General features: G+C 58.4%; 51 protein-coding genes and 1 tRNA gene (1 of these 52 running past the window's edge). 28 read left to right on the top strand and 24 right to left on the bottom strand.

Annotation, left to right across the window (positions count from 1 at the left end):
• The 8 genes from AC07N6_RS10460 to AC07N6_RS10425 all read right to left on the bottom strand — a co-directional run.
• On the bottom strand, positions 1-203 hold the 5' end (the start) of the coding sequence (locus AC07N6_RS10460) for a thymidylate synthase (protein ID WP_494781775.1). It extends 769 nt beyond the left edge of the window; the window shows 203 of its 972 coding nt (coding positions 1-203); the start codon lies at positions 201-203; its stop codon lies beyond the left edge, outside the window.
• Between the two features lie 207 nt (positions 204-410).
• A complete protein-coding gene (gene kce / locus AC07N6_RS10455) occupies positions 411-1343 on the bottom strand; it encodes a 3,5-dioxohexanoate:acetyl-CoA acetone transferase (RefSeq protein ID WP_494781774.1) in 933 nt (310 codons plus the stop codon).
• 178 nt (positions 1344-1521) lie between these two features.
• The gene (locus tag AC07N6_RS10450) at positions 1522-1716 is read right to left on the bottom strand and encodes a hypothetical protein (protein ID WP_494781773.1); all 195 of its coding nucleotides are present in this window, start codon (positions 1714-1716) and stop codon (positions 1522-1524) included.
• A 37-nt stretch (positions 1717-1753) separates the two neighbouring features.
• Positions 1754-2686 carry a 3-hydroxyacyl-CoA dehydrogenase gene (locus tag AC07N6_RS10445; protein WP_494781772.1) on the bottom strand — a complete coding sequence of 311 codons (933 nt, stop codon included), beginning with the start codon at positions 2684-2686 and terminating at the stop codon, positions 1754-1756.
• 11 nt (positions 2687-2697) lie between these two features.
• On the bottom strand, positions 2698-3483 hold the full coding sequence (locus AC07N6_RS10440; protein ID WP_494781771.1) for an SDR family oxidoreductase: 786 nt from the start codon (positions 3481-3483) through the stop codon (positions 2698-2700).
• Between the two features lie 32 nt (positions 3484-3515).
• The gene (locus tag AC07N6_RS10435) at positions 3516-6038 is read right to left on the bottom strand and encodes a branched-chain amino acid ABC transporter ATP-binding protein/permease (RefSeq protein WP_494781770.1); all 2523 of its coding nucleotides are present in this window, start codon (positions 6036-6038) and stop codon (positions 3516-3518) included.
• 10 nt (positions 6039-6048) lie between these two features.
• Positions 6049-6924: a branched-chain amino acid ABC transporter permease gene (locus AC07N6_RS10430; protein WP_494781769.1), complete on the bottom strand. Its 876-nt coding sequence runs from the start codon at positions 6922-6924 to the stop codon at positions 6049-6051.
• A 179-nt stretch (positions 6925-7103) separates the two neighbouring features.
• Positions 7104-8378: an ABC transporter substrate-binding protein gene (locus AC07N6_RS10425; RefSeq protein WP_494781768.1), complete on the bottom strand. Its 1275-nt coding sequence runs from the start codon at positions 8376-8378 to the stop codon at positions 7104-7106.
• A 461-nt stretch (positions 8379-8839) separates the two neighbouring features.
• Between AC07N6_RS10425 and AC07N6_RS10420 the strand changes: the two genes are divergently transcribed.
• Positions 8840-9544 (top strand): GntR family transcriptional regulator, encoded by a 705-nt coding sequence (locus AC07N6_RS10420; protein WP_494781767.1) that lies wholly within the window; start codon positions 8840-8842, stop codon positions 9542-9544.
• Between the two features lie 58 nt (positions 9545-9602).
• On the opposite strand, the gene AC07N6_RS10415 is transcribed toward AC07N6_RS10420, so the two are convergent.
• A complete protein-coding gene (locus AC07N6_RS10415) occupies positions 9603-9911 on the bottom strand; it encodes a hypothetical protein (RefSeq protein ID WP_494781766.1) in 309 nt (102 codons plus the stop codon).
• A 294-nt stretch (positions 9912-10205) separates the two neighbouring features.
• Between AC07N6_RS10415 and AC07N6_RS10410 the strand changes: the two genes are divergently transcribed.
• Positions 10206-10847, top strand: a complete 642-nt coding sequence (locus AC07N6_RS10410; protein ID WP_494781765.1) for a DedA family protein — start codon at positions 10206-10208, stop codon at positions 10845-10847.
• 73 nt (positions 10848-10920) lie between these two features.
• Here the strand turns inward: AC07N6_RS10410 and AC07N6_RS10405 are convergent, their stop codons facing one another.
• Positions 10921-12039, bottom strand: a complete 1119-nt coding sequence (locus AC07N6_RS10405) for an NADH:flavin oxidoreductase/NADH oxidase (RefSeq protein ID WP_494781764.1) — start codon at positions 12037-12039, stop codon at positions 10921-10923.
• A gap of 126 nt (positions 12040-12165) precedes the next feature.
• Positions 12166-13986, bottom strand: a complete 1821-nt coding sequence (locus AC07N6_RS10400) for an ABC transporter transmembrane domain-containing protein (protein WP_494781763.1) — start codon at positions 13984-13986, stop codon at positions 12166-12168.
• Positions 13987-14331: 345 nt separating this feature from the next.
• Here AC07N6_RS10400 and egtD point away from each other — a divergent pair, with 345 nt between their 5' ends.
• Both egtD and egtB read left to right on the top strand, forming a co-directional pair.
• Entirely contained in the window at positions 14332-15315 is a 984-nt protein-coding gene (gene egtD, locus AC07N6_RS10395; RefSeq protein WP_494781762.1) for an L-histidine N(alpha)-methyltransferase, read from the top strand.
• A 19-nt stretch (positions 15316-15334) separates the two neighbouring features.
• Complete coding sequence (gene egtB, locus AC07N6_RS10390; RefSeq protein WP_494781761.1) at positions 15335-16633, top strand: ergothioneine biosynthesis protein EgtB; 1299 nt, start codon at positions 15335-15337, stop codon at positions 16631-16633.
• A gap of 99 nt (positions 16634-16732) precedes the next feature.
• On the opposite strand, the gene leuA is transcribed toward egtB, so the two are convergent.
• Positions 16733-18436: a 2-isopropylmalate synthase gene (leuA, locus tag AC07N6_RS10385; RefSeq protein WP_494781760.1), complete on the bottom strand. Its 1704-nt coding sequence runs from the start codon at positions 18434-18436 to the stop codon at positions 16733-16735.
• A 732-nt stretch (positions 18437-19168) separates the two neighbouring features.
• Between leuA and AC07N6_RS10380 the strand changes: the two genes are divergently transcribed.
• Genes AC07N6_RS10380 through AC07N6_RS10365 form a run of 4 tightly spaced genes read left to right on the top strand, consistent with a single transcriptional unit; the run spans position 19169 to position 22810 of the window.
• Positions 19169-19810: a paraquat-inducible protein A gene (locus tag AC07N6_RS10380; RefSeq protein ID WP_494781759.1), complete on the top strand. Its 642-nt coding sequence runs from the start codon at positions 19169-19171 to the stop codon at positions 19808-19810.
• Between the two features lie 29 nt (positions 19811-19839).
• Positions 19840-20541: a paraquat-inducible protein A gene (locus tag AC07N6_RS10375; protein WP_494781981.1), complete on the top strand. Its 702-nt coding sequence runs from the start codon at positions 19840-19842 to the stop codon at positions 20539-20541.
• Positions 20538-22160, top strand: a complete 1623-nt coding sequence (locus tag AC07N6_RS10370) for a PqiB family protein (RefSeq protein WP_494781758.1) — start codon at positions 20538-20540, stop codon at positions 22158-22160. The genes AC07N6_RS10375 and AC07N6_RS10370 overlap by 4 nt, the downstream gene beginning before the upstream one ends.
• Complete coding sequence (locus AC07N6_RS10365; RefSeq protein WP_494786252.1) at positions 22157-22810, top strand: PqiC family protein; 654 nt, start codon at positions 22157-22159, stop codon at positions 22808-22810. The genes AC07N6_RS10370 and AC07N6_RS10365 overlap by 4 nt, the downstream gene beginning before the upstream one ends.
• Positions 22811-22904: 94 nt before the next feature.
• Here the strand turns inward: AC07N6_RS10365 and AC07N6_RS10360 are convergent, their stop codons facing one another.
• Both AC07N6_RS10360 and fabI read right to left on the bottom strand, forming a co-directional pair.
• Complete coding sequence (locus tag AC07N6_RS10360) at positions 22905-24410, bottom strand: DEAD/DEAH box helicase (protein WP_494781756.1); 1506 nt, start codon at positions 24408-24410, stop codon at positions 22905-22907.
• A 386-nt stretch (positions 24411-24796) separates the two neighbouring features.
• Positions 24797-25579 (bottom strand): enoyl-ACP reductase FabI, encoded by a 783-nt coding sequence (gene fabI / locus AC07N6_RS10355; protein WP_050467021.1) that lies wholly within the window; start codon positions 25577-25579, stop codon positions 24797-24799.
• 349 nt (positions 25580-25928) lie between these two features.
• Here fabI and AC07N6_RS10350 point away from each other — a divergent pair, with 349 nt between their 5' ends.
• The 4 genes from AC07N6_RS10350 to AC07N6_RS10335 all read left to right on the top strand — a co-directional run bounded on the left by AC07N6_RS10350 (position 25929) and on the right by AC07N6_RS10335 (position 31495).
• Positions 25929-27728, top strand: a complete 1800-nt coding sequence (locus tag AC07N6_RS10350; protein WP_494781755.1) for an extracellular solute-binding protein — start codon at positions 25929-25931, stop codon at positions 27726-27728.
• 64 nt (positions 27729-27792) lie between these two features.
• Positions 27793-28848 carry a microcin C ABC transporter permease YejB gene (locus AC07N6_RS10345; RefSeq protein ID WP_494781754.1) on the top strand — a complete coding sequence of 352 codons (1056 nt, stop codon included), beginning with the start codon at positions 27793-27795 and terminating at the stop codon, positions 28846-28848.
• On the top strand, positions 28845-29909 hold the full coding sequence (locus AC07N6_RS10340) for an ABC transporter permease (RefSeq protein WP_494781752.1): 1065 nt from the start codon (positions 28845-28847) through the stop codon (positions 29907-29909). Before AC07N6_RS10345 ends, AC07N6_RS10340 begins: the two co-directional genes overlap by 4 nt.
• On the top strand, positions 29906-31495 hold the full coding sequence (locus AC07N6_RS10335) for an ABC transporter ATP-binding protein (protein WP_494781751.1): 1590 nt from the start codon (positions 29906-29908) through the stop codon (positions 31493-31495). Before AC07N6_RS10340 ends, AC07N6_RS10335 begins: the two co-directional genes overlap by 4 nt.
• A 333-nt stretch (positions 31496-31828) precedes the next feature.
• Here AC07N6_RS10335 and AC07N6_RS10330 read toward each other — a convergent pair whose 3' ends face one another.
• Together AC07N6_RS10330 and gloB are read right to left on the bottom strand one after the other, a co-directional pair.
• Positions 31829-33361: a transglycosylase SLT domain-containing protein gene (locus AC07N6_RS10330; protein WP_494781750.1), complete on the bottom strand. Its 1533-nt coding sequence runs from the start codon at positions 33359-33361 to the stop codon at positions 31829-31831.
• A 344-nt stretch (positions 33362-33705) separates the two neighbouring features.
• On the bottom strand, positions 33706-34500 hold the full coding sequence (gloB, locus tag AC07N6_RS10325) for a hydroxyacylglutathione hydrolase (protein WP_494781749.1): 795 nt from the start codon (positions 34498-34500) through the stop codon (positions 33706-33708).
• Positions 34501-34565: 65 nt separating this feature from the next.
• On the opposite strand from gloB, the gene AC07N6_RS10320 reads away from it, so the two are divergent.
• From AC07N6_RS10320 to AC07N6_RS10300, 5 genes are all read left to right on the top strand, one after another.
• A complete protein-coding gene (locus tag AC07N6_RS10320; protein ID WP_494781748.1) occupies positions 34566-35333 on the top strand; it encodes a class I SAM-dependent methyltransferase in 768 nt (255 codons plus the stop codon).
• 75 nt (positions 35334-35408) lie between these two features.
• A complete protein-coding gene (rnhA, locus tag AC07N6_RS10315) occupies positions 35409-35843 on the top strand; it encodes a ribonuclease HI (RefSeq protein WP_494781747.1) in 435 nt (144 codons plus the stop codon).
• 30 nt (positions 35844-35873) lie between these two features.
• Complete coding sequence (gene dnaQ / locus AC07N6_RS10310) at positions 35874-36611, top strand: DNA polymerase III subunit epsilon (RefSeq protein ID WP_494781746.1); 738 nt, start codon at positions 35874-35876, stop codon at positions 36609-36611.
• Positions 36612-36941: 330 nt separating this feature from the next.
• Positions 36942-38288: a site-specific integrase gene (locus AC07N6_RS10305; RefSeq protein WP_494781745.1), complete on the top strand. Its 1347-nt coding sequence runs from the start codon at positions 36942-36944 to the stop codon at positions 38286-38288.
• 132 nt (positions 38289-38420) lie between these two features.
• Positions 38421-38876, top strand: a complete 456-nt coding sequence (locus tag AC07N6_RS10300) for a hypothetical protein (RefSeq protein WP_494781744.1) — start codon at positions 38421-38423, stop codon at positions 38874-38876.
• Between the two features lie 42 nt (positions 38877-38918).
• On the opposite strand, the gene AC07N6_RS10295 is transcribed toward AC07N6_RS10300, so the two are convergent.
• A complete protein-coding gene (locus AC07N6_RS10295) occupies positions 38919-39239 on the bottom strand; it encodes a hypothetical protein (protein WP_494781743.1) in 321 nt (106 codons plus the stop codon).
• Between the two features lie 2 nt (positions 39240-39241).
• Entirely contained in the window at positions 39242-39766 is a 525-nt protein-coding gene (locus AC07N6_RS10290; protein WP_494781742.1) for a hypothetical protein, read from the bottom strand.
• Positions 39767-40007: 241 nt separating this feature from the next.
• Between AC07N6_RS10290 and AC07N6_RS10285 the strand changes: the two genes are divergently transcribed.
• The 8 genes from AC07N6_RS10285 to AC07N6_RS10250 all read left to right on the top strand — a co-directional run bounded on the left by AC07N6_RS10285 (position 40008) and on the right by AC07N6_RS10250 (position 45993).
• Positions 40008-40331, top strand: coding sequence for a hypothetical protein (locus AC07N6_RS10285; protein ID WP_494781741.1), 324 nt, complete (start codon positions 40008-40010; stop codon positions 40329-40331).
• Complete coding sequence (locus tag AC07N6_RS10280; RefSeq protein ID WP_494781740.1) at positions 40321-40674, top strand: plasmid mobilization protein; 354 nt, start codon at positions 40321-40323, stop codon at positions 40672-40674. Before AC07N6_RS10285 ends, AC07N6_RS10280 begins: the two co-directional genes overlap by 11 nt.
• Positions 40671-41945: a relaxase/mobilization nuclease domain-containing protein gene (locus AC07N6_RS10275; RefSeq protein ID WP_494781739.1), complete on the top strand. Its 1275-nt coding sequence runs from the start codon at positions 40671-40673 to the stop codon at positions 41943-41945. The genes AC07N6_RS10280 and AC07N6_RS10275 overlap by 4 nt, the downstream gene beginning before the upstream one ends.
• Before the next feature lie 10 nt (positions 41946-41955).
• A complete protein-coding gene (locus AC07N6_RS10270) occupies positions 41956-42435 on the top strand; it encodes a hypothetical protein (protein WP_494781738.1) in 480 nt (159 codons plus the stop codon).
• Positions 42436-42438: 3 nt separating this feature from the next.
• Positions 42439-42834, top strand: a complete 396-nt coding sequence (locus tag AC07N6_RS10265; protein WP_494781737.1) for a hypothetical protein — start codon at positions 42439-42441, stop codon at positions 42832-42834.
• A 98-nt stretch (positions 42835-42932) separates the two neighbouring features.
• Complete coding sequence (locus AC07N6_RS10260; protein WP_494781736.1) at positions 42933-43712, top strand: hypothetical protein; 780 nt, start codon at positions 42933-42935, stop codon at positions 43710-43712.
• Positions 43713-43794: 82 nt separating this feature from the next.
• A complete protein-coding gene (locus AC07N6_RS10255; protein WP_494781735.1) occupies positions 43795-45612 on the top strand; it encodes a replication endonuclease in 1818 nt (605 codons plus the stop codon).
• A 307-nt stretch (positions 45613-45919) separates the two neighbouring features.
• Positions 45920-45993 (top strand) — tRNA-Val (locus AC07N6_RS10250).
• Between the two features lie 450 nt (positions 45994-46443).
• Here AC07N6_RS10250 and AC07N6_RS10245 read toward each other — a convergent pair.
• Positions 46444-47340 (bottom strand): LysR substrate-binding domain-containing protein, encoded by an 897-nt coding sequence (locus AC07N6_RS10245; protein ID WP_494781734.1) that lies wholly within the window; start codon positions 47338-47340, stop codon positions 46444-46446.
• Positions 47341-47435: 95 nt separating this feature from the next.
• On the opposite strand from AC07N6_RS10245, the gene phnA reads away from it, so the two are divergent.
• Entirely contained in the window at positions 47436-48653 is a 1218-nt protein-coding gene (gene phnA / locus AC07N6_RS10240; protein ID WP_494781733.1) for a phosphonoacetate hydrolase, read from the top strand.
• 36 nt (positions 48654-48689) lie between these two features.
• On the top strand, positions 48690-50000 hold the full coding sequence (locus tag AC07N6_RS10235) for an MFS transporter (protein ID WP_494781732.1): 1311 nt from the start codon (positions 48690-48692) through the stop codon (positions 49998-50000).
• 185 nt (positions 50001-50185) lie between these two features.
• Here AC07N6_RS10235 and AC07N6_RS10230 read toward each other — a convergent pair whose 3' ends face one another.
• The 3 genes from AC07N6_RS10230 to AC07N6_RS10220 form a co-directional block, all read right to left on the bottom strand.
• Entirely contained in the window at positions 50186-51664 is a 1479-nt protein-coding gene (locus tag AC07N6_RS10230; RefSeq protein WP_494781731.1) for an aldehyde dehydrogenase, read from the bottom strand.
• A 19-nt stretch (positions 51665-51683) separates the two neighbouring features.
• Positions 51684-52619 (bottom strand): NAD(P)-dependent oxidoreductase, encoded by a 936-nt coding sequence (locus AC07N6_RS10225; protein ID WP_494781980.1) that lies wholly within the window; start codon positions 52617-52619, stop codon positions 51684-51686.
• Positions 52620-52753: 134 nt separating this feature from the next.
• On the bottom strand, positions 52754-54184 hold the full coding sequence (locus AC07N6_RS10220; protein ID WP_494781730.1) for an aldehyde dehydrogenase family protein: 1431 nt from the start codon (positions 54182-54184) through the stop codon (positions 52754-52756).
• Positions 54185-54513: 329 nt separating this feature from the next.
• Between AC07N6_RS10220 and AC07N6_RS10215 the strand changes: the two genes are divergently transcribed.
• A complete protein-coding gene (locus AC07N6_RS10215) occupies positions 54514-55698 on the top strand; it encodes an ABC transporter substrate-binding protein (RefSeq protein WP_494781979.1) in 1185 nt (394 codons plus the stop codon).
• 189 nt (positions 55699-55887) lie between these two features.
• Here AC07N6_RS10215 and AC07N6_RS10210 read toward each other — a convergent pair whose 3' ends face one another.
• Positions 55888-56484 (bottom strand): thiamine pyrophosphate-dependent enzyme, encoded by a 597-nt coding sequence (locus tag AC07N6_RS10210; RefSeq protein ID WP_494781729.1) that lies wholly within the window; start codon positions 56482-56484, stop codon positions 55888-55890.
• Positions 56481-57038, bottom strand: a complete 558-nt coding sequence (locus AC07N6_RS10205; RefSeq protein ID WP_494781728.1) for a phosphonopyruvate decarboxylase — start codon at positions 57036-57038, stop codon at positions 56481-56483. Before AC07N6_RS10205 ends, AC07N6_RS10210 begins: the two co-directional genes overlap by 4 nt.
• Between the last annotated feature and the right edge of the window lie 285 nt (positions 57039-57323).

Genomic DNA, 57323 nt, shown 5'->3' with positions numbered 1-57323 from the left:
CTGCGGGTGGCGCGCAAGAAGCCCACCAGTTCGCCGACAACCGACTTGAACGCCAGGCGCTTGGTGGTGACGGCCGGGAAACCCTTTTGCAGGTCGAAGCGCATCATGGCGCCCGGCACGCTCAAGGTACGGATGCCAGTGCGGTTCTCCTGCCAGCTACCGTTGTCGAGGACGTCTTGGATCAGGTCTTGGTATTGTTTCATCGGGGTACGGTGCAAGGGCCGGCCATTGGCACAGGGAAATGACGCGGCGGGGCTGAATCGGATGGGAGAGATTGTAGCCTATGCCGCCGTCGGCTTCCGGTTCGGTGCGCGGTGTTGCCGGTTGATCAAGCCTGCCGTTTCCGGGCGGTAATGAAAAAGCCGGCGGCTATCGCAGCCGCCGGCTTTTCCTGTGGCGGGTACTGTCGCTCAGAACGCCACGTTGTTGCCGCCCTTGAGCTTCAACATCGCGCGCGCGTCGTCCGGCGTGGCCACTTCCAGCGACAGCGCCTCGATCACGGTGCGGATGCGCTTGACCTGGTCGGCGTTGCTCTTGGCCAGTTGGCCCGGGCCGTCCCACAGCGAATCTTCCAGGCCGACGCGGGTATGGCCGCCCATGGCCGCCGACATGGTGGCGATCGGGATCTGGCCGCGGCCGGCGCCCAGCACCGACCAGAAATAGTCTTCGCCGAACAGGCGGTCGGCGGTGCGCTTCATGTGCATCACGTCTTCCACGTCGTTGCCGATGCCGCCGCGCAGGCCGAACACCGACTGGATCAGGAACGGCGGCTTGATCAGGCCGCGGTCGATGAAGTGGGCCGCGGTGTAGAGGTGGCCGATGTCGTAGCACTCGATCTCGAAACGGGTCTGGTTGGCGCTGCAGGATTCGAGGATGTAGGCGATGTCCTTGAAGGTGTTGCGGAAGATGCGGTCGTCGGACTCGGCCAGGTAGGGTTTTTCCCAGTCGTACTTGAAGTCCTTGAAGCGGCCCAGCATTTCATACAGGCCGAAGTTCATCGAGCCCATGTTCAGCGAGGCGACTTCCGGTTTCAGTTGCAGCGCCGGTTGCAGGCGTTCTTCCACGCCCATGGTGGGCGCGCCGCCGGTGGTCAGGTTGATCACCACATTGGATTTGGCCTTGATGGCGGGGAGGAATTTGCGGAATTCGTCGGGGTCTTGGGTGGGTTTGCCGTTTTGCGGGTCGCGTGCGTGCAGGTGGACGATGGCGGCACCGGCTTCGGCCGCGCCCAGGGCGGCGTCGCGGATTTCGTCGGGGGTGACTGGCAGGTAGGGCGACATCGAGGGGGTGTGGATGGCGCCGGTGACGGCGCAGGTGATGATGACTTTGCGGGATTTGGCCATGGTGTGCTCCTGTGAGTGTTTGTTGTGTTGCTGCTTGTTTGTGAGTCTGGTCTTGCTGTTTTCCTGCGCTCTGGCTTTATGCTTTTCTCTCTCCGGTCGGAAGGGAGCGCCGGGGGCGGCCCGGCAGCCGCTCACTTTTCTTGTCTCGCCAAGAAAAGTAAGCAAAAGAAGGCGACCGCTACCGCCCAGCCCCTTCGGGGTGCCCGCTGGAGTCGCCGAAAAAATGGGCAAGGCAGAGTCGCTGCGCTCCGACTGCCTTGCTGATCCATTTTTTCGGCAACTCCAGCGGCTGGTCAGAAGCGGACTTCTTGTCCGGCTCGCCTTTGGCCTCGCGGTGCTTGCTGCTCGCCTGCGGCTTCGATTGCAGGATCACTATCTTCTATCGTCGGGACGACGATTCATCTTTCCATTCAGCCCGGCTGCTTGCGCTTATGCGCCACCAGTCCCATCAATCGGTTGTCGCGCCAGCGTGCGCGTTGGCCCAGTTTGTCGGCGCCCAGCACGGCGCGTCTTTCCTTTTCGATGGCGGCCAGGGTTTCCGCTTGCCATTCGTTGGGTAGCTGGGTCTTGGCGACATCGCGGTAGGTGTGGCCGTAACGCTTGGCGTAGTCCAGCACGCCTTCCGGGGCGTTGAGGTCGATGGTTTCGAACGGGCCCATGAAGGACCAGCGCAGGCCGAGGCCGTCTTTCAGTACCTTGTCCAGGTCTTCGGAGGAAGCATAGCCGTTTTCGTAGAGGTTCAAGGCCTCGTTCAGCACCGCGCCCTGGATGCGGTTGAGCAGGAAGCCGGTGATTTCTTTCTTCAGCAGTACCGGCGACTGGCCGGCGCGGGTGTAGATGTCGCGCGCGCGTTCGACTGATTTGGCGGAAGTCCACGGCGCCGGCGCCAGTTCCACCAGCGGCACCAGGTAGGGAGGATTGACCGGGTGCGCTACCAGCATGCGTTCGCGGCCCGGCAGGTGTTCCGAGAATTCCGAGGTCGGGATCCATGAGGTGGAGCTGGTGAGGATGGTGTCGGGGGCGGCCAGCCGATCCATCTCGGCGAAGATCTCGCGCTTGACCTCTACCGTTTCCTTTACGTTCTCCTGCACCAGCACCGCGCCTTGCAAGGCGTCGGCCAGGCTCACGGCCGGGCTGATGCGCGCCAGCACGGTATCTACACTTTCATCGATCAGGCCATGCCCGGCCAGGTCGGCGACGTTCTCGCGCAGCAGTTGCTGGCAGGATTGCAGCGCTTGCGGAATGGCATCCCAGATGGCGACGCTGAACCCGGCGCGGGCGAATACGATGGCCCAGGCGCGGCCGATCAGGCCGGCGCCGATGACTGCGATCTTTTCACTCATGGGTTTTCCTTTCAGCCTAGGGTTTCGACGTTGCCGCACACCGACAGGCTGCGCCCGCTGATGGAGGCGCCGGCCGGCGAGCAGATGAAGATGATCTGGTTGGCGATGTCTTCGGCCGTGACCATCTTGCGCATCGATACCTTGGACAGCACGCGTTCGCGCATTTCTTCATGGCCGATGCCGAATGCCTCGGCCTTGGCGGCGATCACGCGCTCCTGGCGGGCGCCGGCCACCACGCCCGGCAGCACCGCGTTGACGCGGATGTTGTCCGGACCCAGTTCGATGGCCCAGCTTTCGGTCAGGCCGATCACGCCGTACTTGGAGGCGGAGTAGGGCGTGCGCAGCGCAAATCCCAGGCGGCCGGCGACCGAGGAAATGTTGACGATGGCGCCGCCGCCGTTCTTCTTGAGCATCGGCACCGCGCGGCGCGTGCACAGGAAGGGGCCGGTCAGGTTGACGGCGATGGTCTGGTCCCAGGCCGGCAGGTCGACGTCTTCCACCGGCAGCGTCGGGCCGGCGATGCCGGCATTGTTGACCAGCACGTCGAGCCGGCCGTTCCACTTGCCGGAGAGCTCGGCGAACATGGCGTCGACCTGCTTTTCGTCGGTGACGTCGGTACGGCTGTAGCTGACCGGAGCGTTCTTGAACTGCTGGCGCGCGCCGTCGAGGAATGCATCGCTGACGTCGCAGATATGCACCTGCGCGCCGGCTTCCACGAAGGCCGCGGTGATGGCCAGGCCGATGCCCTGGGCGCCGGCGGTGACGATGACTTTCTTGTCCTTGAGATTCAGATCCATGATGCTTGAGTCCTTGTTACGGTAAAGGGAGATTACAGCCAGAGAATTTTCTTGCGATAGGCCAGGTCGGTCAGCAGCGGTTCGGCCGGGCCGGTGTGGAACACCGCGCCGCGTTCCAGCGCGAACACGCGATCGGCCAGCGCCAGCACCAGGTCGAGGTTGTGTTCGACGATGACGATGGAAACTTCTTTCCGCAACTGGTCGAACACCGTGAACAGTTCCTGCACCACGGCCGGCGCCAGGCCTTCGAACGGTTCGTCCAGCAGCAGCAGCTTGACGTTGCCCGACAGCGCGCGCGCCACCGCCACCATCTGCTGTTCGCCGCCGGAGAGGAAGTCGGCGTGGGTATGCAGGCGTTCCTTCAGGCGCGGGAAGTAATGCAGGATCTTTTCCTCGCTCCAGGCCACGCCATCGCTGCTGTCGGTTTTACGCGCCAGCCGCCCCAGCGCCAGGTTCTCGGCCACCGTCATGCCGGCGAACAGGCCGCGGCCTTGCGGCACGTAGCCGATGCCCAGGCGCGCGATATCGGGGGCGCTCATGCCGGCGATGTCGCGGCCGTTGTAGCGGATAGCGCCGGAGGCGGGTTTGAGCAGGCCGGTCAGGGCTTTCAGCAAGGTCGACTTGCCGGCGCCGTTGCGGCCCAGCAGCGCCACGATCTCGCCTTGCCGCACTTCCAGCGTGGCGTCGTTCAGGATGTGGCTCTTGCCGTAGAAGGCGTTGACCTGTTCGAAGGCCAGCAACTGCGGCCGCTCCTGCGCATCGCCGGCGATGCGGCCGGTGACCGGCGGCGTGCCGTGGCCGGTGTAGATCTCTTGCACGCGGGTGTCGGCGCGCGCCTCGTCGGGCGTGCCGGCCATCAACACGCTGCCCTGGTTCATCACGGTGACCTTGTGCGAGAAGCCGAGCACGCGGTCGATGTCATGCTCGACGATCAGCACCGGGATATTGCCGGCGATGATCTTCACCAGGCGCGACACGCGTTCGCGTTCGGCCGCGGCCAGGCCGGCCAGCGGCTCGTCCATCAGCAGCACGTGCGGTTTGGAGCCGAGCGCAATGCCCAGGTCCACCAGGCGCTGGCCACCATAGGAGAGCGCGCCGCCTTCGATGTCGTCGATGCCCTTCAGGCCGAGGAAGCGCATCAGTTCCTCGGTCTCGGCATGGATCTCGGGGTAGCTGTCGATGTCGCTCCACATGTTGTAGCGCGAGGCGTGGCGCGCCTGCAGCGACAGCCGCAGGTTTTCGTAGATCGACAGGCCCTTGAACAGGTTGGTGATCTGGAACGAGCGCGCCAGGCCGCGCTGGCAGATCACGCTGGGCGGCAGGCCCTGGATTTCTTCGCCGTTCAGTTTCACGGTGCCGCCGTTGGGGGCGAACATGCCGGAGATCAGGTTGAAGGTGGTGGTCTTGCCGGCGCCGTTGGGGCCGATCAGCGCGTGGATCTCGCCGGCATGCAGTGCGATCTGCCCGTTCTTGACCGCCTGGATGCCGCCGAAACGGATCTCGATGTCCTTGGCTTCCAGCACCAGGCCCTGCTGTGTCGGCGGCTGCAGGAAGGCTGGCAGCGGCAGGCCGTCGACGATCTGGCGCGCGCTCATGGCCGCACCCACTTCCGGCGGCGGATGGAAGCGGCGGCGCACCTGCTGCCAGATGCCGACCAGGCCGGTGGGCGAGAACAGGATGAAGGCGACGAAGGCCAGGCCGAACCACAGCAGCCAGTTCTCGGTCCAGATCGACAGGCATTCGCGGAACAGGATGTAGAACAGCGCGCCCAGCGCCGGCCCCAGGAAACTGCGCATGCCGCCGATCACCACCATCGCCAGCAACTCGCCCGAGAACGCCACCGAGGTCGGCTCGGCCGAGGCGAAGCGGTGGTGGAAGGCCAGCAGGCCGCCGGCCAGGCCGGTCACGCTGGCCGAGATGATGAACATTTGCAGCTTGTAGACGATGGTGGCGTAACCCTGGAAGCGCGCGCGCTGTTCGTTCTCGCGGATGGCCACGATAGTGTGGCCGAAGGGCGAGCGGATCAGGCGGTGCAGGCAGTACAGCACCAGCCAGGCAATCACGCTGACGAAGGCCAGGTAAGGGATCGACTGGTCGAGGTCGATGCCCGCCGCCACGGGACGCACCACGCCGCCCAGGCCGGATTCGCCGCCGGTGAAGTCGGTCCAGCGGAAGGCGATGGCGAAGGTCAGCGCCGACAGCGCCAGCGTCAGCAGCGAGAAGTAGACGCCGCGCCGGCGCAGGATCAGGAAGCCGATCACCGCCGCGCACACCGCGATGAAGGCGATGGTGAACAGCAGCGGCAGCACGATCTGGCCGGGGAACCAGTATTTCTGCGACAGCGCCGCGGCATAGGCGCCCACGCCGAACCAGGCGCCGTGGCCGAACGAGGTCAGGCCGCTGTAGCCGACCAGCAGGTTCAGGCCCATGGCGGCGATGGCGTAGATCACCACGTCGGTGGCCGAGGTGGTGGTCAGTCCCAGCAGTTGCAGGAGGAAGGGAACGGCGACCAGCGCCAGCGCGCCGATCAGCAAGGGTTGGTATTTTTTGTTCATGATCCGCCTGTCATTCAAAACGTTCGATGCGCTCGCCCAACAGGCCGCGCGGACGGAAGATCAGCACCAGCAGCATCAGCAGGTACATCGAGGCTTCGCCGGCCGGCGCGTAGAACTGGATGGTGATGCCGCGCACCACGCCCACCAGCACGGCGGCCAGCACCACGCCCCAGAAGCTGCCGAGGCCGCCGATCACCACCACCACGAAGGCGGCGGTCATGATTTCGGCGCCCATGGCCGGATGCACCCCCGAGATCGGCGCGAACAGCACGCCGGCCAGCGCCGCCAGGCCCACGCCCAGCATCACGATGGCGGTCATGTAGGGCTGCAGCTTGATGCCCAGCACCGCCACCATGTCGGGCTTTTGCACGCCGGCGCGCACCACGCGGCCGAAGGAGGTCTTGTTCAACAGCAGCCAGATCAGCGTCAGCGCCACCAGCACCGTGGCCAGCATCAGCAGGCGGTACTTGGAGTACATGAAGTCGCCGATCATGATCTGCCCCTTGAGGGCGGGCGGGATCGAAGCCGGCAGCGGCGAAGCGCCCCAGATAATGCGGATCAATTGCTCGGCCACCATCGACAGGCCGAAGGTCAGCAACAGGCCCAGGATTGGATCGGCCGAATAGAAACGGCGCAGCAGGAAGCGTTCGAACAGGATGCCCAAGAGCGCCACCAGCGCCGGCGAGACCAGCAGCGCGCCGGAGAAGCCGAGGTGTTTGGTGATCTCCACGGCGAGGTAGGCGCCGATGGCGTAGAAGGCGCCATGCGCCAGGTTGACGATGCCGCCCAGGCTGAAGATCAGCGACAGGCCCAGCGCGATCAGCAGGTAATAACCGCCGACCAGCAGGCCGTTGAGTATTTGTTCCAGCAGGAAAACGATTTGCATTGATGCTCCGATGAGGCGTGCAACATGTGGCCATACGGCCATATGTCAGGCAGGAAAAGCGTAGCGGGCGCGCCAAGGTCGGTGCGAGCGGCACAGCCGTACTGGTATACCGATATACCGGCGGTGTACGGCGGGCATCGCAGCGCCGAGATTGGCGCGCGCAGTAGCCTTTGCCTGCCTTAGGTGAACTTGCAGGCGTTTTCCTGCATCGTCGGCGCGATCACCTCCAGCGATTCGTTCGGCCCCGGCACCGGCGCCCCCAATTGCAGGAAGTCCCACTGGTCCTTGGCGCGGCCCTTGGGTTTGGGCGAGAGCGTGTACATCTCTTGCAGCAACTGGTGGTCCCAGGCGCGGTAGGTGCCCTTGCGCGCCTTGAGCACGTCGACCTGCGCGCCCTTTTCGAAGTACTCGATGAGCTTCATGGTGTCGAGCGACTTGGTCTCGGTGATCGCCTGCGCCACTGAGCGGAAGGCCACGTATTCGCCCCAGGCCTGGTTCTCGGGCGGCTTGCCGTATTTCTTGATGAAGGCGGCGACGAAGGCCTTGGCCGAGGGCGCGTCGACATCGTGGTGCCAGGTGGTGGGCCAGGTGCCGGCGAAGTTGTCGGCGCCGGCGCCCCATGCGGCCACGGTGTCGAAGCCGAATCCCGCCATGGGGAAGGGCAGGCCGAATTCGGAGTATTGCTTGATGAAGTTGGTGATCTGGTTGCCGGCCAGGTTGGAGATCACCAGGTCGGGCTTGGCCTGGCGGATCTTCAGCAGGTAGGGGCTGAAATCGGTGGCGTCGGTGGGCACCAGCTCATCGTTGGCGATGGTGCCGCCATTGGCCGAGACGAAGAGCTTGCCGGTGCGCAGCAAGTCGTGGCCGAAGGCATAGTCGGCGGTCAGCGCGTACAGCTTCTTGCCCTTGATCAGGCCGTTTTGCAGCAGCGTGCGGCCGCAGGCTTTGACATAGGTGGAGTTGGCCGCCTCGATGTGGAACATGAACTTGTTGCAGCTCTTGCCGCGCAGCTCGTCGGAGTTGCAGCCGGTATTCATGAACAGCTTCTTGTTGCGCTGGGCGACCTGGGCGATACCCAAGGCCGAGGCCGACGAAATCTCGCCGATCAGCACCGCCGCGCCGTCGCGCTCCAGCAGGCGCTGCGCCTTGGACGATGCGGTCGGTGGGTTGACCGAGTCTTCCGAGATCAAGGTCAGTTGCCGTCCCAGCAGGCCGCCGGCCTTGTTCACTTCTTCCACCGCGAGGTTGATGCTCATCACCGCGTACTCGCCCATCGGGCCGAGGAAGCCGGTGCGCGGCGTCAGGTGGCCGATGATGATCTTGTCCGACTGGGCCTTCACAATTGCCGGGAAACCCAATGCCGAAGCGCCGACTGCAGCGGCGCCGGCTTTGAGGACGGTACGGCGTTGGGGTGATGCAATGCGACTGCTGTCTTTGCTCTGGTCTTGCTCCATGGTGCGATCCTCCTAGTGGTCCGGCCGGGGCCGGTGTCTCGTGGGAACTGCTTTTTTGAGCGTTACGGCCGGACTGGCGCCGGCTTGTTGCAACAGCGGGGGGATCGCGGGCGGGCGCGGAGATGTGGCAAGGCCGTCATGCATGCGTGGCGGCTTGCTGGTCAGACGAGGTATCTCCTTCAGGCCTTCACCGCTGCGCCTGGATGCCGGCGGTAAAACCGCAGCCTGCGCGCCGATCCGTTTTTTTTATGCTGCCGATGTCATTTATTTGACATGTGATCAAATGTATTCGATAGAATCAAAGGCGTCAACCGGGAGCGTAGCCGCGCGCGGTTCCGGGCGGCTGCAATGGCATCGACCCGGAAGCCGCACCCTGCCGGGCTGATGGGCTGTCACGCGGGGAAGCTGCTATCGTCCCTTGTGCCCTCTGTATAATCCGCGAAAATTTTTCACGTATCGCCATGGATCCGACCTTACTCGCCGACCTCTCCAATATGCGCAAGATCCAGCACGCCACGCTCTCCGAGCGCGTGTACCAGGATTTATGCGAACTGATCCAGGCCGGCCAGGTGCGGCCGGGGCAGAAGCTGACGTTGAAGGGCCTGTCCGATGCGCTGGGCACCAGCCCGATGCCGGTGCGCGAAGCGGTGCGCCAGCTGGCGGCGGAAGGGGCGCTGGAGATCTTGCCCAACCGCGCCATGCGGGTGCCGCTGATGACCAAGGACAAGTTCCGCGAGCTGCTGAAGATCCGCCTGGCGCTGGAAGGCCTGGCGGTGGAGCACGCCGCCGCCAACATCGGCAAGGATGGCTTGAAGGAAGTGGCGGCACTGCACGACAGCCTGTGCGTGGAGATGCATCGCAAGAAGCCCAACGTGGACCTGATCATCCGCCAGAACAAGGAGCTGCATTTCGCCGCGTACCAGGGCTCGGGCATGCCGACGCTGGTGGCGTTGATCGAGGGCCTATGGCTGCAGGTGGGGCCGGTGATCAACCTCGACTTGCGCGCCGGCTCGCGCCGCTTGTCCGAGGCGCCGGCGTTGTTCCATCACGGGGTGCTGCTCAAAGGCCTGCAGGAAGGTTCGCCGGAAAAGGCGCGCGAAGGCCTCTCCGGCGATCTGTTGAGCGCCGCGCAAATGATCCTGGCGGGAGACGGCCTGCCCGAGTGAGGCGGGCGGGAAGCGCAACATCGCCGATGCTTCCTGTGTCGCAATGCAAGCCTTGGCCTCAGGGCCGGTTGTCGAGGTCGTAGGTGGTGCGTAGCAGCGCCTTGCGGCGTTCCAGTTGCTGCTTGCGCTGGGCGCGTTGCTTGAGCTTGGCCGGATTGGCGCGCATGCCGTAGCCGAAGGCCAGCAACACCGCCGACAGCGGCAACAGCGCCACGGCAGCCGCCAGCAGATCCATGTTGGCGCGCAGCAGGATGTCGCGCAGGGTGCCCGAAAATACGCAGGCCAGCACCGTCACCCCAATCGCTGCGCCGGTCATCGGCAGGGCATCGAGGGTCTTGTCCAGCATGGTCAGAAGTTTGCTTTTCATGGTCAGCTCCAGTGGGTCCGAAAGGAAAGAAGGTTCGCCATCACGGCCGCGCTACGCTTTGCAGCGTTGCATCGTGGCCGCTTGCATCAGGTATCGGAAGGTCGGCGGACAACTTGCGGGGGCAGCCCGGTAAAGAAACGTAAGATTGCGTGGGCGCTGCTTTGCAAACCTGAAGGAGCGCTGGATGCCGCGTCGCAGGCGGCGTTGGAGGGAGAGGATGCTGCGTGGCACAAGGAATGGCGGGGCGCCGGCGGGCTGTTGGTACAATGCCATTTTTCTCTTCAATCGGGCGTCATGGATATCCTTCTGTTTCTTGTCGACTTCATCATTCACATTGACCGTCACCTGTCGGAACTGGCGGTGTCCTACGGCCCCTGGCTGTTCCTGATCCTGTTCTTGATCATCTTTTGCGAAACCGGCCTGGTGGTCACGCCCATCCTCCCCGGCGATTCGCTGCTGTTCGTGACCGGCGCGCTGGCCGCGACCGGCGCCTATGACATCCACCTGATGGTGCTGACCCTGATCGTGGCCGCCATCCTCGGCGACAGCACCAACTACCAGATCGGCAAGATGGTGGGCGTGAAGGTATTCGATAATCCGGACTCGCGGATTTTCAAGAAGGAATACCTGGACAAGACGCATGCCTTCTTCGAGAAGCACGGCGGCAAGGCCATCATCATCGCCCGCTTCGCGCCCATCGTGCGCACCTTCGCGCCCTTTGTGGCCGGGGTGGGAGCGATGACCTATCCCAAGTTCTTCATGTACAACGTGGTGGGCGGCATCGTCTGGGTGACCAGCTTTTCATACGCCGGCTATTTCTTCGGCAACCTGCCCATCATCAAGCAGAACCTGAGCTTGCTGATCGTGGCGATTGTGGTGTTGTCGATCTTGCCGGGCATCATCGAATATTTCCGCCAGCGCCGCCGCCCCGGATGAGGCCGGCCGCAGCAAGAAAAAAACCACCGCGCGATGCGGTGGTTTTTTTTCGGCCGGAGCTAATCGGTCCGGTTCAATCCAGTTCGATGCCGTAGTCCACATCCGGGCGCAGCGGCGTCTTGCTCGACGCCGCCCGTACGTATTGCGGCGGCCATGCCACGTTCTCGCGCAATTGGTCGGCCGCGCGCAGCGGCCAATAGGGATCGCGCAGCAGTTCGCGCGCCAGCAGCACCAGGTCGGCCTGGCCGGTGCGCAGCACATGTTCGGCCTGGATGGCGTCGGTGATCATGCCCACGGTGCCGGTGGCGATCCTGGCTTCGGCCTTCACGCGTGCGGCGAATTCGGTCTGGTAGCCGGGGCCGACCGGGATGGCGGCGCTGGGCAGGTTGCCGCCGCTGGAGACGTCGATCAGGTCCACGCCCAGTTCGCGCAAGCGGGCCGACAGCGTTACCGTCTCGTCCGGCGTCCAGCCGCCTTCGGTCCAGTCGGTGGCCGACAGGCGAACCAACAGCGGCAGTTCTTCAGGCCATGCCGCGCGCACCGCGGCGGTCACTTCCAGCAGGAAGCGGATGCGGTTCTCGAACGAACCGCCGTACTGGTCGGTGCGGCGGTTGCTGAAGGGCGAGAGGAATTCATGGCCGAGGTAGCCGTGCGCGCCATGCAGCTCGACCACCTTGAAGCCGGCCTTGTGCGCCCGCGTGGCGGCATCGGCAAAGGCTTGCACCAGGCCCTTGATCTCGTCGACGGTCAGCGCATGCGGTTCGGTGTAGGCGGTGTCGAACGCGACTGCCGAGGGGCCCACCGGCAGCCAGCCGCCTTCGGCGACCGGCACGCTGCCGGGCGCGCCGTCCCAGGGACGCAGGGCGCTGGCCTTGCGGCCGGCGTGCGCCAGTTGCACGCCCGGTACCGAACCTTGCAGCTCGATGAAACGGGTGATGCGTTGCAGAGGGGCGATATGCTCATCTTTCCAGATGCCCAGGTCGGCCGCGGTGATGCGGCCTTCGGCCGTCACCGCGGTGGCTTCCATGATCACGGCGCCGGCGCCGCCGACGGCGCGGCTGCCCAGGTGCACCAGATGCCAGTCGTTGACGAAGCCGTCTTGCGCCGAGTACTGGCACATCGGCGAGACCACGATGCGGTTGGGCAGGGTGACGCCGCGCAGGGTCAGTGGCGAAAACAGTTTGCTGCTCATCGGATGGCTCCTGTTGTTGGCTGGTTTTATGAGGTGTCGGGTTGGAGCTGGCAGTCTATTGGATTTTCAGGAAACGCGTTGATAGGCGCTTGTCAGCCGCCGCCCCGGCACATCCGGAGCCCGATGTCATTGCACGTTGAATTGCAACGCCGCCAGGCTGGCATACAGCCCATCGCGCGCGATCAGTTCGGCATGGGTGCCGGTCTCCACGATATGCCCATGCTCCAGCACGATGATGCGGTCGGCGCTTTGCACCGTCGCCAGGCGGTGCGCGATGACCAGCGTGGTGCGGCCGACCATGGCCGCTTCCAGCGCCACCTGCACCAGCCGTTCGGATTCGGCGTCGAGCGCGCTGGTGGCTTCATCCAGCAACAGCAGCGGCGGGTTCTTCAGCAGTGCGCGGGCGATTGCGATGCGCTGGCGCTGGCCGCCGGACAGGCGCACGCCGCGTTCGCCGAGGAAGCTTTGGTAACCGTCCGGCAGGCGCTCGATGAACTCATGCGCGGCCGCCATCTGGGCGGCGGCGATTACTTCGGCATCGCTGGCGCCGGGGCGGCCGAAGCGGATGTTTTCCATGGCGTTGGCGGAGAAGATCACGGTGTCTTGCGGCACGATGCCGATGGCGCCGCGCAGGTCCTGCAGCGTCAGCAGGCGGATGTCGACGCCATCCAGCCTGATCGTGCCTTGCTGCGGATCGTAGAAGCGCAGCAGCAGCTGGAACAGCGTGGTCTTGCCGGCGCCGGAGGGGCCGACCACGGCGACCGTTTCGCCCGGTGCGATCTGCAGCGACAGTTGCGAGAGCGAATGGCTGCCCGGACGGGACGGGTAATGGAAATCGAGGCCTGAAATTTCCAGCGCGGCGCCGTTGGCGGTGCGCGGCGGCAACCGTTCCGGCAGCAGCACCGACTGCACCGGCGACTGCGCCGCCAGCAGGTCGAGCAGGCGTTCGGTGGCGCCGGCGGCGCGCTGGGTGTCGCCCATCACTTCCGACAGCGCGCCCAGCGAGCCCGCCACCAGCGAGGCATACAGGATGAACTGGCCGAGCTCGCCGCCGCTCATGTTGCCTTGCATGACCGAGTGCGCGCCCAGCCACAGCACGAACACGATGGCGCCGAATACCAGCAGGATGGCCACCACGGTCAGCACCGAGCGGGCGCGGGTGCGTTCCATGGCGGTGTCGAAAGCGCGTTCGACCGAGTGGCCGAAGCGTTTGGCTTCAATCTCTTCGTGGGTGAAGGCCTGTACGGTCGGCATGGCGTTGAGGATCTCGCCGGCCATGGCCGAGGCGTCGGCCACGCGGTCCTGCGAGGCGCGCGAGAGCTTGCGCACGCGGCGGCCGTAGAACACGATGGGCAGCACCACCGCGCCCAGCATGACGATGATGATGGAGGTCAGCTTGGCGCTGGTGATGAACAGCATCGCCAGCCCGCCCAGGAACAGCAGCGCGTTGCGCAGCGCCATCGAGATGCTGGTGCCGACCAGCGTCTGGATCAGCGTGGTGTCGGTGGTCAGGCGCGAGAGCACTTCGCCGGTCTTGGTGGTTTCGAAGAACTCCGGGCTTTGCAGCACCACATGCGCATAGACTTCGCGCCGCAGGTCGGCCGTCACGCGCTCGCCCAGCCACGACACCATGTAAAAGCGCAGCGCCGTGGCCACCCCCAGCACACAGGCCACGCCGAACAACGCCAGGAAATACAGGTTGATGTGGGAGGCGCTCTGGTCGCCGGTAGCGCCAAAGCCGAGGTCGATCATCTGCTTGAACGCATAGGGCACTGCCAGCGTGGCGCCGGCCGCCACCAGCAGCGCCAGGCCGGCCAGCAGGAACTGCTTCTTGTAGGGCGTGAGAAACGGCGCCAGGCCGCGCAGCGCTGCCAGGGTACTTTTTCTTGCGGTGGGGGAAAGGTCTGCGGTGTCGCTGGCGGCGGATGAGCTTGGCGTGGATGGCATGTTCTTGGTGTATGTTGTTGATGCGGCAAGGCGGCGCATGGAGGTCAACGGAAACTTGCCGTTTCGTTCACTTTAGCTTGCCGGCGTGAAAATCTTTGATGCGGGTTGAACCACTACGGTGCGGCTAAGTCGATAACTTCATAAGTATATGCGGCCGGGTTGCAAGCCATTCAAGCCATGACCTCAGGCATGGCATGCTTTGCCTGTTCGGAGGCGGCACGGAAGTGTAGCGCAGGGTCTGCTACAGTGCCTGTACGTCTTTGGGGCCGGATCGTTACAGGCCTGATGGCCAACAGCCCAACATAGCAGCCTTATCCACGCAGCATCTACGGCAAGGAGACCAGCTTGGCTCAACTCGCTCGATCGATCCGGAGGCCCTGGCGGCAGACCCCGGAAGACCGGGAAATCCGCGCAGAACTGGAGACCGGCCTGATGGCGCAAGATGCCGCCATTTCCCCAAAGTATCTTTACGATCCGCTGGGCAGCAAGCTGTTCGAAGCCATTTGCGAGCTGCCGGAATACTATCCCACCCGCACCGAAGCGGCCATCTTCGCGCAGCATGCGGATGACATCGCCGCCGCCATCGGCGCCGGCGTCACGCTGGTCGACCTGGGGGCGGGCAACTGCGCCAAGGCGGCCCGGCTGTTTCCCATCTTGAAACCGCGCCAGTATGTGCCGATCGACATCTCCGCCGAATTCCTGCGCGAGGCAGTGGCCGGGCTGCGGCAGCGATTCCCCGACATTCCCATGCATGAGGTGGCGATGGATTTCTCCGCCGGCCTGGAGCTGCCGGCGAGCGTGAACCGCGACCGCCGGCTGTTCTTTTATCCGGGCTCATCGCTGGGCAACTTCGATGCGCAACAGGCGCTGGCCTTTCTGCGCCGGATACGCCATGCGCTGCAGATCGGCGAGGCCGGCGGCGTGTTGCTGGGACTGGATCTGGTCAAGGACAGCGCTGTGCTCGACGCCGCCTACGATGATGAGCTGGGGGTGACGGCTGCGTTCAACCTCAATCTGCTCAACCATGTGAACCGGCTGCTGGGCGCCGACTTCAATGCGCGCGACTGGCAGCATGTGGGCTTCTACAACGCCGCGCGGCAGCGGGTCGAAATGCACCTCGAGGCGCGCCGCGACCTGATCGTGCGCTGGGATGGCGGGAGCCGCGCCTTCGGCCAGGGTGAGCGCATCCATACCGAAAACAGCTACAAGTTCAGGCAGCAGGATATCCGCGAGCTGCTGCAGCAGGCCGGCTTCGGCGAAGTCCGGATGTGGTGCGACCCGCAGCGCTGGTTCGCGGTATGCCATGCGCGAGTGTGCGCCAACGTTTGACGGGGATCAGGGGATCATCATGCGCCATGAAACCGGAGTTGCCGATGCGGCCATGGAGGCCGCCATCGATGCGGTGATCGACGCCGCCATCCAGGAAGTGAACCACCGCGCGCACGGCCGCATGAGCGACCGCTTCCGCCGCGTGCGCCGGCAAACGCAGGCGATTGCCGAACCGCTGTCGGCCGAGGACTGTTGCGTGCAGTCGATGCCGGATGCCAGCCCGCTCAAGTGGCACCTGGCGCATGCCACCTGGTTCTTCGAAACCTTCATCCTGGAACGCTTCGAAGCCGAATTCCGCGCTTTCCATCCGCAGTTCCGCGTGCTGTACAACTCCTATTACGAGGGCGTCGGCGACAAATTCCCGCGCCCGCAACGCGGCCTGTTGACGCGGCCCTCGCTGGACGAGGTGCTGGCCTATCGCGCCGCTGTCGACCACCGCATGCTGCTGCTGATCGATGCGCTGGAGGCGGCCGGACATGCGCCGCCTGACGGGTTCACGGAACTGCTGGAACTCGGTTTGCAGCATGAGCAGCAGCATCAGGAGCTGATGCTGACCGACATCAAGCATCTGCTTTCCATCAATCCGTTGAAACCGGCGTATCAGGAAATGCCGGAGTCCTTGCGCATCGCCGAGGCGGCCCAATTGCCGCTGGACTGGCATGGCATCGAGGCCGGGGTGGTGGAGATCGGCCATGCCGGGCCGGGCTTTTGCTTCGACAATGAAAAGCCGCGCCATCGGCAATTTGTCGAGGCCTACCAGTGCGCCTCGCGGCTGGTGAACAATGCCGAGTACTGTGCCTTCATCGACGCCGGCGGTTACCGGGATGCGTCGCTGTGGCTGTCTGAAGGCTGGGAATGGAAGCGGCAGCTCAAGCTGGAATATCCGATCTATTGGCAGCGCGACGCAGCTGGCGGCTGGCGCGAATTCACCGAGTATGGCCTGCAGCCGCTGGAGCCGTATCGCGCCGCCGTGCACTTGTCTTATTACGAGGCCGATGCCTACGCGCGCTGGGCCGGCGCGCGGCTGTTGACGGAGGCCGAATGGGAACACGCCGCCGCGCGCCTGCAGGGCCGCGGCCGCGAATTCTTCGGCGTGGCGTGGCAATGGACCAGCAGCAGCTACGCGCCGTATGCCGGCTATGTGCCGCCGGCAGGCGCGGTGGGCGAGTACAACGGCAAGTTCATGGTGAACCAGTATGTCTTGCGCGGTTCTTCCAGCGCCACGCCGTTGAATCATGCGCGCCTGACTTACCGCAATTTCTTCCCGGCCTGTGCGCGCTGGCAGGTCAGTGGCATCCGCCTGGCGCGCACAGGCTGAAATGGGCTGAAACGGGCGGGCAGAAATGAAAGAACGCCGGCGGATAGGCCGGCGTTCTTGTTGGGGAGCAGCGCCGGGATCGCCGGCGGTTTTCCTTGGTCAGGCTGCCTTGGCTTGCGAGGAAGCGCCCTGGTTGGCGCTTTCGCCGATGGCGATCTGGCGGTTGATGGCGCTGATCACCGCCTTGAAGGAAGCGGTCACGATGTTGGCGTCGATGCCTACGCCGAAGCCGGTCGGCGCTTCGTTCAGGCGCAGTTCGATGTAGCTGGCCGCCTTTGCATCGGCGCCGGCGCCGATGGCGTGCTCATGGAAGTCCATCAGCTTGATGTCCAGGCCCAGCGCATGCACGAAGGCGTCGATCGGGCCGTTGCCGCTGCCGCGCACGGTGGCGTTCTGGCCGTTGCGCACGATGTCGACTTCGATGTTGATCGATTCCGCCTTGGACGAGTCTTCCGTCATGCGGTGGGCGCGGTAGACGTAAGGCTCGCTGCGCTCCAGGTATTCACGCGTGAAGATGTTGTAGATGTCGGAGGCGTTGATTTCCTTGCCGGTGGCATCGGCCTCGCGCTGGATGGCGCGCGAGAATTCGATCTGCAGGCGGCGCGGCAGGGCCAGGCCGTATTCCTGTTCCAGCAGGTAAGCCATGCCGCCCTTGCCGGACTGGCTGTTGACGCGGATCACGGCATCGTAGCTGCGGCCCAGGTCGGCCGGGTCGATCGGCAGGTAAGGCACTTCCCAGATGGCGTCGGGTTGCTGCTTGGCGAAGCCCTTCTTGATCGCATCCTGGTGCGAGCCGGAGAAGGCGGTGAAGACCAGGTCGCCGACGTACGGATGGCGCGGGTGCACCGGGATCTGGTTGCACTCTTCGACCACCTGGCGCACCACGTCGATGTCGGAGAAGTCCAGGCCGGGGTTGACGCCCTGGGTGTACAGGTTCAGCGCCAGGGTCACCAGGTCGACGTTGCCGGTGCGCTCGCCGTTGCCGAACAGGCAGCCTTCGACGCGGTCGGCGCCGGCCATGACGGCCAGCTCGGCCGAGGCGACCGCGGTGCCGCGGTCATTGTGCGGGTGCACCGAAATGATGGCGCTGTCGCGGTGCTTCAGGTTGCGGCACATCCATTCGATCTGGTCGGCGTAGACGTTGGGGGTGCTGCACTCGACGGTGGAGGGCAGGTTCAGGATGATCTTGCGGTTCGGCGCGGCGCCCCAGGTTTCGCAGACGGCGTCGCAGATGTCCTTGGAGAAATCCAGTTCGGTGGTGCTGAAGGATTCGGGCGAGTATTCGAAGCGCCATTCGGTTTCCGGACGGGCGTCGGTCAGTTCCTTGACCAGGCGGGTACCGGTGACGGCGATGTTCTTGATCTCGTCGCGCGACATGTTGAAGACGATCTTGCGGAAGGCCGGGGCCACCGAGTTGTACAGGTGGACGATGGCCTTCTTGGCGCCGGCCAGCGATTCGACGGTGCGGCGGATCAGTTCTTCGCGCGACTGGGTCAGCACGATGATGGTGACGTCGTCGGGGATGCGGTTCTCGGTGATCAGCTTGCGCACGAAATCGAAGTCGGTCTGCGAGGCGGAGGGGAAGCCGACTTCGATTTCCTTCAAGCCGGTTTTCAGCAGCAATTCGAAGAAGCGCAGCTTGCGCTCGGCGTTCATCGGTTCGATCAGGGCCTGGTTGCCGTCGCGCAGGTCGGTGCTCATCCAGATCGGCGGGGTGTCGATGACCTTGCCGGGCCAGGTGCGGTTGGGCAAATCGATGGCGGCGAAGGCGCGGTACTTGGTGGCGGGGTTGTTTAACATCATGATGAACCTCTTTGGTCTCGGTGATTCGTGGAATGCTTGAAAACGGTATCGGGTGTGGCGATCGGGTTGCCTGGCTGCCACTCGCGCATGGCCAGGCAACCCGTCATAGAGCCAGAAGCGGGATCTCCGGGCGCAGGCAGGCGCCGGCTGCGGCAGGTGCGTATGCGGTGCAGATGGTGATCGGCTTGGAATGCATGATCGCTTCGCTTGATGTTGCGGCAACCGCTGGAAAACGCGCTGCTGCTGGTTGGTACTGCTCGGTACTGCCGGATTGATTTTTTGTGCCGTTTCGCGTGTCGTCGTGTGCGGTATGCGTGGACTCAACGAACTGCGGCGGAAACAACGATTAGCGCGAGGCTAGTAGTAGCGACACTGGTAGCAACGCTAGCAGGGCGCCGGCGCTGTTCAGTAGTAGGAGGAATTTTGCTGCGGAAGTCATTCGATGAATGTAGAAGATTGCCCTCAGGCTTGTCAAGCGCTATCTTCTTTGCAAGCGTAAATGCGTTCCGCCCTGCAAACTATTTGTTGCTAGAATCGTCAGTTAATTACCGATGGGTCATTAAAGTCGAGTATTTGCAAGAATGATTGCGTTCATTGAACGCCAAACGCCGATTTCGCTCAAAATGGTCGTTTGTGGCGCTGCAACATGGCTGCCGGCGCACGCGCCGTCGCCCGATGGGCGCAAAGCAAAAGCACAAAAGCACAAAAGCGGGAAAACAAAACATTTCATCCATGCAGAAACGTCCGGATTTGATCGTTTGCGAAGAATGCGATGCCGTCTATCACCGGCCCATCCTGGGGCACTGTGAAGTGGCGCATTGCCTGCGCTGCGATGCCGAGCTCGACCGCGATACCGGCCGCCGCCTGGAGCGGCTGCTGCCGCTGACGGTGGGCGCCTTGATCCTGTTCGTGGTCGCCAATTCCTTTCCCATCGTCACCATCGAGTTGCAAGGACTCTCCAGCGATACCACGCTGATCGGCGCGGTGGCGGCGCTGGCGCGCGATGGCATGGGCGAGGTCGCGTTGCTGGTGATGGCCACGACCTTGCTGTTCCCGCTAATCCAGTTGCTGGTGCTGTTCTACCTGCTGCTGCCGTCCTCGCGGCTGGAACGTCCGCCCGGATTCGTCTTCCTGCTGCGCATGATGCAGGCCGCGCGCCCCTGGGGCATGATCGAGGTGTTCATGCTGGGCGTGCTGGTGGCGCTGATCAAGCTGTCCAACATGGCCGAGGTGATCCCGGGCCCGGCGCTGTGGTCGTTCGGCGCGCTGACCGTGCTGCTGACGGTGGTGGTGTCATTCAATCCGCGCTACATCTGGCATATCTGCGAGCGCAAGCAGGCGCTGCGCGACGCCGAAGAAGGGCATTCTTCGTGAGCCGACGCGCACATCCCGATGCCTTGCCCTTGCCGGGCGACCTCCCGGCGCCGCCAGCGGCCAATGTGCCGGATGCCGCCTCGCTGGGCGTGATCGGCTGCCATCATTGCGGCACCGTCTGGGAAGGCGCCCGCCAGGATGACCGCTGCGGCGTCTGCGACGCGCCGCTGCAGGTGCGCAAGCGCGACAGCCTGAACCGCACCTGGGCATTGCTCATCGCCGCCTGCATCATGTACATTCCCGCCAACCTGATGCCGGTGATGGTCACCCGCACGTTGTTCGACGAGCAGCGCGACACCATCATGAGCGGCGTCATCTATTTCTGGACGTCGGGCGAATGGGGGCTGGCGCTGGTGGTGTTCGTGGCCAGCTTCCTGGTGCCGCTGTTCAAGCTGGCGGCACTGATCATCCTGGTGATCTCCGCGCGCCATCGCAGCAGTTGGCAGCGGCCGCAGCGCGCCAAGCTGTATCGCGTGATCGAGACCATCGGCCGCTGGTCCATGCTGGATGTGTTCGTGGTCTCGGTGCTCACAGGCCTGGTGAATATCCACGGCTTCGCCGATGTCCATGCCGGCATCGGCATTGCCGCCTTCGGCGCGGTGGTGGTGCTGACCATGCTGGCGTCGCTGACCTTCGACCCGCGCCTGATCTGGGATGAGGGCGAGCATCCGGCGCTACTGGCGCAAGCGGGCGCCGATGATGAATTGAACCGGAAACAGGAAACGCAATGACCGATCCGCACCAAGAACAACCTGACCTGCAGCAACCCAGGCGCGTGCGCCGGCGCAACTGGCTGCCTTCGCTGGTATGGCTGATCCCCATCATCGCCGCCATCGTCGGCCTGACGCTGATGGCCAAGATCCTGATCGATCGCGGGCCGGTGGTCACCGTCAGCTTCCGTTCCGCCGAAGGGCTGGAAGCCGGCAAGACCAAGGTCAAGTACAAGGATGTGGATATCGGCCAGGTGCAGTCGATCAAGCTCGCCGAGGACCGTTCGCATGTGCTGGTTTCGATCCAGTTGACCAAGGAGGCCTCGGGGTTCGATGCCCAGGATACCCGCTATTGGGTGGTGCGCCCGCGCATCGCCGCTTCCGGCATTTCAGGCCTGGGCACCTTGCTGTCGGGCGCCTATATCGGCGCCGATGCCGGCGCTTCCGGCGAGACCAGGAAGGAGTTCGTCGGCCTGGAGCAGCCGCCCATCGTCACGCGCGACGCTTCCGGGCGCCAGTTCGTGCTGCATACCGACGACCTTGGCTCGCTCGACATCGGCACCCCGGTGTTCTACCGCCGCATCAAGGTCGGCCAGGTCATGGCATACGACCTCGATGCCGATGGGCGCGGCGTGACGCTGCGCATTTTCATCGATTCGCCCTACGACAAGTTCATCACGCTCAATTCGCGTTTCTGGCATGCCAGCGGTTTCGACATGGAACTCAACGCCAGCGGCTTCAAGCTGCACACGCAGGCGCTGTCGACGGTGGTGCTGGGCGGCATCGCTTTCCGCGACCGCAATGAGGAGGAAAAGAGCGAGCCGGCCAAGGAGGGTGCGCAATTCCAGCTGGCCGACGACGAAGCCACCGCGATGAAGGAGCCGGACGGCGCGCCGCAGACCGTGCTGCTGTACTTCGACCAGTCGCTGCGCGGCCTGCAGCCGGGCGCCTCGGTGGACTTCCGCGGCGTGGTGCTGGGCGAAGTCAAGAGCGTGGGCATCGAGTATGACCGCGCCAAGGGCGAGTTCCGCATGCCGGTCATGGTGCAGATCTATCCGGACCGCCTGGGCCGCAGGTTCAACCAGGGCATCGCGGATACGCAGTACTCCCACATCGAACGCCTGAAGTTCCTGGTCAAGCGCGGCCTGCGCGCGCAACTGCGCAACGGTAACCTGCTGACCGGCCAACTGTATGTAGCGATCGATTTCTTCCCCAAGGCCAAGCCGGTGCAGATCGATGCCAGCAAGGTGCCGGCCGAGCTGCCGACGATCCCGGGCAGCCTGGATGAAATCCAGAGCCAGATCGCCGATATCGCCGCCAAGTTGTCCAAGGTGCCGTTCGATGAGATCGGCCGCGATTTGCAGACCACCATCAAGACGCTCAACAAGACGCTCTCGACGGCCGAGCAGACCGCGGCCCATATCAACAACGATATCGCGCCGGAGATGACGGCAGCCATGAAGGATGCGCGCAAGACCTTGAACGCGGCCGAACGCACCTTGTCCGACGATGCTCCGCTGCAGCAGGATATCCGCCAGACCATGCAGGAGCTGACACGCGCCGCGGCCTCGATCCGCGTCCTGACCGATTACCTGCAACAGCACCCGGAATCGCTGATCCGCGGCAAACAGGAGCCATGATGTCCCCGAACAAGAACAGTCCCATCAAATGCCTGGCCGTCGCCTCGATGGCGGCGATGCTGCTGGCGGCCTGCGGCACCACGCCGCCGGCGCAGTTTTATACGCTGGCGGCAACGCCGGCATCGATTACGTCGGCTGCATCGGCTATCGGCGCCAGGCCGGCGCCGGGCGCCCAAACCTTCATCGAAGTGTTGCCGGTGGCGGTGCCGGAACGCCTGGCGCGTCCGCAAGTGGTGGTGCGCAGCGATGCCGCCAAGCTCGACGTGCTGGAGCAGGACCGCTGGTCCTCGCCGTTCAATAATGAGTTGCGCGACGCCCTGGCCGCCGGCATCGCCAGCCGCCTGGGCGCCATCGACATTTCGCGCAGCGGGCGCCTGCCAGACCAGGTCAGTTACCGTATCGCGATCGAACTGCGCGACCTCGATGCGGTGCGCAACGGCCAGGTCCAGGCCAGTTTCGGCTGGAGCGTCACGCGCTCGGACGACCGCAAGACGGCGGTGTGCCGCCTGACCGTTGTTGAGCCCGTGGCCGGGGATGCGGTCAGCGATGTGGTGGTGGCGACGCAGAAGGTGGTGGCCAATGCCGCCGAGGCGATCGCCGGCAATGTGCGCGCCTTGCAGGCGGGGCAGGCGGCCAAGTGCCTGGAGTGATGATCAGGCAGGAATGAGGCCTGGCAGGACGAAAAAAAACCGCTTCAATGTCAATTGAAGCGGTTTTTTGTTTGCTGCGGGCTAAAGCGGCCGATCAGCGGTCGCCATAGGAACGGCGCGGGCCGTTGCTGTCGGAACGGAAACCGCCACCACCGTTGCCGCCCTTGTAGCCGCCGCCGCTGCCTTCGCGACGCGGGCCGCTGCCGTTGCCTTGCGGCTTGGCGCCGCCGAAGCTGCGGCCTTCACGGTTGCCGAAACCGCCTTCACGCTGGGGCGCGCCGCCTTCGCGGCTGCCGTTGCCGAAGCGATTGCCGCCGCCGGCGTTGCTGCGGCCGCCATCGCCCGGACGCCAGCCGCCCGGCTTGCGCGGGCTGCTGCGCGGTGCTGCCGATTTCTTCGGTTCGTAGCCTTCGATGACATCAACCGGGATGGTCTGCTTGGTGAAGCGTTCGATACGCTTCACATGCATGCCTTCGGCGTGGTTCACCAGCGAGATCGCCACACCCTTGCGGCCGGCGCGGCCGGTACGGCCGATACGGTGCACATAGTCTTCGGCGAACTTGGGCAGGTCGTAGTTGAATACGTGGGTGATGCCCGGCACGTCGATGCCGCGCGCGGCGACGTCGGTGGCCACCAGCACGCGCACCTGGCCGCGGCGCATGCCGTTCAGGGTGCGGTTACGCGCGCCCTGGTGCATGTCGCCGTGCAGCGCGGCGGCTGCGAAACCGGCGATGTTGAGGCGATCGGCGATGGTGTCGGCGTCACGCTTGGTGGCGGTGAAGACCACGGCCTGGTCCATCGTGGTGTCGCGCAGCAGGTGATCCAGCAGGCGGTTCTTGTGCGACAGGTCGTCGACGAAGTGCACGCGCTGCATGATGTTTTCATGGCGGGTGGCCGAACCGGCGATCTGGATCGTCAGCGGGTTGTTGGTGATGCGCTTGGCCATGTTGCCGACCACGCCGTCCAGCGTGGCGGAGAACAGCATGGTCTGGCGCGTGTCGGGGGTGGCGGCGACGATCTTTTCGATGTCGTCGATGAAGCCCATGTCCAGCATGCGGTCAGCTTCGTCCAGCACCAGGATCTGCAGTTGCGAGAAGTCGATCTTGCCGGACTCCATGTGGTCGATCAGGCGGCCTGGAGTAGCCACCAGGATTTCCGGGTTCTTCGACAGCAATTGCATCTGCTTCGGGTAAGGCATGCCGCCCAGGATCGACACCACGCGCACGCGGCGCATGTAGGAGCCGTACTTGTCGGTGGCGGTGGTCACTTGCAGGGCCAGTTCGCGGGTCGGGGTCAGCACCAGCATCTTGGGTTGCGCCGGGGTGAAGCGCGGACGCTCGCCGCGGGCACGGTTGGCCTGGCGTTCCTGGTTGGGAGTACGGGCTGCGGGCGCTGCTTGCGGCAGGTCTGCCAGCTTGTGCAGCGACGGCAGCATGAAGGCGGCGGTCTTGCCCGAACCGGTCTGCGAGGAAACCAGCAGATCCTGGCCTTCGATAGCGGCGGGGATGGCTTTTTCCTGGACCGGGGTCGGGACGGTATAGCCTGCTTCGGTCAATGCTTTGATGATCGAAGGGTTCAGGCCTAGTGTTTCAAAAGTCATAATCTCTTTCGTGAATGTGAACGTCAGACACAATTCGGCAGGCGCGCACAAGCGCGCCGGGCATCAATGGCCTGAACGAAAAAAAGCAACGCCAACCGACGAAATGACTATGAAAAAATACAAAGAAATTTCGGCACAAAAGCTTTGCGCCGGGACGGCATCATTGAACGATGCCAGAGGCGGGAGGGCTTTTACTGAAAACTTGTCTTACTGACAGGTAAGGCTTGCGAAGCTAACTTAAGCGGTCGGTTTGAGTACGCTGAACTGAATAGGTTCTCACTACCTGACTCGCTTGCGCACCGCATATTGCGATGCACAAGCAGGATCATACAGTAAAACATCGAGTTTGGCATCAGGTGTTCTTCGCCAGCCTCGATATCCTGTGGTTATTCGGCGATGCCGCCCACCACGCGCGAGAAGCCGCCGTCGACGTAGGTGATTTCGCCGGTGATGCCGGAGGCCAGGTCCGACAGCAGGAAAGCGGAGGCATTGCCCACGTCTTCAATGGTCACATTGCGGCGCAGCGGAGCGGTCGCGGCGACGGCGCCCAGGATCTTGCCGAAACCCTTGATGCCGCTGGCGGCCAGGGTCTTGATCGGGCCGGCCGATACGCCGTTCACGCGCACGCCCTTGGGGCCCAGCGCTTCGGCCAGGTAACGCACCGACGCTTCCAGCGAGGCCTTGGCCAGGCCCATGGTGTTGTAGTTGGGCACTACGCGCTCGGAACCCAGGTAGGTCAGGGTCAGCAGGGCGGCGTTCGGGGACAGCAGCGGCATGGCGGCCTTGGCCATGGCCGGGAAGCTGTAGGCCGAGATGTCGTGGGCGATCTTGAAGCCTTCGCGCGAGAAGCCTTCCAGGAAGTCGCCGGCGATCGCCTCGCTGGGGGCGAAGCCGATGGCGTGCACCAGGCCGTCCAACTGGCTCCAGGACTTGCCGAGATCGGCGAACAGGGCATTGATCTGCTCATCGCTGGAGACATCGCAGTCGAAGATCAGCTTGCTGTCGAATTCTTCGGCGAACTTGGTAATGCGGTCCTTGAAGCGTTCGCCGACATAGGTAAACGCCAGTTCGGCGCCTTCGCGCTTGCACGCTTCGGCGATGCCGTAGGCGATGGAACGGTTGGACAGCAAGCCGGTGATCAGAATTTTTTTGCCTTGCAGAAATGCCATGATGACTCCGTATGGTCCGCCGCAAGCGCCTTTCGCCTTGTCGGGGCGGGCGCCGGTTGCGGCCGGTGGTGGTAGCGGCGCGGGCGCCGGGCTGGGACAGGCCAAGATTGTAGGGGCTTGCGGCAACCGGGGCAACCTTTGCGGCGCCGGGGCTGTCTTGCGGTCATCGGGCCGTATCCCTCTGTCCGGGGGGCGCAATTGCTTAATTGTTTTAATTGCTTCCCTGTAATCGCCCATCTATTTACAATTCCCCGAACGTAACCGTTTCCAGCGGGGTGGGCATGGGACTTGCCTGTTGGCGACGGCTTGCAAAACGAATCAATGCCAACGAGAGCGCAGACAACACCGCATGGTCAAAACCCTTTTCTCCTGCCTGCTGGCCGCTGTCCTGATCCACAGCAATCCCGCCGCTGCCGCACACGCCTTCTCGCTCTACGACACTCCCAAGTATCCCGCCGGTTTCACCCACTTCGACTACGTCAACCCGGACGCGCCCAAGCGCGGCACGCTGTATCTCGCCAACCCGGATCGCCGCACCAGTTTCGACAAGTTCAACCCGTTTTCGCTCAAGGGCGTGGCGGCGGCGGGCGTGAGCGAACTGATGGTCGAGACGCTGGCAATCGCTTCGGCAGATGAAGTGGCGACCATGTACGGCTTGCTGGCCGACGATATGGCGGTGGCGCCCGACCGCATGTCGATGACCTTCCATGTCAATGCCAGGGCGCGCTTCAACAATGGCGACCCGGTCACGGCGGCCGACGTCAAGTACTCCTTCGATACCCTGATCGCCAAGGGCGCGCCGCAATACAAGTCGTATTTCGCCGAGGTGAAGCAGTGCGTGGTCATCGATGCCCAGACCGTGCGTTTCGACTTCAAGACCGACAGCCATGAATTGCCCCTGATCGTGGGCAGCCTGCCGGTGTTTTCGCGCAAATGGGCGGCCGGCACGCCGTTCGACCAGATCCAGCTGGTGCCGCCCGTCAGCAGCGGGCCTTACTCCATCGAAACCTACGATCTGGGCCGCAGCATCACCTTCAAGCGCCGCGCCGACTACTGGGGCGACGACTTGCCGGCCCGCAAGGGCACGTTCAATTTCAACCGCATCGTCTATCGCTTCTACAAGGATGACCTGGCTCGCCTGGAGGCCTTCAAGGCCGGCGAGTTCGATGTCGTGGTGGAGTACAGCGCCAAGAACTGGGTGCGCGGCTATCACGGCCCCAAGTTCGCCAGCGGCGAAATCATCAAGCACAGTTTCCCGCACCAGAACGGCGCCAACATGCAGGGCTTCGTGATGAACCTGCGCCGTCCGCAATTCCAGGATGTGCGCGTGCGCCAGGCGCTGGGATTGGCGCTGGATTACGAATGGCTGAACCGGCAACTGTTCTACAACCAGTACACGCGCATCAATTCTTTCTTCGCCAATTCGGAGCTGGCCGCCACCGGCGTGCCGTCGGCGGCGGAACTGGCCTTGCTCGAACCGTTGCGCGGCAAGCTCCAGCCAGATGTTTTCGGGCCGGTGCCGGCGCCGCCCGATACCAATCCGCCGGGCTCGTTGCGGGCCAACCTGCTCAAGGCGCGCGAGTTGTTCAAGGAAGCGGGCTGGGAATACCGCGATGGCGCCTTGCGCAATGCCAGGGGCGAGGTGTTTAGCTTCGAGATATTGGACGACCAGCCCTCCATGTCGCGCGTCATCGGCGTGTACGTGCGCAACCTGGAAAAGCTCGGCATCCGCGTAAACCAGCGTGTGGCCGACTATGCGCTGGCGCAAAAGCTGGTGGAAAACTTCGATTTCGACATGACCAGCTTGGCCTTGCCCGCGACCAATAGCCCCGGCAGCGAAATGTTCGACCTGTTCGGTTCCAGGGCGGCCGATGAAACCGGCTCCAACAATGTCTGGGGGCTCAAGAATGCCGCGGTGGACCAACTGGTCGGCAAAGTGGTGGCGGCCAAGTCGCGCGCCGAGCTGGTGACGGCGACCCATGCGCTGGATCGCGTCTTGCTGAGCCTGTACATCACGGTGCCGCACTGGTATTCGGGAACGCACCGGATGGCTTACCGCAACCGGTTCGGCATTCCCGCCACCTTGCCCAAGTACTACGAAGCCAATCCCTTCGTGATCGGCATGTGGTGGGAAAACCAGCCGAGATGAGCAAACCGGGAGGCGCCAGCCAAGCTGAGCCAGCCGGACTGAACCCCTCAAGGAAATTTTTGCCATGAATATCTGGGCGTACATACTGAAACGTATCGTGCTGATGGTGCCGACCCTGCTGGGCGTGATCGCCATCACCTTCGCGGTGATCCAGTTCGTGCCGGGCGGGCCGGTCGAGCAGATGATGCAGGAATTGAAAGGACGCGCCGGCGTGCACGAGTCGGCCGGCGGCGCCTCGCAATATCGCGGGCGGCATGGGATCGACGCCGATCGCGTGCAGGAGATCAAGGTACTGTACGGTTTCGACAAGCCGCCGCTGGAGCGATTCGTCCTCATGCTCAAAGGTTTCGCGACCTTCGACCTGGGACGCAGCTTTTATCATCATGCCGATGTATGGGAGCTGGTCAAATCCAAGATGCCGGTTTCGCTCACCATCGGCTTGTGGACCTTCTTCCTGACGTATCTGATTTCCGTGCCGCTGGGCATTGCCAAGGCCGTGCGCGAAGGCAGCCGTTTCGATGTCTTGAGCAGCATGGCAGTCCTGGTCGGTTATTCCATCCCCGGCTTCGTACTGGGCGTTTTCCTGCTGGTGCTGTTTGGCGGCGGCAGTTTCCTGCAATGGTTTCCCTTGCGGGGGCTGACTTCGGACAACTGGGAGATGCTCTCGCCTGCCGGCAAGGTGCTCGACTATCTCTGGCATATCACCTTGCCGGTCACCGCCTCGGTGGCCGGATCGTTCGCCACCATGACGATCCTGACCAAGAACACCTTCCTCGAAGAGATCCGCAAGCAATACGTGCTCACCGCGCGCGCCAAGGGGCTCTCTGAAAACAAGGTGCTCTACAAGCATGTGTTCCGCAATGCGCTGATCCCGCTGGTGACCGGCTTCCCGGCTGCCTTCATCGGCGCCTTCTTCGCCGGCAGCCTGCTGATCGAGACGCTGTTCTCGCTCGACGGCCTGGGGCTGCTGTCCTATGAGTCGGTGATCCGCCGCGACTATCCGGTGGTGATGGGCACGCTGTATCTGTTCACACTGATCGGCCTGGTGGTCAAGCTGCTGGGCGACCTCTGCTACGTCTGGGCCGACCCGCGCCTGCAATTCGAAAGCCTGGCCAAATGAGCGCAATGCAAACACCCGCAACCGTCGTCGCCGCCACGCCTCCGGTCTCGCCCAGCCGCCGCATCTGGTTGCGCTTTCGCGCCAGCCGCCGCGGCTATTGGAGCCTGGTGATCTTCACCGCGCTGTTCGTCATCAGTCTCGGCGCCGAACTGTTTTCCAACGACAAGCCGCTGGTGGCGCACTACAACGGGCAACTGATGTTTCCCATGCTGCGCGACTATTCCGACAAAAGCTTCGGCGGCGATTTCGATTCGCCGGCCGACTACCTCGATCCGTTCATCCAGGAGCAGTTCAGGAAAGACGGCAACTGGGCCGTCTACCCGCTCAACCGCTACAGCTACGACACGCTGAACTACTTCTCCCAAGACCCCAACCCGGCCGCGCCTTCTGCCGACAACTGGCTGGGCACCGACGACCGCGGGCGCGATGTGTTCGCGCGGCTGCTCTACGGTTTCCGCATCTCGGTCCTGTTCGGCATCGCGCTGACCGCCATCGGCGTGGTGCTGGGCATCGCCGCCGGCGCCTTGCAGGGCTACTTCGCCGGGCGCACCGACCTGTTCATGCAACGCATCCTGGAGATCTGGGGCTCGATGCCCGAGCTTTACCTGCTGATCATCTTTTCCTCGATCTTCCAGCCCAGCCTGGGCCTGTTGCTGATCCTGCTGTCGCTGTTCGGCTGGATGGGGCTGTCGGACTACGTGCGCGCCGATTTTCTGCGCAACCGCAACCTGGAATATGTGCAGGCCGCGCGTGCCATGGGCTTGTCCAACCGCCAGATCATCTGGCGCCACATCCTGCCCAACAGCCTGACCACGGTGGTGACCTTCCTGCCGTTTCGTATGAGCGCGGCGATCCTGGCGCTGACCAGCCTGGACTTCCTCGGGCTCGGGGTGCCGCCGTCCACGCCCAGCCTGGGCGAGCTGCTGGCGCAGGGCAAGAACAACCTGGACGCCTGGTGGATCGCGCTGTCGACCTTCATCGTGCTGACCGTGATGCTGCTGCTGTTGACCAATATCGGCGATGCCTTGCGCAACGCCCTCGATGTCCGGAGGAAAGCATGAGCGCGAACGTGGGCGCCCCTTTGCTGGAAGTCCGCAACCTGGTGATCCGCTTCGGCGGCTCCACCGTGGTGGACGATGTCAGCTTTTCGATCGCGCCGGGGCAGAAGTTCGCGCTGGTGGGCGAGTCCGGCTCCGGCAAATCGGTCAGTTCGCTGGCCGTGCTCAGGCTCAATCAGGACGCGCAATACGGCGGCGAAATCCTTTTCGGCGGCGAAGATATCCTGCAAAAAAGCGAACGCCAGATGCAGCAGGTGCGCGGCAAGGATGTGGCGATGATTTTCCAGGAGCCGATGACCGCGCTCAACCCGCTGTTTACCATCGGCAACCAGATTGCCGAGGTGCTGATGCGGCACGAAGGCATCAACGCCAAGCAGGCCGCGCAACGTACGGTGGAATTGCTGGAGAAAACCGGCATCCCGGAACCGGCGCGGCGCGCGCTGGCGTACCCGCATGAGCTCTCCGGCGGCCAGCGCCAGCGCGCCATGATCGCTATGGCGCTGGCCTGCAAGCCGAAGCTGCTGATCGCCGACGAGCCGACCACGGCACTGGACGTGACCATCCAGGTGCAGATCCTGGAGCTGCTCAACCAGTTGCAGCGCGATGAAAACATGGCGGTGCTGATCATCTCCCACGACCTCAACCTGGTGCGCCATTTCGCCGACCGCGTGGGCGTGATGGAAAAGGGCAAGCTGGTTGAAACCGCCTCCACCGAGGAACTCTTCGCCAACCCGCAGCAGCCCTATACCAGGAAGCTGCTGCAAAGCCGCCCGCAGCGCAGCGTCGCCGATGTCGCGCCGGATGCCGGCGTGGTGCTGCAGGCCGAACAACTGCGCTGCACCTACAAGATCAAGCAGGGCTGGTTTTCCAAGCGCCTGTTCCAGGCGGTCGATGGCGTGGACCTGCAACTGCGCCGCGGCGAAACGCTGGGCATCGTCGGCGAGTCCGGCTCCGGCAAGTCGACCCTGGGCATGGCGCTGCTGCGCTTGTCCGGCGCCCAGGTGGCGGGGGCGATCCGCTTCGATGGGCAATCCATCGCCGATGCGCCCAGCCGCGTGCTGCGTCCCATGCGCTCGCGCATGCAGGTGGTGTTCCAGGACCCGTATGCCTCGCTATCGCCGCGCCGCACGGTGGAGCAGATCGTCGGCGAAGGCCTGGCGCTGCATCATCCCGAATTGAGCCTTGAACAGCAGCGCCGCAAGATTGCCGACGCCCTGGCCGAAGTCGGCTTGCCGGATTCGGTGCTGGAGCGTTATCCGCACGAATTCTCCGGCGGCCAGCGCCAGCGCATCGCCATCGCCCGCGCGCTGGTGCTGCAGCCCGAATTGCTGTTGCTGGACGAGCCGACCTCGGCGCTGGATGTCACCGTGCAGCAGCAGGTGCTGCAACTGCTGTCGGAACTGCAGCGCCGCCACGGCCTGGCTTATCTGTTCATCACGCACGACCTGGCGGTGGTGCGCGCCATGGCGCACCAGGTATTGGTGATGAAGGACGGCAAGGTGGTGGAGCGGGGCGACACGCAAGACATCATGCAACGCCCGCAGCATGCCTATACGCAGCGTTTGCTGGCGGCGTCTTATGCGGCGTGATGCGATGTAGCCGTTGCGGTGCAGGCGCCGGATGGGCGGTACAAACAAAAAGCCCCGCTTGCGCGGTAATGCCGTTCAGTTAAGCCGAAATTACTCCGTCGCCCTGACGAAGGTCAGGGCCCAGCGTCGTTCAACGGCCATTGAGGCACAACGAAAGACACTGGATCCCGGCCTTCGCCGGGATGACGATTTGCAGATGGAAGGCTTAACTGAACAGCATTACCGCTTGCGCGGGGCTTTCTGGTTTCTTGTTGTGATGGCAGTCGAACTGCGCTCGTCTCCTCCGGCATCCTCCGGATTTTTTGCATCGGCGGGTATGCCCGCGATGGCGGCTTATTGCTTGCGCGCGCTGTTGCCCGATGCCAGCGTGAGCGGCTTGCCCGCCGCCACCTTGCGCGCCGGGGCCGGCGCTGCCTTGCGCACCGGCGCACGGGCGGCGGCGACTTGCCGGCGTGCCGGCGCCGGGCGATGCACGGTTGCCACGCGGGTTGGCGCGGCATGCGCGGTATTGGGCACGTGCAATTGCAGGCTCTGGCCGGCGGCCAGCACGTCGCGTTTCAAGCCATTCCATTCCTTGATCTGCGCCACGCTCACGCGATAGCGGCCGGCGATGCCGGCCAGGGTGTCGCGCTTGCCGGCCTTGACATAGATGCGGCGGGTTTCCGGTACGTCCGGGGCGATGGCCAGGCGGGCGTTGTCGGCGATTTCCGGGGTCAGCTCGGTATCGAGCGAGGTGGTTTGCTCGGTCTTGGGCACCAGGATGGTGGACCCGGCCTTGAGCACCATGCGCGGCGGGATCTGGTTGACGCTGCGGATCACCTCGGGCGTCGTGCCGAACCTGCTGGCGATGGTTTCGATGCGCTCGCGGGCGCTGGAGACGGTGTGCGCCGTCCAGCTGGTGAAGGCCTGGGTCCACTTGGACATGTTGGCCTTGAATTTCTCGGCATTGTTTTCCGGCAGCAGGATCTTGGTGTCTTCGCTGCCGATGATCACCGGGCGGTTGAACTGCGGGTTGAGCGCCTTGAATTCGTCCAGCGACAGCTCGGCCAGTTGCGCTGCGACCTTGACGTCGATGTTGCGGGTCTTGCCGATGGTGACGAAGTAGGGCTGGTTGTCGACCTTGGGCAGGGCGATATCGAAAGCGCCGGGGTTGGCGATGATGTTCTTCACCGCCTGCAGCTTGGGCACGTAGTTGCGCGTCTCATTGGGCATCTGCGCCGACAGCGTGTTGAAGTCGATCGGCAGGCCGGCCGCCAGGTTGCGGTTGACCGCGCGCTGCACCGAGCCTTCGCCCCAGTTGTAGGCCGCCAGCGCCAGCTGCCAGTCGCCGAACATGCCGTACAGCTTTTGCAGGTAGGTCAGCGCGGCGTCGGTCGAGGCCAGCACGTCGCGCCGCTCGTCGGTGAACATGTTCTGCTTGAGGTTGTAGTCACGCCCGGTGGACGGGATGAACTGCCACATGCCGGCCGCCTTGGCGGTCGACAGCGCTTCCGGGTTGAACGCCGATTCGATGAAGGGCAGCAATGCCAGTTCGGTCGGCATGCCGCGCTTTTCCAGCTCCTGCACCACGTGGAACAGGTAGCGCGAGGCGCGCACGGTGGTGCGCTGGATGTAGTCGGGGCGTGAGCTGTACCACTGCGTCTGGCTCTCAACCAGGTTGTTGTCCAGGTCGGGGATGCCGAAACCCTTGCGGATGCGCGTCCAGATATCGATGTCGTTCATTCCCGGCAGCGCATTGGCGCCGAGCTCGGGATTGATCGCATTGAAGGGGGCGGGGTAGATCGAGATGTCGTTGGCGTGGGAGAGCAGCGGGGTGCTTGCGCAAAACAGAGCGGCTAAAGCGAGTTTCTTCAGTGTTCGCTGCATGGGGGCGTTATCCTGTGCCAGAGGGCTAAAGTTTGCATTCGGCGCTTCCCTTGCAGAGCTCCACAGTCGGTAAGCTCAACGCCTTCTGCCGGAAAACGATTTCATGATCGTTCGGCAGTCATGGCGGCAATGCAAGGCAGGAAGCTTCGGATTTCCCCCAAGCACGATTCGCACCTGGCGCGGCTTTTCTCAGTAAAGATGCGTAAAAACCGGCGCGCCAAAATGGGGAATGCAGGGAGTGTACGGAAGACCCTTTTCCGCAGTCAAGTAAAAATTGCCCGCTGTTACAAAGCCAAATCCTTGATTTTCTTGGGTTTTGGCGTCAAGTCGCCGGGATCGTCGGCTTATTTGTAGGTATTTTTCCATTCGCGCAGTGCGGCGAAGCTCTCAACTTCGCCAAACGTCTGCAAACGTCCTGCATCCTGTAGTGATTTTACGATGGTGGCTTGGGTCACCCTCAGAAACGGGTTGGTTTTGCGCTCCAGCCAGATGGTCGAGGGCACGGTAGGCTGGCCGCGGTCGCGCTTGGCCTGTTCTTCTTCGATCCGGGCCGCGAGCCGGCCATTGTCGGGCTCCACCGCGGCTGCGAATTTCAGGTTCGACATGGTGTACTCATGGGCGCAATAGACGCGGGTGTCGCCCGGCAAGTTGGCCAGCCTGGCAAGCGAATCCACCATCTGCGCCGGCGTGCCTTCGAACACGCGGCCGCAGCCGCCGGCGAACAGCGTGTCGCCGCAAAAAAGCAGGCCCGCGCCAGCCGCGTGATAGGCGATATGGCCGAGCGTATGCCCCGGCACCTCGATGACGGCCAGCTCCAGTGGCAGGTGCGGCAGGTTGACCCGGTCGTCTTCGGCCAGCGGCTGCGTCATGCCGGCGATTTTCGCGCGTTCGCGCGCCGGGCCGTACACCGCAATGGCAGGGAATTCGTCGCTCCTGGCGCGTTCGGCCAATTCGACCACGCCGCCGACATGGTCAGCATGGTGATGAGTCAGTAGAATAGCGGCCAGCGTCAGGCCGTTTTCCTTGAGCGCGGCCAGGACCGGCCCGGCGTCGCCCGGGTCCACCGCGGCGGCATAGCGCCCGTTGTGGATCAACCAGAGGTAGTTGTCGTTGAAGGCCGGCACGGCCAGGACATCCAATGAAGTTTCCCGATCCGGTTTGGCTGGCGTGGCTGGCTGCTCGGTCATAAGGCGCGATCGAATAAATGAGTGACAATCCGGAAATTATAGACCTCGCAGCCTGGTTGCAGACGCCGACCGGCTCGTACCTGCGTGCCTGGGAGCAGCATTACCTCAATACGCTCACGGCCGACATCTTCGGTTTCAACGCCGTGCAGATCGGTTCGCCGCAGATCCACGCGTTGGCCGCCAACCGCATGCCTTACCGCTGGCTGACCGACAATGTCATGCCAGGCGAGAGCCAGTCCGAGCTGGAGATACCGCAGGTGCTGGCGCACGATTTCTGCGAATTGCCGTTCGCCACCCAGAGCCTGGACCTGGTGGTGCTGCCGCATGTGCTGGAATTCGCCGCCGAGCCGCACCAGGTATTGCGCGAGGTCGAGCGGGTGCTGATCCCGGAAGGGCAGGTAATTATTTGCGGTTTCAATCCCAGCAGCCTGTGGGGCATGCGCCAGGCGGCGGGCCGCCTGACCGGCGCCCACTTCCTACCGCGCGACGGCGAATTCATCCGCCTGCCGCGTCTCAAGGACTGGTTGAAGCTGCTCAACATGGAAGTCAATCGCGGCCATTTCGGCTGTTACGCCCCGCCCTGTGAAACCGAAAAGTGGCTGAACCGCTTCAGCTTCATGGAAAAGGCCGGCGACCGCTGGTGGCCGTATTTCGGCGCGGTCTATATCGTGCAGGCGATCAAGCGCGTGCCCGGCATGCGCCTGGTCGGCCCGGCCCTGAGCCGGCAGAAGGTCAAGGCGCCCAGGGGCATGCCGGCCACCAACCGCATCCACAAATCGGAATGAACCGCCTCCGGCCGGATCGGGTATGATCGCGGCCCCGCGGCAACCAACAGGCGCGCAGCGCCAGAACAGACAAGCATGGACAAAGTAGAGATTTATTCGGATGGCGCCTGCAAGGGCAACCCCGGGCTGGGCGGCTGGGGCGCATTGCTGGTGGCCGGCGGTCAGGAAAAGGAAATCTTCGGCGGCGAGCACAACACCACCAACAACCGCATGGAACTGATGGCGGTGATCCAGGCCTTGAACGCATTGAAGCGCCCCTGCGACGTGGTGGTCCACACCGACAGCCAGTACGTGCAAAAGGGCATCAGCGAATGGATCCACGGCTGGAAGGCGCGCGGCTGGAAGACCGCCAGCAAGGAGCCGGTCAAGAACGCTGACCTGTGGCAGGCGCTGGACGCCGCCCAGGCGCAGCACAAGGTCGAATGGCGCTGGGTGCGCGGCCACAACGGCCACGCCGGCAATGAGCGCGCCGACCAACTGGCCAACCGCGGCGTCGACAGCATCAAGTAAGCCGATACAGAGAGAAAGAGCAGGAGCCCCATGCGTCAGATCATCCTCGATACCGAAACCACCGGCCTGTCGCCGCGCGCCGGCAACCGCATCCTTGAAATCGGTTGCGTCGAAGTGCTCAACCGCCAGTTGAGCGGCAACAACCTGCACCACTACATCAACCCCCAGCGCGATTCCGAAGAAGGCGCGCTGGCGGTGCACGGACTGACCACCGAGTTCCTGCGCGACAAGCCCACGTTCGCCCAGATCGCGCCTGAATTCCTCGACTACGTGCGCGGCGCGCAGATCATCATCCACAACGCCCCCTTCGACGTCGGCTTCCTCAACGCCGAACTGGCGCTGCTGGACTTGCCGCCGTTCTCCGAGCACGTGGCCGAAGTAGTCGATACGCTGCAGATGGCCAAGGAACTGCATCCCGGCCGACGCAACTCGCTGGACGCGCTGTGCGACCGCTACGGCATCGCCAATGCCCACCGTACGCTGCACGGCGGTTTGCTGGATGCGGCGCTGCTGGCCGAGGTCTACCTGGCCATGACGCGCGGCCAGAATTCGCTGACCATGGATCTGGGCAGCGGCGACGAGCAGGGCGCCGACGGCGCCGCACTGGAACTGGCGCCGCTGGCCGAGGTGGTCGTGGTCGCCGCCGGCGAAGAAGACCAGCGCCTGCATGAAGACGTGCTCAACCAGCTCGACAAGGAAGTCCGGGGCGCCTGCGTGTGGCGTTTCGAACCGCCCCCGCCGGAAGCGGCCGACGCCACGCCGGCCTGATGCGGCAGGGGCGCCGTCGCAGGCAGCGGAAGTGTGCGAATTATTTACAAGCCTCTTGCCCAAGCCGGAAAACTTATGCCATAATCTCGCCTCTCGAACAACACGGCAGCAATGCGGCGTTGTTCAAATGGAAGGTTAGCTCAGGGGTAGAGCACTGCATTCACACTGCGAAGCTCATAATAATTAAAAGTATAAAAACCCTTTAAAATCAATAACTTAGGCATTCAATCGCCTGCCTGGTTTTCTCCTAATTGCCAAAATTCACGGCAAAATTACCCAAAAATTCACCAAAAGCCTTTACCATAGCGTATCTATACCTATGGGGGAGCTATGGCACAAATTCCGAGGGGCATTCAGCTTGTCGAATGGAAGAACAAAAACGATAAAAGCAAGCAAGTTCGTTATCGTGTCAGAGTTAAAAGAAAAGATTATCAATGTGATGATTTATTCGACACATTAGAACAAGCAATTCAAAAACTTAATGATACGAAATCAAAAGCAGGTATCGTTAAAATAAAAGAATACGATGAAAAAAAGGAGGCTGAAAGAAATGCTATCAATAGCTATCTTTCATCGCCTCCTTTTTCTTATTACGTCAAACTTTATATTGAAAAATATATTGATGTAAAAGACGACGGAACAGAATTAAAAAAGAGAAATATAAAATCTGATACATCAAGAATAAATTCTATTCTTAATGTTGAAGTTGAATATATGCCAAAAATTTTAAAAGGTTTGCCAACAATTTTAAAAAATGGTTTTATTCAAAGAAAGAAGAAACTAAAAGATTTTAAACTTGAAGAAATTGATGATGTAGTTATTACTAATTATATTCATTCAAGAATGACGCCTCTAAAGCCTATTGATTATAAAGCTTTAGAAAAATTAGATTTGAATGTCAAGCAACGTCAAGAGATTGAAAGACATAAAAAATATGTAGAGACAAAAAAGCTACCTGCAAAATCTACAGTTAAAAGAGAAGTAGATACGCTTTCAATCATTTTTAATAAAATACGTTTCATTGATAAGAATGCGTATTTGACAAAATTAAACGGCGACAATCCTTGTTCTACTGCTGATACTACGTTAATCAAACATTATGACAAACCGAGAAAAGCACGTATTACTGACGAAACAGAAGAGAAAATAATTAAGGCGTTAAAAGAGTTTCCAAATAAAGAAATGCTTTTTATCTTTGCTTTAGCTATGGCAACAGGTATGCGACGTTCTGAAATTATTACGTTGCAATTCAATCAGATAAATAAACAAGAAAATAAAATTCATTTATCTAAAACAAAATCGGGTTTAGAGCGTGACGTTGTATTAACAGAAGACGCAAAGAAAATTATTGAAGTAATACCTAAAAAAGATGATTTCTTATTTCATTATACGATTGACGGTTTTAATTCAAACTGGCAACGTATAAAGAAAAAACATCATTTTCAAGAAGTGCAATTGCACGATACAAGAAGAGAATTTATATCAAAAATGTTAGAGCTATGTGGTAGCTCAATTGTTGTTTCTGATATGGTTGCAATGAGTGATATTAATCATTTTGAAAAGCATTATATTCAAGAGGAAATTGGATTAAATACACAATCGCAAGTTATGAATTCAGGAGGTCACACATTAAAAACAACCACAAAAAGATATTATAAAAGAGCGAATAAACAATAAAATAAAACGTAATCCGGTTTAACTATGTTTAATTTTATTTCGATTGAAAACATTTTTACACAAACATATTCATTATGTTAAAGTGAACCCATCAAACAAATTTATTGAAGTGAATTTTTAAGGGGTTAAAAAATGGCGACAATCAAAGAAATTACTCAAAAAATCATTGCTGGCACTGCTACAAGTGCAGACTATGCAGAACTTGCAACACTGTCAAAAGCAGAAGAAAAGAGCTTGAAAGCAGTTGAAACAAGTGCAGAAAAAATCATCGCAGATATTAAAGCGTTGAACATCAAGCCAGAAATTCTGACAAAATTGCTTGCAAATGCAGGCTTGATTATTGTTGATGATGAGAAAAAAATCATCTTGGAAGAAGCAGTTAAAACTAAGGCAGGCACTGACTCAAAGTTTAAAATCTGGGTTGGTCGTGATGTTGCAAAACTTGCTGGCGAAGCTAAAAAGCATTACGAAGCTTTGCAAGCTAAAGGCAAAGAATACTTTATCGGTAAGCTGAACGAAGCAGGTAAAGCTTACTATGCGACAGAAGACGGCAAGAAGTGGATTGATGGTCTGTTCGCTAAAAAGTAAGCAGCCAAGCAGTTAATACAAAGCCCCTATATGGGGCTTTTTTTATTGGTAATGCTGTTTTAACTCATCTAAGGACGTGAAATTTAACGGCTGTTCTTTAGTCAAAGAAACCATAATTTCTAACTCGCTACTCTTAATATTAGCGTAGTGAAGTATTTTTCTTTCGAGAACAGAACACAAAATCCAATATTCATTTTCTGAAATAGAGAGTAAATCAGAGTTCGTAAAAACGTTTTTTTGTTCGTAAAAATATTTAATAATTAAATCACGAACAGTAGAACGAGAACTTAAAAACTCATCTACAGATTTATCATTGAAGTTAATTTCAATATTTTCTTTTAATGATTTTGCAAGATTATTCATAATTATCTATCTCCGATGTTTGAGTTATCTATCTGTTCGACATACATATTTACAAGCTCTGATAAATCATATTTATCTTTAAATGTTTCATAAAACATTTTTATAGCTTGCTTTCTGCTGTCTTCAATTGTGATTTTCTTTCCTAGTTCTTTCATAAAAGAAAGCAAATTACTCTCTTCTTTCTTATCTGCAAACACAGTAATAGCCTTTTCTTTTACTTCTATGTTTGTAGCATTCTCTATTAATTCCCTTTCTTCTTTGACTTTTTCGAAGTCAATTAGATTATTTTTCTTCCAATAAGAAACCATTTTTGATAACTCATTGTTATCAATACGTTCGCTTTTTTCAATCAATTTTAGTTCTTTAATCTCACTATATAAGAACTCTAATATCTCCGTATGACGCCATTGCAATATTCTGCAAGCACAAATAAAAGAACAATAAGGTAAATATTTATATCCATAAACCTTTTTAATCTTTCTCTGCGCATTAAATCCTCTGACTTTTACATAGTCTATATTCTCCATTTTTCTATTCTCCATATATTCAATATCTAATATACAAAAATAGAAATAAATGTCAAATATCGCCTTTTATAACTTCAATAACACTTCAATGACACTTCAATAGAATATCTAATTGAATAAAAAATACTTCTAATACTAAATTTGACAAATCAAAAAAATCTGAAATGATAATTAAAGAGCGAGACTACCAAAAACATACCTCTTCGATGTATTTGTTTTGGACTCGCAAGGGAATATTCCCTTGACCCTTTTATGTGGGATTTTCCCACGCCCTTTTTATAGAAGATTAAAAAATATGATTTATAAAATAAATAATCCCGACGAGATAATAAATATATTTCGCGAAAATCTAGATGATGTAACTAATTTAATAATATTGAAAAATGATATTGAAGAGATTTTAGATTTTATATCTTATAGAAACGTGTTTGAGTCAATAATTGATGAATTCGAAGAAATTAAAAAAAATGAATATTTAATAGAAAAATATCACACAGCAAAAACATACGTGGAATACAGAATTTTACGTTTATCAGAAAATGAAGGGACTAAAAATGGACTATAAAAAAGAATTAGAAAAATCAATAGAGAAAAAATCACCAAAGAGAGAAAAGATTTATAAGCACAAAATACATATTTTTATTAGTGATGTTGAGCTAAATAAAATAAATGAAGACATTAAAAATCTTGGAACAAATAAAAGCAGGCTAGTCAGAAATCTAATCAATAAAGATTTTGTCTATTCAAATCTATACTCTAAATTACTAAATGAATTTAGAAAACAAGGAAATAATCTAAATCAAATTGCAAAAACAGCGAACACGAATAACACGATAGAAATCAATGAATTGAAATCTATTGAGCATACTTACAAAGAAATATTAACTGAAGTGAAAAAATTAAAATGATAATAAAAATAATCAACAACGATAATTCTAAGAGTGCAACAAGTGCTTTAAATTACTGTCTTTCAATGCAAGACGGAAATAAAGTAACTCGCTCTGTCGCTCCTAAAATTTTAGTTGGCGATATTTTTACTACAAAAGAAATTGATAAAGACTGCAAGAAATGCACAAGTGGAGTTATTGCTTTCGCTGACAATGAAGAAATAACAGACGAGCAAAAATTAAAATTGATTGAGGATTTTGAGAAAAGTTTTTTAGGGAATATGCGCAATAGAGTCAATGTTATTTATATTGAACATCGCGATAAAGGCAATCTTGAAATCCATTTCATAATAAATAAAAAAGACTTAGAGACAGGGAAAGCATTTAATGCCTTTCCACCTGGGCAAATGACACAAAAGTTTAAAGACGCTTTTTGTGCATTAAAAAATGACGAATTTGGATTTAAACAGATTATAGAAAATCCGTTGAAAACCAAATTTTCAAGCAATGAAAGAAAATGCAAGACGGCAGAAAATCATAATTTCAAAAACTTAGACACTAAAGTAAATTTAGATAATGCAATCAGAACACTTATAAAAGATAACATTGTCAATAATAAAAATGAGCTTGTTGAATATTTAAAAACTGAAATTGGTTTAAATGTCCATAGAAATGGCGAAGATTACATAAGCATAAAAACGAATGAAGGTAAAAACATAAGGTTAAAAGGAGGTATTTACTCTAATCACGACAATAAGAGTTATGACGAAATCAAGCAGGCATTTAACGAAGAAAAGCAAAAGCCGTTTGATAGAGAAAAAACGTTATCTACTTTCAATCGTATTCTTGAAGCTCGCAATAAATACAACTCAAGTAGATACGATGTAAAAGCAACGTCAAAAGCACCGAAATTCGAAAAGCAAGAAGGTCAAAAGCAGGCTTCTAAGGCTTCTTCTGCCACGGCAGAACAAACACCACAGCACAGCACAGAAAACGGGCTTAAAACCGCTCCTGGAACGTTCCAGGAACAGCAGAGCCGTGCCGGTCAAGGTTCTACAAGCGAGGACAAGCCGAGAACCGTATCTAGTGCAGGTTTTGGAGGGGGAGGAAGTGGCGCAATAAGTGCGCAAATGTCAGTTGATAAAGCTATGGCTGATTTGTCAAATGCGAAAACTTATGCAGAAGTAGCAAGAGCAAAAGCTCAATTAGCTATTGCTGTAGCTAATCTAAATCGTGTTTTACAAAGCATTGAAGAAGATAGAAAACGTAGTTTAAACAAAATAAAAATATAAAGGTAAAAAAATGGATATTGAAGACTTATACAAAAAAGCTAATGACGTTGCTTTTAACGTTGCAGATAAAGAGAAAGAAAACGAACTTACAATTGAAACTTCAATTTATTTTGTTTCAAAAAAACTAAATGAAGTTGATAAGTTCTTTAAAGAAGAGAAGGAAGAAATAAGAAAAAACGACGAGAAAGAAAATTATAAAAAAAGATATGAATTAAAATTTATCTATATCAGTAATTACGTTTTTATGTCGCAATTTCTTTATGCTTATCTTGAGATACTAAATACAGAAAAGTCAAAAACAAAAAATAAAGAATTGGTTGAAAAAGGATTTTACGATAGAGATATAAAAAAACACATTCAAGAATTGAGAAAAATAAAAGAGTCAAATTTTCCTACACATCAATTTGATGATTTTGAAAATTACACTATGAAAATGAACGCGGGAGACGACTTTTTGCAACCTCGCAAAAAGAAAAAAATGGGATTTTGAGAAATGGATAAAAATAAAAAAATAATTGAGATTTTGAAATTGTTTGGCGAATTATCAGCAAAGATAAAAACTTGCTCAAATGATGTTGAGCATAAAGATTATAGAGATAATTTATTTACTGAATTGTCATCAGTCATTAAAGAGCTAAATCTTTATAGTGATGAAGAAATAAAGTTTGCACTTTTTGAAAATGAGCATTCGGAAATAAAGAGAAAGATAAAAATTGAATGCGAAGAAGTAAAGCCAAAGAAAAAAGATGATGACTTTTTTCTGATTTTATTATTGTTAATTTTATTTCAGGGAAAAGAGTTTAAAGAGTTTAGAAGCTTTTTGATGATATCGGCAGGGTATTTATTTTTAACAACAGGGGACGATAATGAGAAAAAAATCAAAATTTGAAATGACATACGGAATGAAAAAAATAAGTCTTATATTGATGTTTGTAAGTGCTTTATTAGTAATTCCGACAATAATATTTTTTGTAAAATTGGCGAGTTATGGGTTTAATTTCTCGCTTTATTAATTTATTCATCAATAAAGAAAATGATGAAGATGATTTAATTTATTCTAGTGAAGACGCACAAGAAGAAACAGCATTACTTTACGAAAAAACTAAATTAGAGAGAGATAAAGAAAATAGAGCTTACGCAGAAATAAGCCCCGAATACATTGCCACAAAAAAAGAAAAATTAAGGCAGTCAAGTTACAAAATTCATTTTGAATTTATCCCCAAGCTACAGAACTTCAAGAATGTTCGTAGTGCGCTTGAATACACGTATAGAAGTCGTGACCCCTGGAAAAACATACGAGATAAAAAAGAACGAGAAAGCAAGGGCGCTTGCTGTATCTGTGGCAAAACGTCTTTTGATTATCCAGTAGCGAAAGGGTCTAAAAAGCCGACTACTGCAACGGAATGCCATGAGGTATGGAGTTATGACCTTGAGTCAAAAAAACAGAAATTAGAGCGTCTAGAGGCTCTATGTGTGCAATGTCATCAAATCAAGCACATCAATAGATTTTATTCGGATGACGCAAAAACATTTGAATTGCTTAATGCTTATTGCGTTTTGAATAAAATCGAAATGACACAAGCAATGAAAGATTTAGACTTAGCTTATCAAAACAATGAAAAATTAGCTGATACTAAATTTTTAATTGATATGAAGTTGATTAGCTCAATTAGTAATTATTCGTTTGATGAGATATTTAACTGCCATAGTGATATTTTTAATTCGTTTTTAGAGACGAAATTTAAACAAAACAATGTAGCAGATTAGAAAAAGCAAAGCTCTGTCATTAAACAGAGCTTTACTTTTCCCATTTTTTCATTATATTAATTCTTACCAAGGAATAATATATATGAACATTTATAATAATACAATAATAGAAAACAATTTAAAAGTCAATGACTTATCATCATTTTGCATAACAAATACAAAAAATATTTTGTCAGATGTTTTGCTTATCAAAGAAAGAAATAATAAAAAATTTTATTCAAAAGACGAAAAACTACAAAGTTTTTACGATTTAATAAACGAACATCAAATAGTAGATATAGCACTCAGAAAAAAATTAATTCCAGAAATTCTATATCACGATGTTTCATTTATTGTTAAAAAACTTTTTGGAGGCGATTGGGAAAAATACTTCAAAGATGTTGAATTGTATTTTGATACATTCACTATAAAAGATTTTATTCTGGCAAATATGTCAGACAAAGATTTAAAAAATGAAGATGAAAGAATGGACTGGTTGCAGTTCAATTTCAAAGATGTTTTAAAGCTATCAGGAATAAAAGAAGACGACATAAAAATAAATAAAGCGATTACAAAAAGAAGGCTAAAGAAATTACAGAAAAGAAAAATCTGGCACGCAATGGTGTTATTGAAATTGGCAGGGGGTAGCAGTAAAAATAAAAGATATAACTATTTGTCGCCATCAGTTTTATTTCAATACAAAACAGACTATAAGAAAAATCAAGATTTTATAAAAAATGGCGTCTTAATCGGAGAAGATGGAAAAACATTTTCATTAGCAAACTGCACTAAAGAGTTTAAGCAGAGAACAGCAGAAACTTTAAATGTGGTCAGCTATATGGAAAAGAAAAGCGATGAAATAAACAAGCTAACACCAGGAGCAACTAACTGGATTTTTATTACGCTCACGATCAAGCCAGAACATCACCCACTACCAACCAAAGGCAAAAATTCTTATGATGGCACAAGCCCTTTTGATAGTGCTAAAGCTCAAAAAAGTGACTGGAATACAGTTAGAGCTTTATTGAGAAAAAAAGGAATTTTGCCAGACCAAAATTTTTGGGGCGTCATTGTTGCCGAAATTCATAAAGATGGTTGCCAACATTTGCATTTAGTTATTTTTTATTACGAGAAAGACTTTGGAGATATAAGAGACGCGTTTTTTTCAGTATTTCCAAATTTAAAAGAAAATGAAGAAAAAGCTAGAAAAGATAAGACTCAAAATAAATCTTTTGTAAAAAATAATGGTCAAGCAAAAGCTACAAGCTATGTTTTCAAATACATTCTAAAAGCAACAAATTGCTTTGATATGTCTGTTGATATTTTCAAACAAACAAGAACAGAGCTTAAAGATAATAAAATTGTAGAAGAAAAAATAGAAAACGGAGTTTTAGCAAATTCTGCATTTAGAAGTTATAACAATATTAGAGGTATTGCTTTTTTTGGAATTTCTAATTGCATTACAAAATTTAGATTTTTAGGAAAAAATCTAAACAGGATAAATTCAGGAAAAGAAAACCAAATTTTATGCAGTGCGAGACTTGAGGAAATTATCAAGAGCAATGATTTTTATTCTTTTGTTGAGGAAAAACATCATTTAGATTTCAAAAATGAATATGTTTTTACAAAGAATAAAACAAACAAATTTATTGGATTGTCTTGCTTAAGCAATAGCTCTGTTTATTTAAAAAGATTTTTTATTAAAACTATTAAGAAAGCAGTAGAAGACAAAATATTGTTAGAAGAATATAAAAATCTTTCTATCAATATTAAGAATGAAGTATTGAATGAATACTTAGGAAATTGGGTTTTAGTTAGTCCTAGTTATTCAAGTAAGAGCGAAAAAACAGAAAATCAAAAACAAAATCAAAATATTTATTACGAATATTATGATACAGATGACGATTTAATTAATTTTTAATATAAAAACATAAAAATATTATTAAAAACGTTTCAGAAATTGACTAAAAAAATTTAGTTGCTAGAATAAATATTGAGCAATATCTTAAACATTTTCCTGTTATTGCTTAAAAGGTATCTCCCTTAATAAAAGACATTCGAGCGAATGTCTTTTCTACTTTTGGACCTTGAGAGCTACACTCTCAAACTCTTGTGCATTCTCAACATTGGACCCGTTGAGAACGTCCGAAAAAAATCGGCTTTAGGGGCTTGTGCACTATGGGAAATGTCCCTATAATCGCGGTTCTGTTGGAGAACAACAGGGCAAAAGCTCGATGGTGTAATGGTAACCCGTCGCCTTCACACGGCGAAATTCCAAGTTCAATTCTTGGTCGAGCTACCAAATTTCAAAAGTAGCCATTTCTTACGAAGTGGCTATTTTTTTGTCGTAAATTAACCAAAAATTCGCCAAAAGTTTTTTTGTCAATTTTTAAGTATTTGATTTATAACCAAAAAAATCGTAAAAACTTTGCATTCACACTGCAGGGGTCGCAAGTTCGAAACTTGCACTTTCCACCAAATTCAGAAAAGCCCGCCTAGTGCGGGCTTTTGCCGTTTCCGGGGCAAAAAATGATTTTGTGTCCTGTGCCGTAATCTGGAAAAGCCACAAAATTGCCACAGTCGATGGCAAAAGGAGCGGGGGCGACTTTCAGGCAGAAGAGCATAGGGACATGGGAAGTTCGAATCAGAAAAACAGGATTCCCTGCGTGCACGAAAACGTTCAAATCGCTCTATTTTTATGCAGTACTCTCGGTCAATCTCCACCGCTGACGCTGACGATATTGATATTCGATCAGGCCTGAGCCGATTGCGCCCCGGCCGCTTCCAGCCAGTCGATGAAATTGCGCAGGTGGACCGGCTTGTCGGCGTCCAGAGGCACGTGCGCCGCGTAAGTCGCCCCGGTCACGCGGATGGCGTCGAAGGGCGTTGCGATGCGCCCGGCCGCGCGGTCCGCGCCCAGCGTCGGGAATGTGCCGATGCCGGCGCCCAGTCCATCGATCACAGCCTGCAGGGTCACGAAAAAGTGGTCAAACCTGAGGAACTGGGGCGGGCGTAACGTCGCGCAGCCGGCTTCCTTCATCCAGCTCTCCCAGTCGCCCGGCCGGGTTTCCGTCGCCAGCAGCATGATCCGTTCGAGGTCCGCGGGTGCATCCAGCGTTCCGGTCCGCACCAGTTCCGGCGATACGATTACGGTGCTCCATTCCTGGAAGACGGCCGTGGCTTCCGTGTGCCCGCTCGGCTTGTCGTCACGCCGGATCATGACGTCGTAGCCCCCCTTCAGATGGGCTTCGGTGCTGAGCGCCGTCGAGACCCGTACTTCCACATCCGGATACGCCGTACGAAATTCGCCCAGTTTGGGGATCAGCCAGCGCATCGCGAAGGTGGCCGGGGCATTCACCCGGATCACCTTGCTGGTTTCGGCCCGTCCGTAGCGATACGAGGCATCGCTGATCAGGTCGAATGCCGCACTGATTTCACGGGCAAAGGCGCGGGCGTGGCTGGTCGCCACCATGCGTTGTCCCTGGCGGGCGAACAGGGGCTGTCCCAGCCAGTCTTCGAGGATCTCGATCTGGCGGCTCACGGCGCCGTGCGTCAGCGAGAGCTCGTCGGCTGCCGCGGTGTAGCTGCCGGCCCGCGCCGCGACTTCGAATATGCGCAGGGCATTCAGGGGAGGGAGTTTGCGTGGCATATGTGAGTTTTACTATCGAATAGTCTCATTTTAAATCGATTTTTATAGATTTTCTCACATGCTAGCCTGTGATTTTCAACGAAGGAAACACAGCCATGCAAAACATTACCGTGAATGGACGCAGCTATCGCAGCCCCGTGCGGCCTACCGTCATCGTCTGCATCGACGGTTGCGAACAGGAATACATCAACCAGGCCATCATGGCCGGGGTCGCCCCTTTCTTCGAGCGGCTGGCCGCGCGCGGCACCGTGCTGGCGGGCGATTGTGTCGTACCGTCGTTCACCAATCCGAACAACCTGTCCATCGTGACCGGCGCGCCGCCGGCCCTTCACGGCATCTGCGGGAATTTCTTCTACGACCCCGAGCAGGGCAGCGAAGTCCTGATGAACGACCCGAAATACCTGCGCGCGCCGACCATCCTGGCCGCGCTCGCGGAACAGGGCGCCAAGGTGGCCGTCGTCACCGCCAAGGACAAGCTGCGGGCCTTGTTGGGAAAAGGATTGAAAGGGATCTGCTTTTCGGCGGAAAAGGCGAACGAGGCGACCGTCGCGGACAACGGCATCGATCGCGTGCTAGAGCGGGTTGGCCAGCCGCTGCCTTCGGTCTACAGCGCCCATTTGTCGGAATTCGTCTTCGCCGCCGGCCTGCACCTGCTCGAGACCGAACGGCCCGACCTCATGTACCTCTCGACCACGGACTACGTCCAGCACAAGTGCGCGCCCGGCACACCGGGGGCGAACGATTTCTACGCGATGATGGACAGCTATCTGGGGCGCATGGACGCGCTCGGCGCCGTCATCGGCATCACGGCCGACCACGGCATGAACGCGAAGACCGATGCCGCGGGCCGGCCGAATGTCGTGTTCCTGCAGGACGAGCTGGACCGGCGCTTCCCCGGGACCGCCACGCGCGTCCTGCTGCCGATCACCGATCCTTATGTCGTGCACCACGGCGCCCTGGGCTCGTTCGCGACGATCTATCTCGAGGACGCTGCCAGCCTGCCGCAGGTGAAGGAGTTCACCGCCGGCATCGCGGGCGTCGACTTGGTGCTCGAGCGGCATGCGGCGGCGGCACGTTTCGAGCTGCCCCCGGACCGGATCGGCGACCTGGTCGTCATCAGCGACAGGCTGACGGTGCTGGGCAGCGCCGCCGCCCGGCACGACCTGTCGGGCCTGACCGTGCCGCTGCGCTCGCATGGCGGCCTGTCCGAACAACGCGTGCCGCTGCTGTTCAACCAACCGGCGCAGGGCATTATCCAATCCCGTCTGCGTAACTTCGACGTGATCGACATCGCCCTGAATCATATTGGCTGACCCCATTCAGCCTCAAATAAAATAACGGAGACGAGGATGAACATCACGAGCGAAGAGGCGCGCCTGGCGGTGGCGCCGGTACAGTCGGCAAGCGAGTATGCGAAGTGGCAATGGCGGGCCCTGATCGGGGTCACCTTCTGCTACCTGTTCTATTACACCGGACGGCAGACCTTCGGGTTCGCCATTCCCGGCATCCAGGCCGAGCTCGGCCTGAGCAAGCAGGCGTTGGGTTGGATCAGCGCCTCCATGCTGTGGGGGTATGCCGTGGGGCAGTCGATCAACGGCAATCTCGGCGACAAGTTCGGTGGCCGGCGCATGATGGTGATGGGCGCGGTCCTGTCGTTCGCGGCGAACTGGGCGCTCAGCTTCGGGCAAAGCTTCCTGTTCCTCCTCGTCTTCTGGTGCGCCAACGGCTTTTTCCAGTCGATGGGCTTCGCACCCGGCAGCCGCCTGCTCTCCAACTGGTGGGGCGAGGAACGCCGTGGCTTCGTGTACGGTATCTACGTCGGCTTTTCCGGATTTTCCTCGGTCATTGCGTTCGCGCTGCCCATCCTGATCCTGGGACAACTGAAGCTGGACTGGCACTGGATATTCCGCCTGCCCGTGTTCTGCATGCTGTTGGGGGCGGTCGTACTCTGGTTCTTCGTCTGCGAGCGCCCGGAAGACAAGGGCATGAAAGCGCCGACGGAAGCCGGGCGCCACGGGCAGAAGGCCGCGGCTGGCGATGCCGGGACCACGACGGGCGCGGCCAGCAGCTACGAGCGCTACCTGGCGGTGCTGAAGACCTGGAAGCTGTATGTCACCGGCCTGTCCATCGGCTGCCAGAACGCCGCCCGCTATGCCCTCATCATCTGGGTGCCGGTGCATCTTCTGGGGCCGGACTGGAAAGCCGGTCACGGCGCGATCGACCCCACCTGGATCACGCTGGCGCTGCCGGTCGGGATGGCGTTCGGCGCAATTTCGAACAGCTGGGTGTCCGATATCCTGTTCCGTTCGCGCCGCTACGTCGCCATCATCACGTACATGGTCGCGGCCAGCGGTTTCGCCCTGTGCATGGAACTGGTGCCGGCCGGCAGTGTTGCGAGCATAGTGCTGATGTTCCTGTGCGGCTTCTTCGTGTTCGGCCCGGCGTCGTCGTTCTGGGCATTGTGCCCCGACCTGTTCGGACGCAGGTTGGCCGGCACGGCGACCGGCTTGCTGAACTGCATCTCCTATGCGTTTGCCGGGATCGGCGAACCGCTGATCGGACGCACCATGGACCACACCGCGAACACGAGCATCATCTTTCCCATCGTGGCCGGGCTGTGTCTCGTCAGTGCCCTGTCGGCCTTGATGATCAAGCGCTAGGCGGCCATCAGCTTGCCGAGCGTGATTGGCAGATTGCGACTACGCCGTGATCCTTGCCCATCTGACACTCCTTTCTTTCGTCGGAAAAGTGTCAAGCTAATTCAGGACGGGTCACAGGGACGAAAAAAGCCACGCTTCATCGCGTGGCTTATTTCGTTTCCGCACATTCCCTCCGGGGCCATCGTTCAGCGCATCGTGAACGGATTCCCGGTCTTGGCCCCGGTATTGATCCACACGCTTTTCACCTGCAGGTATTCGTGGATCGCATCCATGCCGTTTTCCCGTCCCAGCCCTGAATCCTTGTAGCCGCCGAAGGGCGACATGTAGCTCACTGCGCGGTAAGTGTTGACCCACACCGTACCCGACTGGATGCGCGCCGACATGCGGAAGGCGCGGCCGATGTCGCCGGTCCACACGCCCGCGCCCAGGCCGTAGGCCGAGTCGTTGGCGATGGCCACGGCCTCATCCTCATCCTTGAAACGGATCACCGACAGCACCGGACCGAATACCTCCTCCTGCGCGATGCGCATCTTGTTGTCGACGTCGGCGAAGATGGTCGGCTCGATGAACCAGCCGTTGCCGCATTCGGCGCGCGCGGCCGGCGTGCCGCCCAGCACCAGCCGGGCGCCATCCTGCCTGGCCACGTCGATGTAGCTCAGTACCTTGTCGTACTGCTGGCGCGTGGTGACCGGGCCGACCTGGGTGCCGGCATCGAGCGGGTTGCCCATGCGCGCGGTGCGCGCCAGCGCGGTCAGCTGTTCCAGGAAGGCATCGTGGATCTGATCCTGCAGCAGCAGGCGCGAGCCGGCGATGCAGGTCTGGCCGGTGGCGGCGAAGATGCCTGAGACCGCGCCGTTGACCGCGTCCTCCAGGTTGGCGTCGGCGAACACGATGTTGGGCGACTTGCCGCCCAGCTCCAGGCTGACGCGCTTGAATTGCCCGGCGGCGGCGCGGTTGATGGCGCGCCCGGTGGCGTCGCTGCCGGTGAAGCTGATCTTGCGCACCAAGGGATGCTCCACCAGCGGCGTGCCGACATCCCGGCCGTAACCGGTGACCACGTTGACCACGCCGGGCGGGAAACCGGCCTCTTCGAACAGCTTGACGAATTCCAGCGTCGAGGCCGAGGTGAATTCCGAGGGTTTGAGCACTACCGTGCAGCCGGCGGCCAAGGCCGGGGCGATCTTCCACGCGGTCAGCAGCAGTGGCGAATTCCACGGCGTGATGGCGGCCACCACGCCGACCGGCTCATGGCGGGTGAAGTTGAAGTAATCCTGCTTGTCCAGCGGAATCACCGCGCCCTGGACCTTGTCGGCCAACCCGCCGAAGTAATGGAACCACTGCGGGATATAGTTCAGCTGGCCGCGCATCTCGGCGATCAGCTTGCCGTTGTCGCGCACCTCGGTCTGGGCCAGCCGCTCGGCATCGCGCGCGATCAGGTCGCCCAGCTTGCGCAGCAGCGCGCCGCGCTGGCTATGGCTCATGGCCGGCCACGGGCCGCTGGTGAAGGCGCGGTGCGCGGCCTGTACGGCGCGCTCGACATCGTCGGCGGTGCCCGCGGCGACTTGCGCCCACACTTCGCCGGTGAAGGGATTCCAGGAATCGAACCAGTTGCCGCCGGCCGCATCGCAAAAGCTGCCGTCGATGAAAAGTTGGTAACGCTGCACAGTATTCTCCTTGCCGCCTTCAGGTTTTCAGGCGCGGCTTGTCGGTGTGGGACAGGTCGCACAGCACATCGACCATCGCCGAGAAGTCGTTGCCGCCGAAACCGCGCGCCCGCGCGGTACTGAAGGCCTCCTTGGCGGCCGCGCCGATGGGCATGGGCGACTTCGCCGAATTGGCGGCGTTGACGATCAGGGTCAGGTCCTTGTGCGCCAGGTCGATGGTGAAGCCGGGGGCGATGTCGCCCTTCAACACCTTGTCCGGCCACGCGATCTTCAACTGGCCGTTGGTGGCGGTGGTGCCGTAGATCACATCCAGCGTCTTCTCCAGCGACAGGCCGAAGCGCTGCGACAGCGTCAGCGCTTCGGCATTGAGCTGGCAGGAGACCACCGCCAGGTAGTTGTTGACCAGCTTGGTGCGGGTGCCCGTGCCGACCGCGCCGCAATGGTGGATGGTGGTGCCCATGGCCTGCAGCAGCGGCAGGACGCGGTTGAAGTCGGCGTCCGTGCCGCCCACCATGAACAGCGATTCGCCGCGGTCGGCATGGCTGGCCAGGCGTCCCACCGGCGCGTCGACGAAAGACTTGCCCTGGGCCAGCGCCTCGGCCGCCAGGCGATCGGTGGCTTCCGGTTCCACCGTGCTCATGTCCATCACCAGCGCGCCGTGGGCAATGTTGGCCAGCACGCCGCCGGCGCCGCCTACCACCTCCAGCACCACCGCCGAGTTGGGCAGCATGGTGACCACCACGTCGCAGCCGCGCGAGGCTTCCGCCACGCTCGAGGCAGGTTGCGCTCCCAGCTTGACCAGCGCAGCCACCGCATCGCGGTTGACGTCGTATACAGTCAGGCCGAAACCCTTGCGCTGCAGGTTGGATGCCATGCCCAGGCCCATGCGGCCCAGTCCGATGAAACCGATCTTGAGGGAAGATTGCTGCTGACTCATTTGATGTCTCCTGGATATTGTTGTCGTGGTGGCCGGGCACGGCGCCGGCCTGCGCCGCGGCGCAGGCCGACTATGTCACCGCCGCCGGCTCCGTGCAGTTTGGTGCCGATTCGTGTCGCTTTCGTATCGCTTTCGTATCGCTTTCGTATCGCTTATACGCTCAGGTAAGAGGTCTTGACGATGGTGTAGAAGTCGATGGCATAAGTGCCTTGCTCGCGCGGGCCGTAGCTCGACCCCTTGCGCCCGCCGAAAGGCACGTGATAGTCCAGCCCGGCGGTGGCCAGGTTGAGCATGGTCAGGCCGGCTTCGGCATGCTGCTGGAAGTGGCGCGCATGTTTTTGCGAAGTGGTGCAGATGCCCGCCGACAGGCCGAAGCTGGTGTCGTTGGCCACCGCCAGCGCCTCGTCATAGTCCTTGACGCGGATCACCGCTGCCACCGGGCCGAAGACTTCTTCACGGTTGATGCGCATCTGGTTGTCGGTCTCGGTAAACAGCGTCGGCGAGAGGTAATGCCCCGGCGTCTCGCGCTTGAGCAATTCGCCTTTCACGCGCACCTTGGCGCCTTCGTTGATGCCGATGTCGATATAGCGCAGGTCCTGGTCGAGCTGGCGGCGGTCGACCACCGGGCCGACCTGGGTGCCGGCCTTGAGCGCGTGGCCGATGTCGATCTGGCCCAGCCTCCCGGCCAGCGCCTCGACGAAGCGGTCATGGATGCCTGCAGTCACCACCAGCCGGCTGGAGGCGGTGCAGCGCTGGCCGGTCTGGAAGAAAGAGCCATCCAGCGCGCAGGCCACCGCGACATCGAGGTCGGCATCGTCCAGCACCACCAATGGATTCTTGCCGCCCATTTCAGCCTGCACGCGGATCATGCGCTCGCCGGCGCGCTTGACGATCTGGTTGCCGGTCTTGACCGAACCGGTGAAGGTGACCGCGTCCACGCTGGCGAGCAAGGCATCGCCGACCACCGGACCGGTGCCATGTACCAGGTTGAACACGCCGGCGGGCACGCCGGCGCGATGGATGATGTCGGCCAGCGCATGGGCCGTGCCGGGCGTGACTTCCGACGGCTTGAACACGACCGCGTTGCCGAATGCCAGGGCCGGCGCGATCTTCCAGGCGGGGATGGCAATCGGGAAATTCCATGGCGTGATGACGCCGATGACGCCGACCGGATCGCGCGTGACCTCGACATCGATGCCGGGCCGCACCGACGCCAGTTTATCGCCGCGGATGCGCACTACCTCGCCGGCGAAGAAGCGGAAGATATTGGCCGCGCGCCCGACTTCGCCGATGGCTTCGGCGCGGGTCTTGCCTTCCTCGCGCGCCAGCAATTCGCCCAGCTCTTCCTTGCGCGCGAACAGCTCATTGGAAATCGCCGAGAGGAGGTCCGAGCGCAATTGCACGGTGCCGGCATTCCACTTGGGCAGGGCGGCGCGCGCCGCGGCGATGGCATCGGCCACTTGCCGGGCGCTGGCATGGCTGGCGCGGCCGATGATGTCGTTGGTGTCGGAAGGATTGATGTTGTCGGCCTCGCTGGCGCCGGCGACCCATTCGCCGGCGATCAGGTTCTTGTATTGCATCATCGGGATTCCTTGCTGGAAGAGAAGACGGAACCGCAGCATTGCATGTCGCCCGCGGCGACGTCCAATACCGGATTTTGATCAAGCCATCACGTTTGCGCATGCCAGCGCCAAGCCTTGCGCCAGCTGGTTTTGCTGCAACGCAAATGCATCCATAGCAAAGCGCAATGGCGTCATCACAAGCTAGCATTGGACGCTTCGGCGCGGCTCGGGCTAAGGTCTGCTCGTCCGCAAGCGGTGCGTCGCCGGCATGGGGAGATGTGGCAGGCGCGACGGCCGCTGCGGCACCCTACGACAACAACGGAGACGACATGAACCTGAAACTGACCACCATGGCCGGTGCGCTCGCGGCTGTCCTGGCGCTGGCCTCGGCCGGCCCGGCCACGGCCGCCGGCGATACCATCCGCATCGGCTTCATCACCGATATGTCCGGCGTCTATGCCGACCTGGACGGCCCCGGCGGTGTTGAAGCCATCAAGATGGCCATCGCCGACGCCGGCGGCAGCATCAACGGCAAGAAGATCGAACTGACCGTGGTGGATCACCAGAACAAGGCCGATATCGCCGCCAGCCGCGCGCGCGAGTGGTATGACGCCGGCTACGATGTGGTGATCGGCGGCACCAATTCTTCGGCCGCGCTGGCCATTGCCAAGATCGCGGCGGAGAAGAAGCGCGTGTTCCTCTCGCCAGGCAGCGGCACCACCCGCCTGACCAATGAGGAATGCAATCCCTACACCGTGCAGTACAGCTACGACACGCTGTCGGTGGCGCGTGGCACCGGCACCGCGATGGTCAGGCAGGGTTACAAGAGCTGGTATTTCCTGACCGCCGACGTCGCCTTCGGCAACTCGCTGGAGAAGGATACGGCCGATACCGTCAAGGCCAATGGCGGCACCGTGGTAGGCGCGGTCAAGCATCCGCTGGGGGCGTCGGATTTCTCGTCCTTCCTGCTGCAGGCGCAGTCGTCCAAGGCGCAGGTGCTGGGCCTGTCCACCGGCGGCACCGACCTGGTCAATGCCATCAAGGGCGCGGCCGAGTTCAACGTCACCAAGAGCATGAAGCTGGCCGGCATCCTGATGTTCATCAACGACATCCATGCGCTCGGCCTGCAACTTTCGCAAGGGCTGTATTTCACCGACGCTTTCTACTGGGATCGCACCGAGGAGTCGCGCGCCTGGTCCAAGCGCTTCTTCGCCAAGACCAAGCGCATGCCCAGCTCGCTGCAGGCCGGCGACGCGTCGGTGACGGCAACCTGGCTGGCGGCCGTGAAGGCGGTCGGCGGCACCGATGCCGACAAGGTGATGGAGCACATGCGCGCCACCAGGATCAACGACTTCTTCGCCAGCAACGGCGTGATCCGTCCGGACGGCCGCATGGTGCATGACATGTACCTGATGCAGGTGAAGGCGCCGGCCGAATCCAGGTATCCCTGGGATTACGCGAGAATCGTGCAGACCATTCCCGGCGACCAGGCTTACATGAGCAAGGCCGAGTCGAAGTGCCAATACTGGAAGTGACGGCGGTGCGCGCCGCGGCGCGTTGATCCGGCCTGGGTAAGCGGGCCGCCTGCATGGCAAGATGCAGGCGGCATTTTTTACGCCTGCGGATTGGGCGGCGCCATCGGCGCGGCATCAGCACTAAGGATGAAGGACGAAAAAAAGCCCGCCATTATCGGCGGGCCATAAGAACTGCCTTGAAAGCGCAGGCTACATCGGCGCCAGGCCCAGCACGGCACGAAAGCGGTTCTTGACATGGACGCCATCGCGCGGCGGCAATGCGCGCGGCAGTTCGTCGGCCTGTACCTTGACCTGGGCCAGCAATGGGCCACGGTTGGCGGCGATGGCGGCAAACAATGCGCCGATGTCTTCCGTCGATGTGACGCGGCAGGTTTGCCCGATGCCGCAGCCGGCGGCTACCGCCACCAGGTCGGTGCCCAGGCTGGTGTGGCTGCGCTGCATGCCGGTCTCGCCGAAGTGGCCGTTGTCCAGCACCACCACGTTCAGGTTGGGTGGCTGTTGTGCGCCGATGGTCGCCAGCGTACCGATGCCCATCAGTTGTTCGCCATCGCCGGTGACCACGATCACGGTGCGCGCCGGCTGGGCGATGGCTAGGCCCAGTCCGACGGCGGCCGCGCCGCCCATGGCGCCCCACAGGTAGAAGTTCTCGTCGCGGTCGCCTGCGGCGTAAAGGTCGTAGGAGGAGGAGCCCAGGCCGGTCACGACCAGCGCCTGCGGAAAGGCTTCCACCAGCTGGCGCACGAATGCGCGACGGTCGAGCCCGCCGGTTTGCTGTACTGCACTCATTTTCCTGCCTCCCATTTTTTCTTGCCGATCAGTTGTTGTCCCAGCAGCACGCAGACCGCTTCGCCGCCTTCGAAGGCGGCATCGAAACCGGCGCTGACGGTGGCGGCCACCTCTTCCGGCCGATCCGCGCGCAGCACTGTGATGCCCATCAGCTCGATGGCGGCTTGTGTGGCGCGGCCCATGGGCGATTGCCATTGGTTGAATTCGGCCCATTCGCCGCGCATGGTGATGATGGAAAAGAAGGGGAAGCGGCAGTTGGAAATCAGCGAGAACATGTTGATGCAATTGCCCACGCCGCTGCTTTGCATCAGCAATGCCGCGCGCTGGCCACCGAGCCAGGCGCCGCAGACGGTGGCCACGCCTTCTTCCTCGGTGGTCAGCACGATGCCGCGCATATCGGCATCGCCATGCACGCGGCGGATCACATGGGAATGCCCGGCATCGGGCACATAGGCGACCTGCTTGACGCCGCCGGTCTTGAGGATGGTGAAGATGTCCTCGCGCCAATTCTGCTGCGCGTCGGCCGAGCCTGGTGAGCTGCTTGAGCTGTTCATAAACTGGGTGTCCCCTGATCAAATGACTGGAGCGGCCATCGTAGAGCGCGCCTGCGGGGCCGTCCAATACAGAAATCTGTTTGGACAATCAGTTTTCGGCATAGCAGCCGGGGTGGGGTGGGGTGGGAGTTGTGTTGGGTAGTCTGGGTAGTCTGGTCTTGCTTCGTTTTGGTGTACTGGCTTGATGCTTTTCTTTCTTCGGTCGGAAGGGAGCGCCGGGGGCGGCCCGGCAGCCGCTCACTTTCTTTGGCCCGCCAAAGAAAGTAAGCAAAGAAAGGCGGCCCC

It is taken from the genome of Herbaspirillum sp. GW821-FHT09A12 (assembly GCF_059418325.1).
The sequence above is the reverse complement of the archived record's forward strand: the minus strand, read 5'-3'. Positions and strand labels throughout refer to the sequence as shown.

Coding starts and splice junctions, on each gene's coding strand:
- kce (WP_494781774.1), bottom strand. CDS start 1,343: ATGGCCAAATCCCGCAAAGTCATCATCACCTGCGCCGTCACCGGCGCC.
- AC07N6_RS10445 (WP_494781772.1), bottom strand. CDS start 2,686: ATGAGTGAAAAGATCGCAGTCATCGGCGCCGGCCTGATCGGCCGCGCC.
- AC07N6_RS10440 (WP_494781771.1), bottom strand. CDS start 3,483: ATGGATCTGAATCTCAAGGACAAGAAAGTCATCGTCACCGCCGGCGCC.
- AC07N6_RS10435 (WP_494781770.1), bottom strand. CDS start 6,038: ATGAACAAAAAATACCAACCCTTGCTGATCGGCGCGCTGGCGCTGGTC.
- AC07N6_RS10430 (WP_494781769.1), bottom strand. CDS start 6,924: ATGCAAATCGTTTTCCTGCTGGAACAAATACTCAACGGCCTGCTGGTC.
- AC07N6_RS10425 (WP_494781768.1), bottom strand. CDS start 8,378: ATGGAGCAAGACCAGAGCAAAGACAGCAGTCGCATTGCATCACCCCAA.
- AC07N6_RS10420 (WP_494781767.1), top strand. CDS start 8,840: ATGGATCCGACCTTACTCGCCGACCTCTCCAATATGCGCAAGATCCAG.
- AC07N6_RS10415 (WP_494781766.1), bottom strand. CDS start 9,911: ATGAAAAGCAAACTTCTGACCATGCTGGACAAGACCCTCGATGCCCTG.
- AC07N6_RS10410 (WP_494781765.1), top strand. CDS start 10,206: ATGGATATCCTTCTGTTTCTTGTCGACTTCATCATTCACATTGACCGT.
- AC07N6_RS10405 (WP_494781764.1), bottom strand. CDS start 12,039: ATGAGCAGCAAACTGTTTTCGCCACTGACCCTGCGCGGCGTCACCCTG.
- AC07N6_RS10400 (WP_494781763.1), bottom strand. CDS start 13,986: ATGCCATCCACGCCAAGCTCATCCGCCGCCAGCGACACCGCAGACCTT.
- egtB (WP_494781761.1), top strand. CDS start 15,335: ATGCGCCATGAAACCGGAGTTGCCGATGCGGCCATGGAGGCCGCCATC.
- leuA (WP_494781760.1), bottom strand. CDS start 18,436: ATGATGTTAAACAACCCCGCCACCAAGTACCGCGCCTTCGCCGCCATC.
- AC07N6_RS10380 (WP_494781759.1), top strand. CDS start 19,169: ATGCAGAAACGTCCGGATTTGATCGTTTGCGAAGAATGCGATGCCGTC.
- AC07N6_RS10370 (WP_494781758.1), top strand. CDS start 20,538: ATGACCGATCCGCACCAAGAACAACCTGACCTGCAGCAACCCAGGCGC.
- AC07N6_RS10365 (WP_494786252.1), top strand. CDS start 22,157: ATGATGTCCCCGAACAAGAACAGTCCCATCAAATGCCTGGCCGTCGCC.
- AC07N6_RS10360 (WP_494781756.1), bottom strand. CDS start 24,410: ATGACTTTTGAAACACTAGGCCTGAACCCTTCGATCATCAAAGCATTG.
- fabI (WP_050467021.1), bottom strand. CDS start 25,579: ATGGCATTTCTGCAAGGCAAAAAAATTCTGATCACCGGCTTGCTGTCC.
- AC07N6_RS10350 (WP_494781755.1), top strand. CDS start 25,929: ATGGTCAAAACCCTTTTCTCCTGCCTGCTGGCCGCTGTCCTGATCCAC.
- AC07N6_RS10345 (WP_494781754.1), top strand. CDS start 27,793: ATGAATATCTGGGCGTACATACTGAAACGTATCGTGCTGATGGTGCCG.
- AC07N6_RS10340 (WP_494781752.1), top strand. CDS start 28,845: ATGAGCGCAATGCAAACACCCGCAACCGTCGTCGCCGCCACGCCTCCG.
- AC07N6_RS10335 (WP_494781751.1), top strand. CDS start 29,906: ATGAGCGCGAACGTGGGCGCCCCTTTGCTGGAAGTCCGCAACCTGGTG.
- AC07N6_RS10330 (WP_494781750.1), bottom strand. CDS start 33,361: ATGCAGCGAACACTGAAGAAACTCGCTTTAGCCGCTCTGTTTTGCGCA.
- AC07N6_RS10320 (WP_494781748.1), top strand. CDS start 34,566: ATGAGTGACAATCCGGAAATTATAGACCTCGCAGCCTGGTTGCAGACG.
- rnhA (WP_494781747.1), top strand. CDS start 35,409: ATGGACAAAGTAGAGATTTATTCGGATGGCGCCTGCAAGGGCAACCCC.
- dnaQ (WP_494781746.1), top strand. CDS start 35,874: ATGCGTCAGATCATCCTCGATACCGAAACCACCGGCCTGTCGCCGCGC.
- AC07N6_RS10305 (WP_494781745.1), top strand. CDS start 36,942: ATGGCACAAATTCCGAGGGGCATTCAGCTTGTCGAATGGAAGAACAAA.
- AC07N6_RS10300 (WP_494781744.1), top strand. CDS start 38,421: ATGGCGACAATCAAAGAAATTACTCAAAAAATCATTGCTGGCACTGCT.
- AC07N6_RS10295 (WP_494781743.1), bottom strand. CDS start 39,239: ATGAATAATCTTGCAAAATCATTAAAAGAAAATATTGAAATTAACTTC.
- AC07N6_RS10290 (WP_494781742.1), bottom strand. CDS start 39,766: ATGGAGAATATAGACTATGTAAAAGTCAGAGGATTTAATGCGCAGAGA.
- AC07N6_RS10280 (WP_494781740.1), top strand. CDS start 40,321: ATGGACTATAAAAAAGAATTAGAAAAATCAATAGAGAAAAAATCACCA.
- AC07N6_RS10275 (WP_494781739.1), top strand. CDS start 40,671: ATGATAATAAAAATAATCAACAACGATAATTCTAAGAGTGCAACAAGT.
- AC07N6_RS10270 (WP_494781738.1), top strand. CDS start 41,956: ATGGATATTGAAGACTTATACAAAAAAGCTAATGACGTTGCTTTTAAC.
- AC07N6_RS10265 (WP_494781737.1), top strand. CDS start 42,439: ATGGATAAAAATAAAAAAATAATTGAGATTTTGAAATTGTTTGGCGAA.
- AC07N6_RS10260 (WP_494781736.1), top strand. CDS start 42,933: ATGGGTTTAATTTCTCGCTTTATTAATTTATTCATCAATAAAGAAAAT.
- AC07N6_RS10255 (WP_494781735.1), top strand. CDS start 43,795: ATGAACATTTATAATAATACAATAATAGAAAACAATTTAAAAGTCAAT.
- AC07N6_RS10245 (WP_494781734.1), bottom strand. CDS start 47,340: ATGCCACGCAAACTCCCTCCCCTGAATGCCCTGCGCATATTCGAAGTC.
- phnA (WP_494781733.1), top strand. CDS start 47,436: ATGCAAAACATTACCGTGAATGGACGCAGCTATCGCAGCCCCGTGCGG.
- AC07N6_RS10235 (WP_494781732.1), top strand. CDS start 48,690: ATGAACATCACGAGCGAAGAGGCGCGCCTGGCGGTGGCGCCGGTACAG.
- AC07N6_RS10220 (WP_494781730.1), bottom strand. CDS start 54,184: ATGATGCAATACAAGAACCTGATCGCCGGCGAATGGGTCGCCGGCGCC.
- AC07N6_RS10215 (WP_494781979.1), top strand. CDS start 54,514: ATGGCCGGTGCGCTCGCGGCTGTCCTGGCGCTGGCCTCGGCCGGCCCG.
- AC07N6_RS10210 (WP_494781729.1), bottom strand. CDS start 56,484: ATGAGTGCAGTACAGCAAACCGGCGGGCTCGACCGTCGCGCATTCGTG.
- AC07N6_RS10205 (WP_494781728.1), bottom strand. CDS start 57,038: ATGAACAGCTCAAGCAGCTCACCAGGCTCGGCCGACGCGCAGCAGAAT.